The organism is Micromonospora sp. NPDC002717 (genome assembly GCF_040295705.1).
Classification (GTDB): Bacteria; Actinomycetota; Actinomycetes; order Mycobacteriales; family Micromonosporaceae; genus Micromonospora.
Genome location: NZ_JBEOVW010000012.1, coordinates 1 through 57,671, shown reverse-complemented (window position 1 = coordinate 57,671; position 57,671 = coordinate 1). Strand labels below are relative to the sequence as shown.

The following is a 57,671-nucleotide window of genomic DNA, read 5'->3' as shown; positions in this document are numbered from 1 at the left end:
AGCACCGCCTGCCGGAGGTGCTCAGCGGCCTGCCGCGCGACGACGCGCACCCGCACCCCGGCGTCTACCCGAACTCGTGCTCCCCGCAGGCGTGGTCCGCCAGCGCGGTCGTCGCGCTCATCCAGGCGCTGCTGGCGCTGCGCCCGGCCGCGCCGCTGCGGACGATCTTCGTCGACCCGCACCTGCCCGAGTGGCTGCCGGACCTCGTCCTCGAGGGCGTGCAGGTCGGCGGGCGCACCGTCGACCTGACCGTCCGGCGTGGACGCGGCGGTCGTACGTCGCTACGCGCCCGCGGCGACCGGATCGCGGTGGTACGTCGGCCCACGCTCCAGGCCATGTCCGCCCGCCGGCACCGCCTCTGACCGGCCGCGGATCGGGACCGCCGGCTCGAAACGCCCGGACGGGCCGGTTCGGGACGACCCTCGCGGTCGTCACCGTCCGACCGGCGTCCCGCACCGTACGCGCTGCTGTCGGTGCAGGTCTGATAGCGGCGGAACCAGCCAGCGGGACTAGGATCCTGTCGTGGCCGACGCGGGGCTCATCCAGGACGACGAGCGGTTACGCCGTCTCGAGGCGGTGACCGATGCTGCCCTGTCCCGGCTCGACGCGGCCGACCTCTTCGACGAGCTGCTCGATCGCGTCCGGGATCTGCTCGGCGTCGACACCGCGGCCATCCTGCTGCTGGACGCGCACGCCCAGCAGCTCGTGGCCACCGCCGCCAAGGGTCTCGAGGAGGAGGTCCGGCGAGGTTTCCGCGTCTCGGTCGGCCGGGGTTTCGCCGGCCGGATCGCGCTGACCCGACAGCCGGTGGTCATCGAGGAGGTCACCCCCGACGCGGTGGTCAACCCCATCCTGCTGGCGATGGGCCTGACGTCGCTGCTGGGCGTGCCGATATTCGCCCGTGGTGAGCTCATCGGCGTGCTGCACGTCGGCACGCTGCGTCGCCGCCAGTTCACCGCCGACGACGTCCGCCTGCTGGAGCTGGTCGCCGACCGGGCCAGCCTGGCCCATTTCGCCCGGGCGAACAACCTGGCGCAGAGCGCCGCCCTCGCCCTGCAGCGCAGCCTGCTGCCCAACCAGCTGCCCGAGGTGCCCGGTCTGGCCATGGCCGCCCGGTACGTGCCCGGTCACGTCGCCGGTGTCGGCGGGGACTGGTACGACGTGTTCAGCCTGCCGTCGGGCTGGCTGGGGCTGGTGATCGGCGACGTGTCGGGGCACGGCCTGCAGTCGGCCGTGGTGATGGGACGCGTCCGCAGCGCGCTGCGCGCGTACGCGCTGGTCTGCGACGATCCGGCGGAGGCGTTGACGCTGCTGGACCGGAAGGTCTCCCACTTCGAGGCCGGCAGCCTGACCACGGCCCTCTATGTCATGGTCTCCCCCGACCGGGGCAGGATCCGGATCTCCACCGCCGGGCACCTGCAACCCGTCCTCGCCGTGCCGGGCCGGCCGGGCGCCCCGGTCCCGGTCCACGTCGACCCTCCGCTCGGCACGGGTCGCCGCCCGCCCGCCCGCCGGCAGACCGAGGTGGACCTTCCGCCGGGGGCCGTGCTGGCCTGCTTCACCGACGGGCTCGTCGAACGCCGCGACGAGGTCATCGATGTCGGTGTCCAGCAGCTCGTCGACGCGGTCCGGCCGGACCCTCCCGAGGAGGTCTGCCGCACCGTCATGGCGACCCTCGGCGTCGAGCAACCGACCGACGACATCGCCCTGCTGGTCGTTCGTCGGCAGCCGACGCACGGCTGATCCGGCCGGGTCCGCCCCGCCGGCCCGTTTGGCGGAGGGCGATCGCGGAAAGAGTGGCGGGCATGAAGTGGGCAAGTCGAGCCGTACCCGCCGCCGTCGCCGCCGTCGCCGCCCTCGCCGCGCGCGACCTGATCCAGCGCGACCACGCGTTGCTGCGCAACTTCCCGGTCCTCGGCCGGGCCCGCTACCTGCTGGAGTCGATCGGCCCGGAGCTGCGCCAGTACATCGTCGCGGGCAACAACGAGGAACGCCCGTTCACCCGCGACCAGCGCCGCTGGGTGTACGCGTCGGCGAAGCAGCAGAACAACTACTTCGGCTTCGGTACCGACAACGACATCGAGTTCACCCCCGGCTATCCGATCATCAAGCACCGCACCTTCGGCCGCGCCGTACCACCGTCCACTCCGGGTGCCGGGCACGACGTGCGGCTGCCGTGCGCGAAGGTGCTCGGCGCCGCCCGGGGCCGGGCCCACGCCTTCCGGCCCGGGTCGGTGGTGAACATCTCCGGGATGAGCTTCGGCTCGCTCTCCGGCAACGCCGTGGAGGCCCTCAACCGGGGCGCGGCGCTGGCGGGCTGCCTGCAGAACACCGGCGAGGGTGGGCTGTCCCCGTACCACCGCAAGGGCGGTGACCTGGTCTTCCAGATCGGCACGGCGTACTTCGGCTGCCGGGACGAGCAGGGCCGGTTCAGCCTCGACCGGCTCCGGGACCTCGTCGCCGGGGCGCCCGTGCGGGCGCTGGAGGTCAAGCTCAGCCAGGGTGCCAAGCCCAGCCTCGGTGGCCTGCTGCCGGCCGCCAAGGTCTCCGCGGAGATCGCCGCGACCCGGGGCGTCGCGCCCGGGCGGGACTGCGTGAGCCCGTCCCGGCACGCCGAGTTCTCCGACTGCGACAGCCTGCTCGACTGGGTGGAGCTGCTCGCCGCCGAGACCGGCCTGCCGGTGGGCATCAAGTCCGCGGTGGGCGACCTCGACTTCTGGGAGGAGCTGGCCACCCTGATGCGCGACACCGGGCGCGGGGTCGACTTCGTCACCGTCGACGGCGGCGAGGGCGGTACCGGCGCCGCGCCGTTGATCTTCACCGACTCGGTGTCGCTGCCGTTCCAGCAGGGCTTCACCCGGGTCTACCGGGTCTTCGCCGAACGCGACCTGCACGAGCAGGTGGTCTTCGTCGGCGCCGGCAAGCTCGGCCTGCCCGACAACGCCGTGGTGGCGTTCGCGCTGGGCTGCGACATGGTCAACGTCGGCCGGGAGGCGATGCTGGCGATCGGCTGCATCCAGGCCCAGAAGTGCCACACCGACACGTGCCCCACCGGCGTCGCCACGCAGAACCCGTGGCTCGCCCGGGGCCTCGACCCGACCCGGAAGTCGGTCCGCGCGGCCAACTACGTCAGGACACTGCGGCGGGACCTGGTCAAGGTCGCCGAGGCGTGCGGCGTCGAGCACCCGGGCCTGATCGACACCGACGCCATCGAGGTCCTCGACGGCCGCACCGCCTCCCACCCGCTGCACGAGGTGTACGGGTACCGTCCCGGCTGGGGTCTGCCGTCCGCCGTCGACCAGGCGGAGATCGTACGTCTGATGACGGCCGAGGCGCCGCGGGGCGGCAGCGCCCCGCCCTCGCCGACCGCGATGCCGTGATCGCCTGTCAGCTGCGCGTCATGGGCTTCCACGTCAGCCGTGGAGCGCCGCCGATCGCGACCGCCACTCCCGGGCCAGCATCGCGAACACGAGCCGGTCGGCCCACTGGCCGCGGAACAGGTAGCTCTCGACATGCACTGCCGCGACTGCTCGCGGCTGCGCGGCTCGTTGTCGAGCATCCAGCGGCACACGTCGGGCCGGCGCTGGTACGCGTACACGTCGTCAAGGTCGTCCATCGTGACCGGCCGGAGGGTGAGCCGGCGCGCGCGAATCGGGGTGAACACGGCCGGAGCGTACGGGATCCGGCCGGTTCGGTCCGGACCGTTTCGGCAGAGCCAGGGGCAGGCGGCCTGGCCGACCTGGCGCATACCGCACTGCTGCAGTCGCGGAACGCGAGGAGTTCGTCCAGATCATCGGCGATCTTGGGACGGCCCGGCCGATTTTGCGCCGTAGGCGAGTTCGAACGCGGCCACGACGCGGCGGACGTGGTCACGGTCCTCGGCGTTCCAGATGTCGGCCAGGGTTTCTTACCGCTGTTTGCAGTCGCGGAGCAGGTCGGCCCACGACCCGGCCGACTCGCGGTAGCCCTCGGCGAGGGTCGTGCGGATCAGTGGGCGCCGCTTTCGATGGGCAGTACATCGGTGACGATGAGCCGATGCCAGGGGCACTGAGCGGCTCAGTCGTGGAGAGTGACGTTGGGCAGTGGGCGGCCAGTGGCGTCGAACAACGCGGCTCCGCAATCGCATCGCTCGTCGGCCAGGGTCTGGGTCGCCGACAGTTGCCAGACCAGCATCTCCGAGCAGTTCGGGCAGTCCAGGCTGACCAGGGTCTCTTCGGGTTCCGAGTCCCAGGCCCGCACCGGGAGGCCCTCGTGCATCAACCCGGTCAGCTCACGCTCACCGGTCAGCGCGACCAGTACCTCGTAGGTGTCGGTGCCGCTGTCCCGCACCGCAAGCGTGCAGCCGAGATCTGCCAGCACACCGGACAGATGATCGAGCTGGCGGACCGGGAAGTCACCGCGGCGCAGAGTCGGGTCGGCCTCGGCCGCGTGGTAGAGGGCGTTGGTGTCGACGTCTGTCGGCTCCGCCCCGAAGGCGCGTACCCGACCAGCCACGAACGCCGCCAGCTGGCCTGGGTGATCCTCACCAGTCCAGTCCATCCTGAACATCACACTGTCGACTCGGACCCCCCGAACCCGCTCGCCGGGGGTCAGGACCAGCTCTTCCAGCTCTGCCACGACGATCACGTTATCAACTGCCGGGCGGCGGACCCGTACCGTTGTTGTGCCGTTGTCGCGCATGACCAACACCAGCCCCCGCGCCCATCTGCGCCGACCTCTCAGGCACTCAGATGATCACCGATGGGCTGCGAGCCCGTCACGCTCGGGTGGCCCGCGACGACGAAGCCCTACCGACCGGCTCGCTCCGTCAACGGGCGTGGCGTTGAAGCCGATGGTCGTCGGCGGTGGTGAGCCAAGAGCCGTCGCCGAGCGGTTCGAAGTCGTACTGTTCAGCAGAGAGTGGGGCCAGCTGCCCTCGGACCTCGCCGGTTCGCGGGTCGACGATGTGCCGCTCGCACCACTCCTCCTCATCGTCGGCCTCGCCGATGACGGTCACGACGGCGGTGTCGTCGTCGAGGTAGCCGCCAACCCACTCGACGCACACGCCGTCGGGGTCATGGCCGAGCGACTCCGCCGTTACTCGCGCGACGACTGCGCCGTCGGGATACGCATGGAAAGCGGCGTCCTGCTGATCGTGGTCCACGGTCATGAAATGGCGGCCGTCCGGCGCTACGGCGACAAGGACCCGATCCGGCCACGGATACTCGGTCAGCTCGATCCGACCGTTCTCGAGGCGACCCCGGTAGATCAGCGAGCCATCCTGCCCTTCCCCCACATTCAGCAGCATGTGCCTGCCGTCTGGATGGGCGAAATGTTTGCCCCCGTGACCGGCCGAACACAAGTCCACCTGCGCCATCACCCGGCCGGTACCCGCGTCGACGGCCAACCACTGATCGGCGCCGGTACCGCGCGCCATCGCGTCAGGTCGGAACACCCACACGATCATTCCGTCCAACGAGTAGGCGCAGCAGCTGTGGGCGATGGGCCACGGTGCCGCAGCGGGGATGAAGTCAAGCTGCCACAGCCTCCGTCCGGTACGGTCGATACACGTCACGTGGTCGGGCATCGCGTACACAGCGCGGCTCAGGTCGGGTGCCACGGCATGGTCGTCCAACTTCGTGTCCGCCCCGACGGGAAAGGTCGCTGCGGGCACCACGTCCGACACCGGCGCTGAGCCGACAGGAATCTCGTAGACCAGCACAAGCCCATCCCGGTACCGGGATCGCACATGAAATCGCGTCATGGCGCGGGACGGTAGCCGACCCGAAGGCGGGCCTCGCGACCGGCGTGCCAGCCCAACCTCGCTGGAATTCGATCGCCGAGGCGGGGCCCTCTCAGCGGCACGACCACCGGGCGCCCGGATGCGCACCGGCGCAGGATCGAGCAATTGGGTCGGGTGGCCCCGGGGAGTCTCACCCCGGGGCTCCCACAGAACGGAGCGTGACAGTCTCCCGTCACTCCGCTCTTCTCATCGAGTCCATACGAACTCGCGCGCCCAAGCCCAGTGCATGAACAAGCCGGATTCTCGTTCGAGGATCCCGGACCACCACGCCTTGAACCGTTTGAAGGAGCGCAGCCTTCGGTACTTCTTGCGCGCCCATCGCATCAGGTAGGTGTTGATGCGTTGCAGGAGTCGATTCAGTGCCGACCGGTAGAACCGGCCGTAGTACGTCATCCAGCCCGCCACGATCGGGTTGATCGCTTCGGCGAGCGCGTCCAGGTCGAGTCCGGTGCGGTGGTGTAACCGCCAGGATCGGATCTGCTGCCCCATCGACTTGAGGGCCTCCGGGCTGACCGCGGGGAGGAAGCCCGTGTAGAACTTCCCTTCCTTGGCGCGTGCCGCCCGGGGGCGGAACGTGTACCCGAGGAACCGAAACGCGACCTGCTCGAACGAGCCTCGCCGTTTACTGTCCTTGCAGTACACGATCCTGGTCTTGTCGGGGTGCAGCCGCAACCCGACCGATTCCATCCTCTCGGCGAGGGCGGCCCACACGGTCCGAGCCTGCCGCTCGGTCACGCAGTGCACCACCGCGTCATCCGCATAGCGCTCGAACTCCACGGTCGGGAACTCCCGAGCCAGGAACATGTCGAACGCGTAGTGCATGAACAGGTTGGCGAGCACGGGCGAGACCGCCGACCCCTGTGGAGTCCCCCGGTCCCGCTCACGCAGGGTCCCATCGGGTAGTGCCAGCGGCGCGACCAGCCACCGCTTGACATACAGCACCACCCACCGCTGGTCGGTGTTCGCCTCCACGGCCTTGACCATGAGGCTGTGATCCACGGAATCGAAGAACTTCTGGACATCAAGATCTAAAACCCAGTCCTTCTTCCAACACCGCGCCCGGCACCGCTCGATCGCCTGCAACGCCGACCGGCCCGGCCGATACCCGTACGAGTCCTCGTGAAAGATGGACTCCGTGCGGGCCTCCAGCGCGAGCGCGACCACCGTCTGGGCGATTCGATCAGCCACGGTTGGCACCCCGAGAAGCCGGGTGCCTCCCCCGGACTTCGGAATCTCCACCGCCTTGACCGGAGGCGGAAAGTACGTGCCCGACGACATCCGGTTCCAGATCTTGTAGAGGTTGTTCCTCAGATCGGCCTCGAAGTCTTCGACAGACACCCCGTCCACCCCGGCGGCACCCTTGTTCGCCTTGACTCGCTGATACGCCTCCCACACCAGTCGCTTCGGAATATCGAAAGGCTTGTCCTGTGGACCTGACATGTCCCGCCCGTTTCCTCCCGGCGCACGGCCGGTTGTTCGCGCGAACAGATCATCGAAAAGCCGGCCCCTTCGCTCCACACCCATTACAGACACTTCACCGCTACTACGAGCCGGTCCGCCAGCGAACAGCGCGACGGTACTCAACGCCTCGCAGTTTCTGCTGCCGGGCGCGCTCCCTCTCGCCACCCCCACCGGCTGACCGGTGCGGGCTGGCCGTGTCGCTGCTCGCCTTCCCACGTTCCGTGCAGGAGCCGCAGACCGGGCTCACGCCGCCTCCATGCCGGACACCACCCGGCCAGTAGACGGGCACCCGCCAGGCTCATCCCGGGACTACTTGAAGGCCCCGGTTTCGATGTCAGCTGCACATTTCGACACGTCGTCAGCGGTTCGCTCACGCTCGTCTTCCCGATCCCCACCTAACGCATGACCTGCGCCTTTTCCTCAACGCTCACCACGACGGTCTTCAACCAACGCAGCTTGAGATGGTTTGACGCCTCCCCCCGCAGGGCGACGCCGAAGGGCCAGACCTTCATCTCCTACACAGCACCGCATCCAGTGGGCCTACCTACATCGACCTCACCTTCCTCGTGCCGCATCAGGCAACGTTTGCCCCGTGACGACGCGCCGCGCGGGGTGCTGGTCCGGGCGGCGTGGTGTCGTCAGGCTGTCCGGGTGGTGGAGCGCGTACGGGTCCGTGAAATCGATGACGACGAAGGTCGACGTCTGTTGCGGATCATCCGTCGGGGTACCGGATCGGTGGTGACCTGGCGGCGGGCGCAGATGGTGCTGCTGTCCGCGCAGGGTATGCCCGTGGCGAAGGTCGCGGAGGTGACGTTCACCAGCGCGGACCGGGTTCGGGACGTGATCCACAACTTCAACGCCGACGGCTTCGACTCGCTCTACCCGAAGTACAAAGGCGGCCGGCCGAGGACGTTCACCCTCCCAGAACGGCGTGAGATCAAGAAGATCGGCAAGTCCAAGCCCGCCGAACACGGCTTGCCGTTCTCGACCTGGAGTCTTGCCAAGCTGGCCGACTTCCTGGTCGCCGAGGGGGTGGTCGACGACATCAGCCACGAGGGCCTACGGGTCCTGCTCCGCGAGGAGGGCGTGTCCTTTCAACGGGTGAAGACCTGGAAGACCTCCCGCGACCCGGACTACGCCGCGAAGAAGGCCCGCGTCGAGCACCTCTACGCGATCGCCGACGGCGAGGTCAGACCCGAGGCCGGCGAGCCCGAGGTCGTGTTCTGCCTGGACGAGTTCGGCCCCTTGAACCTCCAACCCCACCCCGGACGGCAGTGGGCCGAACGCGGCGGACGGCACAAGGACCCCGCCCGGCAGCCGCGGGCACGCCGACGGGCGACCTACACCCGCCCGCACGGTGTCCGGCACCTGTTCGCCGCCTACGACCTGGGCACCGACCGGCTCTACGGCCACATCAAGCCGAGGAAACACCGCACACGGTTCCTGGAGTTCTGCCGCTACCTACGCAGCCTGCACCCACCGCAGACCCGCATCGCGATCGTGCTCGACAACTACTCCCCGCACCTGAGCACGAAGCAGGACGCCCGCGTCGGCGACTGGGCCACGGCCAACAACGTCGAACTCGCCTACACCCCGACCAACAGTTCCTGGCTCAACCGGATCGAGGCCCAGTTCACCGCCCTGCGCTACTTCGCCCTCGACGGCACCGACCACACCAGCCACAAAGAGCAGGGCAGCATGATCCGCCGCTACATCATCTGGCGGAACAAGCACGCCGCCGACGAACGCCTACGTCAGGTAGTCACCAGGGCGAACGTTGCCTGATGCGGCACTCGTTCGTGGCGCACTCAAGAGTTGTGGATGCAGTGGTCCTGTCAGGCGCTCCGGCCTGGCACCTCGGCGTTGTAGGTCTCGGCCAGGGCGTTCTTCGCGCCGGGGTGGGCGGACTTCAGTGGTGCGGCGAGGACGTTGGCGATCTTGTGCACCCGGTCCCTGCGTCGGCCCGACATGTCCTGACCACAGCGACGACGGCGGAGTGCTCCCCGCGAGAGGAGGCACCCCGCCGTGGTGTGAGGTACGCAGCTGATGCTCGGCTGGTACTCCAGCTTCGCGTTCTGCGATCATTCGTCAGGTCAGCACCGCCGGCGCTGGGGCAGGTTGGGTGCCCGGGGAGGCCGACTGGCTGGTCCCCGGGCACCCCGAGCAGGCTGAGGGTTACCGGCAGGCCGGGTACGGGTTCAGCCTGAAGGACGCGGTGGCGCCCTTGCCCTTCTTGATCTTGACGTCGACGGCGTCCGCGCGCCAGCCGTCGCTGCTGGCGATTACGGTGACCGGGCTCTGGTGCTTGTCCAGCCAGAGCGCGTAGCCGCCGTCGGGGCCTGTCTTCAGCACCTCCGTGACGTCGCCTGAGGTGACCACCACCGTGGCACCCTCCAGAGGCGTGCCACCCGCACAGGAGGCCCTGGTCACCACGCCGCTGAGCTTGCCGAAGCGGGCGGGCGCCTCGACGATCATCGTCACCTTCACCGGGTCGACCAGGTCGCCGGCGTCGGTGCCGATCCTGAACGCCGCGGTGAAAGTGCCGGGCTGGGCCACTCCCGCGCTGTCCATGGTGACGGTCACCGTCCGGGTCTGCCCGGGCGGCAGGTCGAACTGGGCGGGGTCGGCCGACAGCCAGGGCACGTCGTCGCCGCACGCGTCGTAGCCAGGAAGCACCTCGGCCGCCGTTACGCCGGTGAAGTCGCCGGTCGAACCGCCGACCCGGTAGAAGCCGCACGCGCTGCCGCCCCGCCGCAGAAGCTGGCTGGAGTTGGGCAGCGGCGTCCAGCTGGAGGTCTGCGGGTCGAACCGGAAACCCACGTTGGTCAGGCCCTCGGCGGTGGAACCGCCGGAGACGAGCAGCTGGCCGCCCGCAGCGGCGTAGCCCGAGCCCCACAGTGCGGTGGGCATGGGCGCCAGGGCGCTCCAGCTGTCGGTGGCCGGGTTGTACACATGCAGGTTTGCGGTAACTCCCGCGCCGTCGCTGAGCCCACCCGCGCAGTAGATCTTCCCGGCGATCGCGCCGCACGACAGCCAGGAGATCTCCTGCGGGTAGGCCGCCTTGGCCGTCCACGCGTCGGTCTTCGGGTCGTAGGACTGGACGGTGGTCCTGCCGCAGTAGCGGTCGTCGCAGCCGCCGACGACGTACAGCTTGTCGTCTACGACCGCCGCGGCCGAGGCAGCCAGCGGCTCGGGATTCGGCGCTGCCTTACTCCATGCGCCCGTCGCCGGGTCGAACACCTCGACGTCCATGGCCGTGCCGCCGGTGTCTGCCCAGCCACCGACGACGTACAGCTTGCCGCCGACGAAGGCGCCCGTGGGCTTTTCCCTCGGCCTGGAGAGCGGCGCGATCGCGGTCCAGGCCTGGGTAGCCGGGTCGTAGGCGTAGCCCGCGGCGGTCATGGCGCTCCTGGTGACACCGGCGACGGAGTACACCTTGCCCTCGTGGACGGCCATCAGGTTGTCCATGATCGGGATGGGGTAGGCCGCCACGTCCACCCACGGCGCGGCCGCGGCCTCCACCACCGCCCCTGCCTGGGCCGTTGCCTTGGTGTCCGCGAGCCGGTGCCAGCCGCCCTCCTTCGGGACGACCTTCGCCGGTACGGCGGCAGCGCCCTGAACCTCGGCGGCTCCCTGGATCGTGAAGGTGCCGTTCGCTTCGGACACGGTGACGCGCCTGGCCGTGGCCGAGGAGTTGGTGACGGTGAAGGTGGCCTGGCTGGCCTCGCCCATCGGATGAGTCACGGTCAGTTCGCCGGGAGAGACCACGATGTCCGGCGACGCGGCGTACGCGCTCGACGCCGTGGACAGTAGCGCGACCAGGGCGAGGGCGGTCCCCGCCCGCATGAGGGGTTTCATGACAGTTCCGATCTGTGCGGTCTTCATCGGGCCGAACACCCGCCCGCCGGCTTCAGCGTCAGCTCCGCCCTGGCCGCGCCCTGCGTGACGTGGACGGTGATGACGGCCGAGGTGAGGCCGTCCTTGCTGGCGATGATGCGGACGTCGGGCTTGCCGGCGACCGGCAGCCAGACGACGGCCTTGCCGTCGGCGCCGCTCTTGCGGGCGGCCGAGCCGATCTCCAGGTACGCCGACGGCAGCGCCGTCTTCGTCCCGTCACAGGCCTGCGCGAGGACGCTGACCTCGACCTTGGCCCAGCCTGGTGGGGGCGTCACGTCGAGCGCGACGTCCACGCCGGCGGGTGCGTACGGCGAGTCGCCCATGACCACGACCTGGCCCTGGTGCCTGCCCGGCTGCTCGAGCTTGGTCGTGTCGAAGGTCATGCTGATGGTGGTCTTCTCACCTGGGGCCAGAGGGCCTGAGGGCACCTTGGCCGACAGCCAGGAGCCCTCGCCGGTGCCGCAGCCCTCGTAGCCGGGCAGCACCTGCGACCTGGCCATGCCGGGCCAGCCGCCGGCGGCGCCGCCGATGATGGTCAGACCGCACGTGGCGCCCGCGCGGTACAGCGGGTACTTGGTGTTGGGCAGCGACGTCCAGGCGTTGGTGGCCGGGTCGTAGGCGTAGCCCTGGTTGGTGACGAGGCCGTCGGTGATACCGCCGCGGATCCCGCCGGAGACCAGCAGCTTGCCCGCGCCCGCGCTGTAGGCCGAGGCCCACGCGCCGACGGGCAGGTCGGCGATGGGCGCCCAGTGGTCGTAGACCGGGTCGTAGGAGTAGGCGGAGGCGACGGGGCCCGAGGCGGTGGAGTTCATGCCGCCCGCGCAGTAGATCTTCCCGTTGATCGCGCCGCAGGAGGCCCAGCCGACGTTGGCCGGATACGGCGCCGCCGTACGCCAGGTGTCGGTGGCCGGGTCGTAGACCTGGACGTCGGTCCTGCCGCAGTCGCCCGCGAGCGTGCCGTTGCCCGAGCCGCAGCCACCGATCAGGTAGAGCTTGCCGTCCAGGACGACGGTGCCCGCGGCGGCCAGCGGTTTGGCGGGGCTGGCAGCCACGCTCCACTGACGCTTGGCCGGGTCGTACACCTCAGTGACGCCGACGACCTTGACGGAGGCGTCCCAGCCCCCCGCGACGTAGAACTTGCCGTCGATGAACGCGCCCGAGGCCCGCTGCCTGGCCACCTGCATCTGCGGGATGCTGTCCCAGCGCTCGTTGGTCGGGTCGTAGCTGTAGCCGGTGGCGACGGTCTTCGCGCCGTCGAAACCGCCGACGGAGTAGATCTTGCCGTCGTGTGCGCCGACGGTCGGGTCCATGATGCCCACGGGGTAGGGGGCCAGGACCGACCAGTCGCCCTCCTGCCCGGTCGCGGTGACGTCCGCGTCGGTGCGTGGCGGCTGCTCGGTGCTCGGGGTCAGCGCACTCGGCGTCACGTCCGCCCGCACCTCGACCGACGGCTGCCCGGTCGCGGCGAGGGCCCGCGCACCGCCGGAGACCGCACCGGTGCGCGGGCGCAACGGAGCGGTGCCCTTGTTGGTGACGGTGACCGTGGCGGTGCCGGTGGTGCCCAACTCCTGGCCGGCCGTCAGCTTCGCGGTGGACAGCTCGGCCAGACCGGCGGCCAGCGAGAAGTCGGCCTTGGTGATCGCACCGGGGGTGATCTGCACCGTCTTGCTCTGGGCGGTGAACTTCTGGTGCGTGGCGGCGAGCTCCGCGGTACGGGGCAGGAATGCCCAGTAGAACCCGTCACCGGTGGCGGCGTCCTCCGGCGTGGCCCGGGAGCGACCGGCCTGCGAGCCGGTTTCGGTGGAGGCCACCTCGGTTGCGCCGAGCCAGGCGCCGGTGTTGAGGTCGGTCACCTGGCCGACCACCAGGCCGCCGGTGACCGGGGCGCAGGAGGGCTCGCCGACGAGGACGTCGTCGATCTCCCACCACATGTCGAACGAGCCGGTGTAGTGGAAGCGGACGCGCACGTCGCTCTTGCCCGCGGCCTGCGGGATCGGGACCGTGAGGGTGTTCTTGACGGTGCCCTTGGCGCGGGTCCACACCGCGGCCCAGTTCTGACCGCCGTCGGTGGACAGCTCGATCGTCGCGGTGGAGCGCACCCAGGAGGGGGCGAAGTACTCGGTCGCCAGCCGGATCACGGGTTCGCTGGCGGCGGAAAGGTCGATCGCCGGGGTGACCAGGTAGGTGTCCTGCGTCTGCTGGTAGCCGTGCATCTCACTGTTCACCGAGGCGAAGTTGCCCTCGCCGCCCGGCGTGCGGTTGCCGAGGGGATCGGGGTCGTCGAAGACCCACATGCCGCCGTCCGTCTTGGACTCCACCGACCAGCCGGCGGGCGTCTCGGTTCCGTCGACGGTCTCGTAGAGGCCGTTCACCTGGTAGCCGGGCGCCTTGCAGCGGTTGGCGTCGATCTGGAGGGTGAAGTCCCTGGCGAGGTCACCCGCGAACGCCACGGCCACGCTCAACTTCTGGTAGCCGGGGTAGACCGCCTGTACGTCCAGCGTGTAGGCGGTGCCCTCGGGCAGCACGATCTCGTACGCGCCGGTCTGCGGGTCGGTGAACCACGGCCCGGCGGCGAGCCCTGCCACGCTGACCTTCGCGTACAGTGGCCAGCCCTGGCCGGACCCGTCGCGGACCACGCCGTGGAGCTTGCCCTGGGGCGCGGTCTCCAGCACGAAGTCGGCCGAGACGGTCGCGTCCGCCCTGACGGTCACGTCCCGGTTGACGTCGACATAGCCGAACATCGACGCGGTGATGGTGTAGTCACCTGCCAGCAGGCGGACGCTGTAGCCGCCGTCGATCCCGGTGACCAGGTCACGCTCGAGTGGGCCGTCGACGTGCACCTTGACGCCGGCCAGCGGCTTGCCGGTCTTGGCGTCGGTCGCCTTGCCGTTCAGCGTGCCGATGTGCTGCAGCGGCGCGGCGGTGACGGCGGCGAGCACGTCGAGCTTGCCCTCGCCCCAGACGTTGTTGTCCTGCGCGGTGCCGCCGCAGGTCGTGTCCGCGACATGGTATCGATCCGGCATCCATCGACCGGGATCCGGTAGCCCAGCTCGACGGGCTGTTCGAGATCGCCGAGCGCCGCGGCGTCGGGATCGACATCCACCTGCACGACGGCGGCGAGCTGGGCGCCTTCCAGTACGAGCTGATCATCGATCGCACGCTCCGCGCGGGCCTGCAGGGAAAGGTCACGATCTCGCACGGATTCGCCCTCGGTGAACTCCCGCCGCAGCGTCAGGCCGAGCTGCTGGCTCAGTTCGCCGAGGCAGGCATCTCCTGGGCCACGGTTGCGCCGGTACGCTCGGCGCCGTTGCCATGGCGAGCCATGCGGGACGGCGGCATCCCGATCGGGCTGGGCACCGACGGCATCCGCGACCTGTGGTCACCGTACGGCGACGGCGACATGCTCCGCATCGCCCTGGGCTTCGCCCGGCTGCACGGCCTTCGCACCGATGATGACCTCGCCGACGCGGTCAAGCTCGCCACGACCGACGGCGCCCGGTTCGTGCACCGCACCGGGCACGATCTGGTCCCCGGCGCGCGTGCGGACATCGTCCTGCTCGACGCGGAGAACGTGCCGGACGCTCTGATGAGGGCTCCCCGCCGCCAGGCCGTGATCGCCGGCGGGCGGCTGGTGGTCCGGGACGGCGAGCTGCTGGTCTGACGACCTCGCGCACGATTGGCTGGCGGCGGCTGGTCGTCCACGAGCTGGCACCGGAGCGCCAAGCCTCGGCCAGGGGCACGACGTGGTCGGCGGCGACGTCGGATGCGGCGTACCAGGTCGCGCCGCCGTGAGGGCTGTCCCACCGCCCCGAGATCGCCGCACAGGGGCTGTCCACGGCGGAGCGGCCACCCGTCGCGACAGGGCTACCGTAAGCATGTCGGTTCACGCCGCTTGATCGACACGAACCGATGCCTCATCGCAGGCTGTGCGTTCCGATGTGTCCATTCCGGAGGATCGGGGCGACGGTGCCTGGCCCGGGCCCTGTACCGTGTGACGCACTCTGGCGGAATCGCCCGGCGCCCTCGGCCCGGGCACATGACAGCTGACGTGAGGGCGCGCATGACGGCCGCCGACTTCGGCGTCGACCCGACCACCGCAACCAGTCCGGAGCAGTACGTCAGGCTGCTGCGTCGTGTCCGCGACCAGTCCGGTCTCGCCTATCGCGAGATCGCCCGCCGCGCGCAGCGCAACGGGGCCGTGCTGCCGGCAAGCACCCTGGCGACGTTGCTGGGCCGGTCGACGCTGCCCCGCCGTGATCTGGTGTCGGCGCTGCTGCGGGCCTGCGACGTGCCGGACGACCGCGCGACAGCGTGGCTGGCCGTCTGGGGCCGGCTGGCCGCCGCCCGTACGGCGGCGACGCCCCCGGCGGCCACGCGGGCGCGCTCCTCGGGCCGGCCCGGTCACTCCCCGATCGGTCCGGCCGCGCGCGTCGCCGGTCCGAGCGGCCCGGTCGGCGGGCCGGACACCGCGGGCGTCGGGCCGACCTCCCACACGCAGCGCTCCGCCGCCCTACGCCTGATCCCCGCAGGTGGCGAGACCGGGTCGGCCGGCCCGGAACGGGGGCGGGTCGCCGCGTCCGGCGGCGGTCGGGACCGGGCCGTGTTACGGGGGCTGTCGTGGCCGGCGGCAAGCGAGCCGCCGCCGGTGGAGAGCGGGTCGGGGACACCGGTCCCCTATCAACTGCCACCTGCGCCCCCGTTGATGACGGGCCGCTCGGCGGAGGTCGGCCAACTGCTCACGGCCACGGAGACCGACGCCGCGGTGTGCCTCGTCGAAGGTGCCGGCGGGGTCGGCAAGTCCGCGCTCGCCCTGCACGTCGCGCACCGGATCGTGGGGCGTTACGACGGCGGTTGCCTCTACGCGGACCTGCGCGGGGCCACCGACGGCGTCGCGGCGGCCGAGCCCGCGGACGTGTTGGGCCGGTTCCTGCGGGCGCTGGGCCTGCCCACCGTCCCCGCCTCGCTCGACGAGTCCTCGGCGTTGCTGCGCACGTGGACCGCCGGACGGGGCGTGCTCGTGGTGCTGGACAACGCCGCATCGGCGGCGCAGGTCCGACCGCTCCTGGCCAGCGGGCCCGGATGCACCACGATCGTCACGAGCCGGTGGATGCTCCCCGATCTCGACACGACGGCACGGATCCGCCTCGGCCCGTTACCCGACGACGCGGCGCTCGCCCTGCTCACCGGGCTCACCGGCGCCCACCGCGTGCAGGCGGAGCCCGCCGCGGCCGCGACGGTGGTCCGCCGGTGCGGCGGGTTGCCGCTGGCGTTGCGAATCGTCGGCGCCCGCGCCGCGGCCCGGCCGGACGCCTCGCTGACCAGCCTCGCCGAGCGGTTGGACGACGAGGGCATGCGGTTGGACGTCCTGGAGGTCGGTGACCTGTCCGTACGGGCCAGCCTGCACCTGGGCTACCAGGTGTTCGGGGACGCGCGGCAGGGCGGACGTCGGCAGGCGGCCCGGCTCTTCCGGCTCGCCGCGTTGCCGGACTGGACGCACCTCACGCCGTACGGCTGCGCGGCACTGGCCGACCTGCCGGTGACCGTCGCCGAGCAGGCCCTGGACGCGTTGGCCGACGCGCACCTGATCGAGTCGGCCGGTGCCGGCGGATACCGGTTCCACGACATCGTCCGGCTCTACGCCCGGGAGCGGGCGCAGGCGGTGGACGACCCACACCACCGGGAGGCGGCCCTCGGCAACCTCACCGCGTGGCTGCTCGCGGCCACCACCCGCGCGGCGCGGCTGCTCTACCCCGACGACCGGTTCGGCATCGACGAGGCGACCGGCCCGACTCGACCCGGCCCGCCCCTCGCCGACGCGGCCGACGCGTGGACCTGGTTCGAGCGGGAGCACACCAACCTGTTGCTGGTGGCCGGCCAGCAGGCGACGGCGGGACGGGCCCTCACCGAGGTCCGCGACCTGGCCCTCGTGGCGGCCAAGTTCCTCGACTACGCCGGGCACATCGCCGAGCAGCAACAGTTCGGCCACCTCGCCGCCTCGGCGGCGAGCCGGTGTGGCGACCGCTCGGGCGAGGCCGCCGGGCTCAACATCGTCGCCGTCGCGCTGCTGCGCCAGGGCCGGCGCGACGAGGCGATCCCCATCCTTGAGCGGTGCCTGGCCGTCCAGCGCGAACTCGGCGACCGGAGCCGGGAGGCCGCCATCCTGAACAACCTCGGCAACGCCCTGCGCGACGGCGGCGACCTGACCGGCGCCCTGAACCACCTGCGGGCCGCCCTGGTCATCCGGCGGCAACTCGGCCACCGGCACAAGGAGGGGTTGGTGCTCGACAACCTGGCCTTGGTATACCAGCGCCTCGGCGACCACGCCCGGGCCGTCGCCTGCCACGAGGCGGGACGCGCCGTCGCCGACGGCGGCACCGATCCGTTGCGCGAGGCCCAGGCGCTGGTCAACTTCGCCGAGACGCTGCACGCCGGCGGTGACCACCGGGAGGCGATCGCTCGCGCGACCGAGTCGCTGGAGATCTGCCGACGCTACGAGCACCGGCGGGGCATCGGCTTGGCGCTACAGGTGCTCGGCAACGCCCACGCGGGCCTCGGACACCGCGCCGTGGCGCGCCGGCACTGGCGGGAGGCCTTGGGCCGGCTCGACGGGCTGGACCCGCAGGCGTGCACCCTCCTCCGCGCCGCCCTGGCGGCGGACACGACTGCCTGACCGCCGCTGGCGGGCAGCGCAGTTCCGGGTGTCGACGCCACCCCGGGGCGCTCCCGCCCACGGCGTCACGACGCGCGTCTGGCGGCTGCCGGGCGGGCGCTCGCCGTGCTCAGCAGCGTATCCGTGGTGCCAGCCGGACGTCGGCGGGGCCGGCGCGGTCCAGGTAGGTCGACTCGGCGAAGGCCAGGAAGCGCTCCGCGTCGGCCGCGGTCGAGGCCAGACCGAAGGAGACGCGTACCGCTCCGCCGGTCGGCAGCCGCAGCGCGGCGAGATGCTGGTCGATCGTCCCGGCGTGGGCGAGGTTCGTACGGCGCAGCGAGCGGCGGCTGATCCCGAAGGCGGCCTCGGCCGCGCCCGGGTTGCAGAAGCAGCCCGTACGCAGGGCGAAGCCGGCCGCCGACGATTCGAGCGCGACGAGCCGCTCGTCGACCAGCGAGCCGTCCGGGTAGCGGAAGTTGAACGCCACGGTGCCACCCCGGGCGTCGCCCGTCGACGGCCCGTAGACGTGGACGAGCGGCTGGCCGTTGCGGTGTCGCAACGCGGTCAGCCGCTCCAGCAGCCATCCGGTGAGCAGGCCGACCCGGGTGTGGACGAGGTCGACGCCGATCGAGTCGAGCCAGCGCAGCCCGAACTCCACGTCGGGGAGGCTGAGGAAGTTCGGTGTGCCGTCCTCGAACCCCGACTCGTCCCCCATCGGCTGGTGCCAGTCGCCCTGGACGCTGACCGCCCGGATGGTGCCACCGGCGAACCAGGGTCGGCGCAGCCGGGCCAGCGCCTCGCGCCGGGCCAGCAGCGCCCCCACCCCGGTGGGGTAGCCGAAGAGCTTGTACCAGCTCAGGCAGACGAAGTCCGGCTGCACGACGCTCAGGTCCAGCCGGTTCGTCGGGGCGAAGGCGGCGGCGTCGAGCAGCACGTCGTACCCGCGCTGCCGGGCCAGTTCCACCCACCGGAGCGGATGCTGCACGCCGCTGAAGTTGCTCTGTGCCGGGTAGGCGAAGAGCCCGGTGGGGCCGGACCTGCGCCGCCGGCTACGGCCGGCGGCCAGCGCGGCGATCACGTCGGACTCGGCCACCCGCAGGTCGGGCCCGGCCAGCGGCACGTAGCGGACCGGTGCGTGGGCCGCGCGGGCGTACTCCCGGATGCCGTTGACGGAGTTGTGGTTGTCCCAGGTAAGCACGAGCGGGCGGCCGCGGCCGAAGACGTACGCCTCGCCCACCAGGCGGCAGGCGCCACTGGCGTTCGGGGTGAAGACGACGACGTACTCGCGGGGGTCGGCGCGGAAGAAGTCGAGCACCGCGCGTCGGGCCGAGGCGAGCAGTGCGCCGGTCGCCCCGGAGGTGGGGTTCTCCGAGTGCGGATTGCCGTACGGGCCGGCGAGCAACCGGTCGTGGTGGGCGGCGACCTGTGCCCGCGCGGCCACCCCGGCGCCCGTGTAGTCGAGGTAGACGCGTCCGTCGCGGTCGAGGTGCCGATACTCGGTGGCGCGTAGGTCGTCGATCCGGGCGGTGCTCGCGTACGCGGCGGTCGCGGCGATGCCCACGCCGGCCGGTGCCGGGGACGCGTGTCCCTCAGCCATGAGGTGGAGTGTGGTCGGACCGGCCCAGAGCGCGCCTGTCGAGTTTGCCGTTGGGCAGGGTGGGCAGCCGTTCCCGCCGCTCAAAGACGGTGGGTACAGCCACGGCGGGCAGCCGGTCGAGCAGGTGCGCGCGCAGGGTCCGCTGAGGCACCGGTTCGGCGCAGACCACGTACGCGACGCCCTGGTAGGGGACGGCGACGCCGGCGAGGAGCACCGCCGGGTGGGACATCAGGGCGTGCTCGATCTCGGCCGGTTCGATGCGCATGCCGCCGACCTTGAGCTGCTCGTCGACGCGTCCGTGGTAGCGGAGCAGGCCGTCGGCGCCCAGGCTGACCCGGTCGCCGGTGCGGTAGACCGGTCCCCCGGACACCACCCCGGGCGAGGAGATGCACAGCTCGCCGTCGTCGATGGAGATCGTGGTGCCGGGGATCGGCCGCCCGATGGGGACGGGGTCCTCGCCCGGCGCGCACCTGTGCACGGTGCTCCAGACGGTGCACTCGGTGGGACCGTACTCGTTGTAGAGCGTCGCGTGGGGCATCCGTTCGTGATGCAGGTCGACCAGGCCGGGCGGGCAGCTCTCCCCCGCCACGATCACGGTGGTCAGGCTGGGCACCGGCGAGCGCAGCACCAGCCGGTACAGGGACGGCACCATCAGGGTGTGGGTGGGCCGGTGCGCGGTGCCGGCCCGGACCAGCGCCCGCACGTCGAACGGCCGGTCGCTCGGGATGACCAGTGTGCCCCCGGTGCACAGCGTCCAGTAGATGCCCGCCACGGAGCTGTCGAACGAGATGGACGAGCACAGCAGGAACCGCTGCGGCGCACGACCGTAGTACTCCAGCCGGGCGCCGGTCGAGTAGCTCAGCGCCGCCCGCGACACCGTGACCGCCTTCGGCACGCCGGTCGAGCCACTGGTGAACAGCGTGTACGCGTCGGGCCCGTCCCGCCAGCCGGAGCGGGCCGGGCGCAGCGACGCCAGCAGGCTCTCGGTGAGTGTCACCCGGGCACCGCTGCCCGCGGCCATCAGCTCGCGGCGCGCCGCCGGGAAGGCCGCGTCGACGGGGACGTAACGTGCTCCCGCCCGCAGTACGCCGAGCATGGCCACGACGGCCCAGCACGACAGCCGGGTGTGCACGATCACCGGCTCCCCGACGGCCACGCCCCGCTGCTGGAGATGGAGGGCGACCGCGCCGGACAAGCCGTCCAGGTCCGCGTACGTCAGGGCCTGTTCGGGATCCGTCACGGCCGGCGTCTCCCGGCGGGAGCGCAGCTGAGCGGCCAGCGCCTCGGTGATCATCGTCGCCCGGCCACGACCGGCATCCGCTTGATCCCGCCCAGCCAGGTCGACCGTACGCGCTCGACCTCGCCGGCCGGCTCGAAGGACGCGAAGGTGGCAAAGAGTTCCTCGAAGAAGACGCGCAACGTCAGTCTGGCGACGGCCGCTCCCAGGCAGTAGTGCCGCCCGTCCCCGAAGGCCAGATGCCGGTTCGGGTGGCGGTCCAGGTCCAGCGTGTCGGGGTCGGGGAAGACGGTCTCGTCGCGGTTCGCCGACCCGAGCCACACCACGACGGCGTCGCCCGCCGCGACGCGTACGCCGCCGACGGTGGTGTCCCGTGTCGCCAACCGCATGAAGTGCCCGGCGGGGGACGTGAACCGCAGCGCCTCCTCCACCGCGCGGCCGACCCGCTCGGGTCGCCGGGCCCACTGCTCGTAGCGGTCGGTGCGGATCAGCTCGGCCAGGGCCGCGCGGGGCACGTGCGGGATGGCGGCGCTGCCGCCGAGGAGCAGGCTGTAGCAGTTGGCGACGATCGCTCCGGGGCGCAGCGGCATGGCCCCCAGCAGGTCCACCAGGTCTCCGCGTGGGCGCCGACGGTGTTCGAGCACCAGGTGGAGCAGGTAGGCGAAGAGTTCCCGGTGCCCGCGGTCGAGGGTCGCCGACGGGCCGTCGGGCAGCGCGACATCCGGGTCGTGCTCGGCCACCGACATGGACACCCACCGGGCCAGGGCGGGCCAGTCCGCGGCGGGGATGCCCATCAGCGGCCCCAGGAAGGCCAGCGGCAGGGCGGAGGTGAGCTCGGCGAAGTCCAGGGTCCCGGCGGCGGGGCGGAGCATCTGCCGGACGAAGGAACGGATGGCCGGCGCGTGCCGTGCCACCGCACGCGCGGTCATCTGCCGTTGCAGCGGCCCCCGGATGAGGCCGTGCCGCGGCGGGTCGGTCGCCGCGAACTGCTGGTTCTGCGCCGGCTCCGCCCGGCCGAGCATGGTGAGCATCACCCCACCGGTGGAGGTGAACCTGGCGTGGTCGGCCAGGACGGTCCTGGCGTCGGCGTAGCGGGTGACCGCCCAGAAGCCCGACCTGCCCTCGACCGGCTGCCAGCCGACGGGATCCCACCGGCGCAGCGTCCGCCAGGCGGCGTGCGGGTCGCCGGAGCCGTGCAGGGCGGGGTCGGCGAGGTCGATCCGGCCCGGTGGCCGGGTCTGGAGGCAGGGCGGGGTCCTCATGCGGCCAGCACCTCGTCGACCAGTTCGGCGATGGTCGGCTTGAGGAACAGCACCGCGGCGTCGACCTCGACGCCGAGCTGCTCGTAGAGGTCCATCAGCAGGTCGGCGGCGAGCAGCGAGTCGCCGCCGAGGGCGAAGAAGTCGTCCTCGACACCCACCGGCGTGACGTTCAGCTTCTCGCTCCAGAGCCGGGTCAGCATCGACTCAAGCTCGCTCCGCGTCGGCACGGACATCCTCCCAACTGTCGATGAATCGCCGGGTCAGGGCCTGCATCTCGGCCTCCCGGTAGGAGCGGCGGTACCGCAGGCAGGCGGTGTAGCCGCCGCCCGCACCCGGCTCGAGCCAGAACGCCAGCCCGTTGACGGGCAGCACCGGCCCGCCCAGCCCGAGCCCGGCCGGGATCGTCAGCGGCTCGATCCCGGCGCCGTCGGGCACCTGGATGACCTCGAACTGGGCCAGCGCCGGTCCGCCTCCGGCGAACAGCGCGTCGGCCTGCGGCACCGCGTCCAGCAGTACCGGAAACGGAATCTCGTGGGCGTACGCCTCGGCGAACGCGCGGTGCACCGCGCCCACCGTCGGTGTGCCGAGCCGCACCGGCAGCACGTTCATGTACAGCCCCACGGTGTCCCAGTCGGACCGCTGCCGGCCGTGGGTCAGCACCGGGACGACCGCCTCGCCCGGGCACAGCGGGCCGAGGGCCCGCGCGAACGCGGTGAGCAGGACGACGAACGGCGTGCTGCGCACGGTCCGGGCGACCGCTTCCGCCTGCTGCTGGGTGATGCCGCTCGGCGTCCTGATCTCGGCCGTGCCGGTGTCGCCGCTGGGGCCCTGGGCCAGGGTCGGCACGTCGGCCAGCATCCGGCGCCAGAACGGCAGGGACCGGTTCACCCGCCTGGGCGCGGGGGTGGACGCGCTGGCGTGGTAGGTGGGGGCCGGGCCGGTCCCTGGTTTCATCACCTCGCGGAGCAGCAGCCGCATGGACCACGGGTCGGACACGGTGTGGTGCGCCACGAGAAGCAACTCGCGGCCGGCCAGGTACGCCCAGAGCAGGCACCGCGCGTCGGGCGGGTACCGGCCGGCGGCGGCCGCCGCCCACACGTCGTCGACGGTTCGCAGCGGCACCGGCCCCTCACCGAGTACGGGATGCCGGGCCAGGAGCGCGTCCAGGGCTCGGCGCAGGGCTGCCGGGTCGGGCTCGGCGGGCAGCCGTGCCCCGCCCAGCGCGACGAACCGGTCGGTGTCCGCCGGCCCGCCCGCCCAGGACAGAATGTGCTGCGCGTATGGCTGGTCATCCACCTCGTACACCTCCCATGGCCTTTCCGGCCGGGTCGACCGGCGACCGCCCGTGCGGCGCCGGGAGTCTCGGCGGCGGCTGCCCGCCGTCCGACGTGCCGGCCTCGTCCGGCAGGTCGCGCCACCGCCGCAGCGGCGAGAGGTAGAGCAACAGACCGGACGCCCACACTCCGGCGGCGGCGATCCACAGCGTCGGGCGCACCCCCAGCCAACTGCCCAGCAGTCCGCCCGTCAGGGCGCCGACCGGCATCACCCCGAAGATCACCCACCGGACCGACGCGGTCATCCTGCCCAGCAGGTCCGGCGGGCAGACCCGCTGCCGGTAGCTGATCGCCGCCGCGTTGTAGATGGCGAACACCGCGCCCAGCCCCGCCATGCCGGCCGTGTAGGCGATCGCACCCCAACCGGGCTGGGCGACCGGTACGAGCAGCACCGTCCAGCCGAGCCCCAACGGGGCGATCCAGATGATCCGGGCCGTGCCCACCAGGCGCGCCAGCCGCGCGGAGACCAGGCCGCCGCCGATCCCGCCCAGCGTGGTGAGCGCCAACACCACACCGACCATGTGCTCGCTCAGGTGGAGGTCACGCACGAGGTACAGGACCGCCAACGCGAAGATCATCTGGCTGAAGAGGTTGAGCGACGCCGAGGCCGCCACCAGTCTGGGCATGATCGGGTGGCGGAACACGAAGGAGAGCCCGGCGCCCAGCTCCCGGCGGAAGTCCCGACGCCGCGCCACGGCCGGCGGTTGCTCCGGACGGCGGAGCAGCATGAGGGACACGGCGTTGACCACGTAGGCGAGCGCGTCGATGCCCACGGTACGCGCCACGCCCAGCGCCGACACGAGTGCGCTGCCCACGCCGTATCCGGCGATCCGCGAGACCGAGTACGTGGTCGTCAGCTTGCCGTTGGCGTCGAGTAGCTGGTTGCCGGCGACGACCGACGGCAGGAAGCTCTGGTGCGCGGTCTCGTACAGCACGGTGCAGACGCTGGACAGCAGCGCCACGATCCACAGTTGCGCCATCGTGACCCAGCCGGCCCACGCGCCGATGGCGACGGTGGCCACCAGCCCGGCCCGCACGAGGTGACAGACCACCATGACCCGGCGTTTGCGCATCCGGTCCACCCACACCCCGGCGGGCAGCGAGAGGAACAGGTAGGCGATCATCCGGGTGGCGCCGAGGACGCCGACCTCGACGGCGGAGGCGTCCAGCACGGTGACGGCCAGCAGCGGAATGGCCAGCATCGAGACGGCGTCGCCCACCTCGCTGAGGGTCCGGCCCGACCACAACACCATGAAGTCACGGTGTCGCCACAGACTCTCGCTCATGCCGGGTCCTCGACCGCGCGCAGCAGGAGGTCGGTCATGGTGGTCAGGAAGCGTTCCACCTCGGCGCGCCCGTACCCGCTGCGCATCACCCGCATGGTGAGCTGCACGCAGGGGTGCACCCAGGCGATCAGGTAGAAGCTGGCCCCGCTGTAGGCGCGGGGCGGGAGGAACTCGACACGCCGGGGCGTCACCCCGGACGGCGCGGGGTCGGCGTCGGCGGGGGCCGGGATGAAGGTGAAGAAGCTGCCGTGGTCGAAGTCCATGGGCGCGACGGCGAACGGGTCGTAGACGCCGTGCTGCATGGCGCGCACCGCCGCGACGTTGACCTCGCGGGCCATCGGGCGCAGCGGCCCGTCGGGGTCGCAGGCGGCGAGCATGGGCACCCACTGGGTCATCGACGACACCAGGTGCCGCACCCTGGGATCCATCCGGTTCGCGGCCAACTGCCACAGCAGTTGGTCCGTCCGGCCCGTGGTCGCGGCCAGCGCCTGCGCGTAGACGGTGAGCAGCAGGGTGGGCACGGTGACCTGCAGGCGCCGCGCCGCGTGGCGAACCGCGCCGTACGGGATGCCGGTGTGCGCGCGAGCCCGCACCAGGGCACCCCGGGACACCGGGACCCGCGGTGCGGCGGCGACGATCCGCTGGCGGTACTCGCCGGCCGCGGTCAGCCTGGCCCGGAAGTCGTCGGCGCGCTGGAGTTCGGCCACCACGCGGGGCGCGGGGGCGTCGGCAAGGCGGTCACCGCGCAGCAGGGCGTGCAGGTCGGACTCCAGGATCCGCACGGCGGCGCCGTCGGCCGCGAGGTGGTGGATCACCAGATGGACCCGCGGCGGTCCACCGTCGTCGGAATCACGTACCGAGGCCCGCCACGCCGGCTGGGCGGCCAGGTCGAACGGCTCCCGTACGGACGCCTCGGCGAAGCGCACGAACGGGTCGCGCAGGACCACCTGCCGCACGGCGTCGGGCTCGTCCGCCGGCCGGTAGACGGTGCGCAGCGACTCGTGCCGCACCGCCAGCGCGGTGAGCGCCTGGCGTACCTGCTCCTCGGTGGTTCCGGCCGGAACCGGCCAGAGCACGTCCTGGTTGGACTCCCAGAGTTGCTCCGGAGGGCGCACCGAGAGGGCTCGCCACATGGAGAGCTGACCCATGGTGAGCAGGTGGCCACCCTGACCGCGCATGACTCCTCCAGCGTCTAGGGGGTGGGTGGTCACCCGCGGTGACCACCCACCGTGGTTCACGGATCTCAGCCAGTGCAGTCGTCCTTCCGCATCGCCCGCACCTCCTCTCGTGAGAGCGGTCGGCTTCCTCCGGCGGTGAGGTCGGAGCCGGAGGCGCGTCGCCGACGTGATGGAACGTCAGGGTCAGGTCCAGCTGACGCCACGCTTGTGGACGCTGCGCATGCGCTTCTCCTTTCCCTTCGTGGCGGCCCCGTGCCCGCCCGTGATCTCAGCGTCGGCCGCCGCCCGCCTCGGCGGTAGGGCTGGCGGCGGTCGAGGTCGTTCGGCCTTGTTCGATCGGGACCTCGAACGTGGTCGGCGTGCAGGCAGACCGCCGCGGCCACAGCGGCACGAGGGCGAGGACCGCCGCCGCGCCCGACAGTCCGCTGAACCCGATCACCGCGGTCGCCGGCCACCGCTCCGCGGCCAGACCCGCCATGACCATCGCCGCCCCCTGGAGCCCGCTCAGACCGGTGATGGCCACCCCGAACGCGCGTCCCCGGTACTGCGTCGGCACGGCCCGGCCGAACAACGCGTTCAGCGGGATGGCGAAGGCGCTCGCGGCGCCGGCCAGCACCAACAGCAGGAGTACGACCCACAGTGGAGGGACGAGCCAGGTCGCCGCCAGCACCCCGGCGGAGAGCGCGGCCAGAGGCAGGATCAGTCGTGGCCGGGCCGCCGGAGGACAGAGCCGGGTGAGAGCGACCCCGCCGAGGGCCATCCCCGTCGGCGCCGCCGCCAACAACAGCCCGACGGTGCCGGCGCCGCCTCCGTACTGTCGGGCCAGCGGCGCCATCAGTCCTTCGGCGGCGTAGGTGAAGGCGCTGGCCGCCCACAGGACGAGGACGTAGGCGCGCAGCCGGGGATCGGTGAAGATCACCCGCAGGCCGGCCGCCCGGTCGCCGCGGGCCGGACGGCCGGGCGCCCGGGGCGCGGGGCGGGAACGAACGCCGATCATGATCAGAAGGGCGGAGACGAGGAACGTGCCGGCGTCCACCAGCAGCGCTCCGCGCAGCGACAGCAGCGCCACCAGGCTCCCCCCGGCGGCGAAGCCGAGCACCTGCACGACCTGGGCGCAGACGTTGTCCACGCCGTTCGCCACCGCGTAACGGTCACCGTCGAGCACTTCGGGCATCAGCGCCGCCCTCGCGGCCACGAACGGCGGCCGCATCAGGTTGACCGCGAACAGCAGCGCCACCAGGGCGGGCGCGGGGAGGTCCGGCAGCGCCGCCGCCGGGACGAGCGCCGCCCGGGCAAGGTCGCACACGACCAGGACCCGCCGCCGGGGGAACCGGTCGGCGAGGCCGGACAGCAGCGGCCCGCCCGCGAGCCAGGCGAGGTAGGAACTGGCGTAGGCGGCCGCCGCGAGCGCGGCCGAGCCGGTGCCGGTGTAGACGAGGTACGCCACGGTCACGGCCGTGAGCTGGTCACCCGCCAGGGACAGCAGGTACGCCACGAACAGGTAGCGGTACTCGCGCACAGCGAACACCTCGGCGTACGTCGCGGCGCGCTCGGTCACTCCGCCCCCGTCCTGTCCCACCACCGGCTGCCCTGCGGGCACTGGGTCCAGAACGTATCCACGCCTGCGCCGTTCGGGCCGGGACCAGGCGTTCGGGGATGTTCGGATCCGTACGGGTGGGCTCGGGCGGCCGGTGGGCTCCGCCGAGGCAAGCCGCGTGTGGTCGCGAGCCCGGAAAGATCCTGACCGTCAGTTGCATGGAGCCACTGCCCCTGGGCGCGGTCTGCGCCATGGCCGTGCGTTCAGCGCCGCGACGTGCCGAGCACATGATCGGATCGGACCTCTACGGTCGGGCACGGCCGGCGTATTTCGTCCAGGCTTGACGTCGAGAGGAGGCCCTGTGATCGCGGCACTCAACCGCCTTGTCGACCTGGTCGAGAAGCACCTCACCGAGGAGTTCGACGTCAACGGACTGGCCAGGACGGTCGGCACGACCGAATACCACCTGCGCCGGATGTTCTCGTCGTTGGCCGGCATGCCGCTGTCGGAGTACGTGCGCCGGCGCCGCATGACCGTCGCCGCTGCCGACGTCGTTCGGGGCGAGGACGATCTGCTGAGCATCGCCGTCCGGCACGGATACGGCTCAACCGAGGCGTTCGGACGTGCGTTCCGGGCGGTCCACGGCGCCAACCCCGGTGACGTTCGCCGCGACGGAGGTCCCCTTCGCACACAACCGCAGCTCAAATTCCGCCTGACCGTCGAAGGGAGCATCCCCATGGACACCCGCATCGTGGACCGCCCCGCGTTCCGGCTCGCCGGAACGCGGCCCGGGTTCCGCTCATCCACCAGGGCATCAACCCGCACATCCAGCAGCACATCACCGCGCTCCCACCGCAGGAGCATCTCCGGCTGAAGGCCCTCAGCGACACCGACCCGGGAGGGCTGCTACCGGTCTGCGACGACCTCGACCCCGACGGCACCGAGGGCAGCGAACTGATCTACCTGCACGCGGTCGCTGTCTCCCGGGACACGCCGGTCCCCGACGACCTCGACGCCATCGAGGTACCGGCCGGCAGGTGGGCGATCTTCCGGACCGCCGGACCCCATCCGCAGGCCCTGCAGGACACCTGGGCCGCGACCGCGACCGAGTGGTTCCCCTCCAACCCGTGGCGTCTGCGGCCGGGTCCCTCGATGGTTGCGATCCTCGAGCGCGCGGACGACTTCAGCACCGCGACCTGCGAGCTGTGGCTACCCGTCGAACCGACGTGACGGACCTGCGGGAATCCAGACAGCAAGGATCCGGCCCGGCCTTCCCGTTACCCATATGGGAGCCGGGCGGGTGCCGGCGGCAGTCTCAAGAATTGTCCCGGCGGCGGTCCGACGAGGGGTTCGCCACTGTCCGGCAGGCTACGGCTGCGTGGACGAAGGTCGCTTCCCCAGCGTGCGCACCGCGGTCGAAGACACCGCGGCCAGTTCGGGCTGCGCAGGCAGAAACACCGTGGGGACACCCAGCGACTGGTTCATCGCGGCGAGCTGGTACTCGGTCCAAAGGTCGGTGGTGTTACGCACGCCGCGAACGATCACTCCTACTTCATGGCGACGGCAGTAGGTGGAGGTCAACCCGCTCCAGGCCGCAACGGTGACGGAGGTCCATTCGACCGGCAGAATGGCCCGAACAGCGGCCGCTCGTTCTTCTTCGTCGGTGCCCGGACGCTTGCTGCTGTTGACCGCGACGAGCACGACCACTTCGTCGAAGAGGTCGCGTGCCCGTTTCACCACATTCAGATGCCCGGGAGTGAAGGGATCAAAGCTGCCGGGGTAGACGGCTCGCACGCGTACGCGACCGGGGGTGCGTGCTGTCGAACGTGACCCTGCCGACGGTTCGGGTGTCACGGCCGCAAGACCCCCTGCACGTCGCGGATGACCTGCTCAGAGGCCAGCGGGAGGCTCGCGGCTCGCACTTCACTGCTGCAGCCAGGCACGGCGAGTCGTTCGCCGACTCGACCCAGGTGGGCGTACAGGTTGCCCCCGGGATGCGCGATCTGCTCAGCTCCATGCCGGCGGAGCCAGACCCGCACGCCTTTGTCGGTGCTCATGGCCCGACTGTAGGTATCGGCTGTCGGATTCGCCTGCCCCTGGGTGTGGGCGATGTGTCACAGCGCCGTGGATACGTCTGGCACTCGCCTGGCTGAGGGTCGGCAAACGCTCGGCCGGGGTGCAGCGGCGGTACACGGGCACCGCGGGTCGTGGCGAAAACAGCCAGGTCGGGGCGTTCCTGGCCTACGCATCACCCGCAGGCCGGGCGCTGATCGACCGCAGGCTCCACCTACCCGAGACGACCTGGTGCGACCGCCCCGATCGCCGCGCCGCCGCCGGAGTCCCCGACCAGGTCGCCTTCGCCTTCTCGATGTCCGAGAGTGAGTCGACACGCAGAGGCTTCAGGGGAGGTCGACCGGCCCGTACCGGGTCCGGGTGGCCCCGGTGCTCAGCGCCCAGTAGCGGTCGCCGAACGACCAGTGCCACCATTCGGTCGGGTAGTTGACCATGCCGGCGGACGAGAGCGTCCGGGCGAGGATGTCGCGGTTGGTGCGGGCCTGCGGGGAGATGTGGGGTGATCCGGTGAAGCAGGCGTTGGCGCTGTCCACCGGGCTGGCGTTGACGTTCGTGCCCAGGTCCAGTTCGAGGCCGTCGGCCGTGCAGAGGGTGAGGTCGACCGTCCCGCCGGTGCTGTGCGGAGCCACCTCGGGCGGCGAGATGTACTTGCTGGCCTCGACGTGCCGGCGCGCCGAGTCCCACTCCGGGTACCTGCGGCGCAGTTCGTCCTTGTAGCTCTCGAAGTAGGTCGTCTGCAGGCTGAGCGGCCGGTACCCCTCGATGATCAGCAGCCGCAGTCCTCGGGGCAGGGTCCGCTGGGCGGCGAGCAGGCGCTGGACCGTTGCCTCACGAAGGTGCGCGTAGGCCCCGGCCTCGTCGGCCAGGCGATCGTCGACCCGAAGGTCCGCAACCTGGCGCACGTCGACCAGGGCTTCCCCGTTGTCGCCCAGCGGGATGGCCGAGATTCGCCGATCAGACAGCAGGATCATGACCGGCACCGGCCGGCGGCGTCGATGATTGCGCTGGCCACGGCTGCGGCCGCGTGGGGGCGGCCGTGTCGACGGGCGGCGTTGGCCAGTTCCTGGCGTCGTTCCGGGTGGTCGAGCAGCACCATGATCTCCTCGTAGAGGCGGTTGGCGGAGGCGTCGGGGCCGGCGAGCATGCGGGAGGCACCGGCGTCGGCGAGGTGTCGTGCGGTCCGCCGTTGTTCGTCGCCGCTGGTGGGGATGAGCGGGATGAGGACGCATGCCTTGCCCAGGGCGGTGAGTTCGGCGACGGTGCCGGCGCCGCTGCGCGCGACGACGATGTCCGCGGCGCTCAGGACGTCCGGCAGCTCGCCGTGGACGTAGTCGACGACCCGGTACCTGCTGCGCAGGTGTTCCGGGAGGGCGGCCGCGACCTGCCGCATCCGGTCGAGGGAGTAGTCGCCGCACTGGTGCAGCACCTGACACTTCGGCAGGAGTCCGGGGAGGATGTCGGCGATCAGGTTGTTGACCTGGACGGCGCCCTGGGCGCCGCCGGTGACGTACACCAGCGGCAGGCGGGGGTCCAGGTGGTATGCGGCGAGCGCCCGGTTGCGGTTACCCGTGAGGATCTCGGGTCGGACCGGGTTGCCGGTGATCACCGCGCGGGTCCGCGCTCCGGCGGGCAGGTGGTCGATGGAGGATTCGTGGCTCAGCAGGACTCGATCAGCGAGGCGGGCGAGGATCCGGTTCGCCAGCCCGAGCGTGAGGACCTGCTCGTGCATGACCAGCGGGCGGCGGGTCATCCAGGCGGCGATCCCGATCGGGACGGAGACGTATCCGCCGGTGGAGAAGACCACCTCGGGCCGGGTGCGTACCACGATCATGATGGCCTGGACGATGCCGAGCGGCACGCGCAAGGCGTCGGCGACGTTGCGGCCCCACTCGTGCAGGTTCGGCGAGCGGCGCAGTTTGCCGGTGGTGATCGCCGTGAAGGGAATGCCCTCCTGCCGGGCGATTCTGGCCTCCAGTCCGTGGGCGACGCCCACCCAGCGGACGTCGGGTTCGGTGCCGGCTGCCGCTAGCCGGTCGCGGAGCGTACGGATCGTGGTCAGCGCCGGGTAGGTGTGCCCGCCCGTTCCGCCGCCCGTGACGATCATGCGGAGACCACGGAGATGTTCCGCGGTGTAGACGGCCATCAGCAGGGACTCTTGCATGGGGAGGCGGTGTCGCGTCGGTGCAGTGCGCCCTGGACGAGGATGTCGAGCAGTGCCGGGTAGCCGACGCCGGCCCGCTGCCAGATCTGCGGGTACTGGGAGGCGGCGGTGAATCCGGGGAAGGTGTTGACCTCGTTGATCACCGGCTCCCGGTGGTCTCCGGTCCACCCTGTGCCGTGGTCGGCGTCCGGATCCGGGAGGAAGAAGTCGACGCGGAGCAGCCCACGGCATCCGAGCGCGTGGAACGCCTGCACGGCCCGGTCCTGCAGTAGTCGGGTGGCGCCGGGGTCGAGCTGGGCCGGAATGTGGAAGACAGCACCGCCGTCGTACTTGGCGTCGTAGTCGAAGAAGGAGGCGTTCGCCACCCGTATCTCCAGCGGCGGCCCGGCCTCGACGCGACCGTCGGGGTGCTGAAGGACGCCGACGTCGATCTCGCGCCCACGCACGGCGCGTTCGACGAGAACCTTCGCGTCGCTCTCGCGCGCGAGCCGCAGGGCGGCGGGCAGTTGCGCCCATTGTTCGACCTTGGAGACGCCCAGGCTGGAGCCGGCCCGGGCCGGTTTGACGAAGACAGGCAGTCCCAGCCGGTCCTGATCCCGCGACGACAGCTCCTCGTCGGGGCGCAGCGTCACCCCGGCGGCCACGCGCAGGCCGTCGGCGGCGAGGAGTTTCTTCGTGACCGACTTGTCCATCCCCGCGGCGCTGGCGAAAACACCGTTTCCGACAAACGCGACGCCGAGCCACTCCAGCATCGACTGGACGGTGCCGTCCTCACCGTACGGGCCGTGCAGCGCCGGGAACACCACGTCCTGGTCGCCGAGGGTCCGCAGCGCCTGCGCGAACGTGGCCCGGTCGCCGTTCACCCGCCACTGGCCGTCCCGCTCGATCAGCACCTCCGTCACGTCGTACGTGTCGCGGTCGAGATGGGCCAGGATGCTGTCCGCCGAGCGTCGGGAGACGTCGTGCTCCCCGCTGCGCCCACCGAACAGCACCGCCAAACGAACAGTCACGATGTTGCCGCTTCCCCGTGTAGGTGTGCGCGCGCCACCCGCGCGCCGATTCCGGTCAAGACCTCGTGCGGGATGGTGCCGGCCCACTGCGCCCACTCGGCGGCCGTCGGCTCGGCCGGTTCGGGCGAGCCGGGCTCGGCGCCGGGGCCGAAGACGACCACGGGATCGCCGAGCGCCACCGGTAGATCGCCGGCATCGACGACGCACTGATCCATGGCGATGCGGCCGACGATCGGGCATCGTCGACCGGCGAGCCAGACCCACGCGCGGCCCTCGGCGGTGCGCGAGAGACCATCGGCGTACCCGAGCGGCAGCAGAGCGAGCGTGGTCGGCCGATCGGTCACGTGGTCGGGCCCGTACGAGACGCCGGTCCCGGCGGGCACGCGTTTCAGGTTGATCACCTTTGACCGTAGGGTCATGGCGGGTCGCAGGCCGAAACGGCGGGGACCGGCCGCGCCAAAGGGGTCGATGCCATACATGGCCAGGCCGATCCGACAGAGATCGAACCGGGTCTCCGGGGCGGCCAGTGCCGCCGCCGAATTCGCCAGATGCACCACTTCCGGATCAAGCCCGGCATCTCGGACGATCCGCAGTGCCTCCCGGAACGTCGACAGCTGCCGCGCGATGCTCGGGCAGCCCGGCACGTCGGAGTTGGTCAAGTGGGACCACACCCCGTGCACCCGGACGCTGCCCTCCGCCTCGTGCTTGCGGGCCCAGGCGACCAGCTCGGGCCATTCGTCGCCGGGGGCACCGTTGCGGGACAGACCCACGTCCGCCTTGAGCTGGACCATGGCGGGCACACCGAGACCCGTGGCCGCGTCGGCGATCGCGCGCAGATGGGTCAGGGTCGACACCGCGATGTCGACGTCCGCGGCGATCAGACGGGTGAAGTCCTCGTCCGGCCGGTGCAGCCAGCTCAGGACGGGCGCGCCGATGCCCGCCGATCGAAGTGCCAGCGCCTCCGTCGCCGAGGTCACGCCCAGCCAGTCGGCGCCGGCCCCCAACGCAGCCCGCGCCACCGGCACCGCGCCGTGCCCGAACGCGTCGGCCTTCACCACGGCCATCAACCCGGTACGTGCGATCGCTGCGATCGTCCGAACATTCTGCGCGATCGCCGCGAGATCTATCACGGCCTCGGCCAGCTCGGCACTCTCACTGATCACACCGGTCCCCGCGCGCCGACCGCGCGTACCCGGCGTCACCCGGCAGCCCTGGGTTCGACGGGCGGTTCGTCCGGCGGTTCGGCGGCCCCGTGCCCGCCGACAGCGGCGGCCCGGCGCACCGCAAGCGTCTCCCGGATCCGCCGCCGGACCGCCCGCCGCTGTCGCTCCCCGCGGCGGCCTGCGTGTGCTGGTTCCAGGATCATGTCCGGCTCCTGACTGACATGACCGGCACGGTAGGCAGCCCGTGGTGAAGAACCCTTGAAGACGCTGTGGGCCAGCTGTGCGGACATCCCGCTCGCCGCTCTCCGGAGCCGTCCGCATCAGTTCTTCACAGGTTTCGGTTTTACTTGACCCCGCCACCACTAGCCGGAACGGGGAAACATGAGCGCGCGGATCCTGGTCGCCGAGGACGACCCCAAGCAGGCCAACCTGGTACGGGTCTATCTCGAACGCGAGGGGCACAGCGTGCTGCTGGTCGGCGACGGGCGGGCCGCGCTGGACCAGTGCCGGTCCCGCCGGCCGGACCTGGTGGTCCTCGACGTGATGATGCCGGTCGTCGACGGCCTCGACGTGTGCCGGGTCCTACGCGCCGAATCGGAGATTCCGATCCTGCTGCTGACCGCCCGCACCACCGAGGACGACGTCCTGCTGGGCCTCGATCTCGGTGCCGACGACTACCTCACCAAGCCGTACAGCCCGCGGGAGCTGGCCGCCCGGGTACGGGCGCTGCTGCGCCGGGCCCGGGTGGTGAGCGCCGACAACCGGGCGGTGCTGCGCGTCGGCGAGATCGAGGTGGACGCCGGCCGGTTCGAGGTACGCGTCGGCGGCCGGCCGGTCGCCCTGACGGCCAAGGAGTTCGGCATCCTCGAGGTGCTCGCCGGCGAGCCCGGGCGGGTGTTCACCCGGGCGCAGATCATCGACCGTGCCTTCGGGTTCGATCATTTCGTGCTCGAACGCACCGTCGACGCGCACGTGATGAACCTCCGCCGCAAGATCGAGGCCGACGTTGCCGAACCGCGGTACGTGCAGACCGTCTACGGCCGCGGCTACCGGCTCGCCGAACCGGCGCCGGAACCGGCGGCGACGCCGACGCCCGAGGGGACGCCCGGAGCCAGCCGGTGAGTTTTCGGCTACGGGTGCTCTGGCTGGTCATCCTCGTCGCGGTGAGCGCGACCGTGGCGACCGCGTGGCTGACCCTGCGGCAGGCCTCGCAACAGATCAACGAGTCGGCCACCGTCGACCGGGCGCAGCTCGACCAGGTCGTCGCCCGACTCAAGGCGTACGGCAGCCGGCACGGCACCTGGGAGGGCGTGCCCGGCCTGGTGCAGGACCTGCGCGCTGAGACCGGTCAGCGGATCCACCTGGTCGCCGATACGGGCCAGGTGATCGTGGACACGGACACCCAGGAGGATCGCACCGCCCGGCCGCTCGGCACGATGGTCGGGTTCGTCGACCCGCGGCCGGTGCTGAATCTGGCCGCGTTGCCGACGGAGCCGGCGGGCCGGGAGAAAGGCGTGGTCGGGGCGATCGCCTCCTACCGCACGGGCGTGCTGTTCGCGGCCTGCCTGACCCGGGAATCCGTTCCTGTCGTCGCCTCACCTACCAGCACGGGAGTTCCGCAGTTCGACGCGGAACCGAGCACGACCGACGTGCGCGGTCGCCAGGGCGTCGACGAGATCGTCCGCAGCTGTCGCGACATCGCGGCCCGGCCGAACCTGGACCGGGCGGCCGGCGCCGACCGGGTGCAGGGCTGTGGCGCCCTGACGGCGGTGGAGCCACTGGATTCCTGCCTGGCCCAGGTCTTCACCAACCAGATCAGTGACGTCGCGCCGGTACCCGCCCGGGTCTACCTCGGCGCTCGTGGCGATCCGGCGTCCGCGCTGGCGGCCGGTCCGCTGCTCGCCGCGGCCGTGGGCGTGGCGGCGGTCGCGATCATCGGCACCGTACTGCTGAGCCGGCGGGTGCTGCGCCCCATCGACACGCTCACCGCGGCCGCTCAGCGGCTCGGCCGGGGCGACCTCACCGGACGGGTTCCGGTGCGGGGCAACGACGAGCTGGCGGAGTTGGCCCGGTCGTTCAACCGGATGGCCGACTCCCTGCAGCGCGGGGAGGAGCGGCAACGCCGACTGGTCGCCGACGTCGCACATGAACTGCGCACCCCGCTGGCCAACCTGCGCGGCTATCTCGAGGCGCTCTCCGACGGCGTGGTCACGCCGGACCAGGAGCTCTACGCCTCGCTGCTCGAAGAGGCGGTGCTGCAACAGCGCATCGTCGACGACCTGCAGGACCTGGCCCTGGCTGAGGCCGGCAACCTGGCGTACCACCGGGTCACGGTGGATCTGGCCGAACTCCTGGAGACCTGCGGCACCGCCCACCACGCCCGGGCGGAGTCAGCCGGGGTGTCGTTGCGCGTGGCGGCCGAGCCGGTTGCGGTACACGCCGATCCCGACCGGCTCCGCCAGGTGGTGGGCAATCTCGTCACCAACGCACTACGGGCGACCGCTGCGGGCGGCAACGTCCGGCTGGTCGCGAGCCGCACCGAAACGCAGGCGATCGTCCAGGTCGTCGACACCGGCTCGGGAATCGCAGCGGACGCGCTGCCGCATGTGTTCGACCGGTTCTGGCGGGCCGACGCCGCACGGGGCCGCCGTACGGGAGGCAGTGGCCTCGGCCTCGCCATCGCCCGGCAGATCGTCACCGATCACCAGGGCACCATCACGGTCGCGAGTGAGGTCGGCGTCGGGACGACATTCACCATCACGCTCCCCCGCGTTCACTAGTGCTGTGACCGGGGTGGTTCACCGTGATCGGAAGGCGGCTCGCGGGACGAGCGCACGCGAACCGGCTGGTATTACTGGGGCATGCAGGAAGAGATTGCACGCTCCGCGATCGACACGTTCATCTCCGCGTTCAACACCTCGGACGACAGCTATGTGACTGCCCTGCTCTCCCAGGCTCTGACCTCAGACGTGGTCTTCTGGGGGCCGTTGGGTCGCAGCGAAGGAATCGCGGCGGTCGAGCGGTTCGTGCTGGACATCCGGCGCCACCCGGCGGGGACCGGCACGATGGTGCGCTGCTCGGCGGTGGACATGCCTGACGAGTGGGCCCGGTACCAGTGGGTCTTCACCACGCCGGATGGAGGTCCCCGCCTGGCGGGAACGGACGTCGTCCATCTGCGGCGGAGCCTCATCGACCAGTTCATCGTCTTTGCGGGGGAGATCGAACCGTCCGCCTCCTGAGTCATCCTTCTGTCGCTGTCCTTCTCCTGAACTTGCCCCCTTCGGCGTTCGGGGGCTGCGGTTCGCGGTTGGTCAGGCTGCGGTGTTGAGGGGGCGTCCGCCCCAGCGGATGCCCTTCTCGCTGCGGACGCGGGCGCGTTCCTTGCGTTGGGCGGTGAGTACGTCGGGGTGGCGGGCGTTGGTATTGCGCCAGCGCAGGTAGCGGTGCAGTGCCGGGGTTTGCGCGGGGCGGCTGCGGTGGTGGGAGTTGGCCAGGGTGAACTGCCGCAGCGGGCCGAAGTGGACCAGCGGGTGAAGGGTTGGCCGAGCCTGGTGGGGCGGGTGGTGGCCGTCCGGATGACGAAGTCCTCGTCCTCACGACTGAGTAGGCGGGGACGGCCTCCCGCCCACTGAGGGTCCAGGCAGGCCAGGCCGATCTCGTTGAAGCGGTGGATCACATCGCGCACGGTGTCCTCGTCGGCCTGGACCAGCTGGGCGATCACCGGCACCCGGTTTCCGCCCGCCGAGGCGAGCAGCATCATCGCGCGCCGGTAGCGCACCGAACTCGTGCTGCCCTGCGCATGATCTGCTGCAGCTTCTGCCCCTCCTGGTCGGTCAGTCTGCGTACACGGACAGGCTCGGCCACCGGGCCTCCAGCGATCGGATCGGACGTCGCCGCACATCCAACCGCCACGACCGCCAACCCGGTGAACCTGTGCGGTCACAGCACTAGCGAACGGCTCAGGCGGGGTGAAGTCCAGCTCGGTCGGCGCTATCCCGCCCGGTAGCGCCATCGGCCCCACAGGTTTGGCCGTCGGCGATCGGACGCGGTAACGGCTGCTTCCGCACCCACGCCTCCGCCTGCTCCCGCACGGGGTCGCGTTCGCCGCAGTAAGCATCGAACGGCCCGACGAACCGCGGCTCCGTTCTTGGCCAGGTGGGCCCGCTCGACCGGTACCGATCCTTTGGTCACCACAGGGCGTTCCGCCCGCAGGGGCACCTCCTACTGCGACTCGGCGATGTCAGCGGACCTGCCCGGCGCTGTCGGCGGCGATCGGCTCGCGATCGACAACACCTCGTCGTGCTCGAACGGCAGTAAGGTTCGCGCATGCCAAAAGCGCCAACAGGTTCGCAATGGACGATCAGCTTCGCCGACCAGACCGCCGTCATCGTGGAGGTCGGCGGGGGCCTGCGGACCTACCGGGCCGGAGACCGCGAGGTCGTCGACGGGTACGCCGAGGACGTGATCTGCCCGGCCGGCGCCGGTCAAGTCCTCGCGCCCTGGCCCAATCGGCTGCGCGACGGGCAGTACGCCTTCGGCGGCCACACCTACCAGCTGCCGCTGTCCGAACCGGCGAACCGCAGCGCCGTCCACGGCCTGGTCCGCTGGGTCCCCTGGCGGCTGCTGGAGCAGACCCCGTCCGCCGTCACGCTCGGCTTCGACCTTCCGGCGCAACCTGGGTATCCGTGGAGCCTGAGCCTGACCACCCGGTGGGAACTGGCGGGCGGCGGCCTGACGGTGACCCACACCGCGACCAACGCCGCCGCGGAGCCGGCGCCGTTCGGCTTGGGCGCCCATCCCTACCTGCTGCCGCCGGTCTCGGTCGAGGAGACCTGGCTACGCATTCCGGCCCGGTCACGGCTGCTCGTCGACGCGCGCCATTTGCCGATCGGGGAGGCGAAGGTCGCCGGCTCGGAGTTCGACTACACCGTCCCGAAGCAGATCGGGACCGGCCGCCTGGGCACCGCCTTCGGCGACGTCATCCTTACCAGCCAAGATCGGCATACCGTCACGCTCGGCACTCCGGACGCGCCGGTGACCAGTGTGTGGGCCGACCCTGCGTTCGCCTGGTGGCAGGTGTACACGGCCGACAGCGTGCCGTCACCCCGCCACCGGCGGTCGATCGCGGTGGAGCCGATGACCTGCCCGCCGGATGCCCTGCGGTCAGGTCGCGACCTGATCGTGCTCAAGCCGGGCGAGCTGTGGAGCGCTTCCTGGGGCATCACCCCCCACTGACGCCCACGCCTGTACCGTGCCTGGCCCGGCAGCGTCGACCGCGGTTGGCAGAGTTGGTTCAGCGACGGTTACGAGATCGGCGGACCGCCCATACCCCGCCAACGATCGCCGCAGCAGTCGGCAAGAGACAGCAGAGCGTCAGGACGAACACGTGCCACGGCTTGAGGGCTCCCATGGCCGAGAGGATAGGGACCACTTCCCAACACCGCTGTCCCTGAGCGGGGCCTGATGGCCCGGATGGGGCCCGACTGGCTGCAGGCCGCGCTGATCTACCAGCACGCTGCGGCCGAAGCTGACCGGGCCATCGTCCAGGCGCTGCACGAGGCAGTGCGGGCTGACCGAGAGAAGGCCAAAAGCCGGGAAAGGGCAAGAAGCTGACGGACCAGCCGGCGAAGACGAAAGACAAGGCCAACCGCGAGAAGCGGCAGAAGGCCGATGGCGACGGACTGGGAGGATCCGCTTTATGACACCCCTGCCCCAACCCGACGACCTGGCGTCGCTGGTCCTGCGTGTCGACTTCACTGAAGACGCGGCGTGGGACGCGCTCAAGGCTGCCATCATCGCTGGCGACCCTTACCCCAACGCCACTTTCGTCAACGACCCACGGTACGACGGGGTGAGCATCCAGGATCTGGTCCAAGCGGATGCCGACGCAGCCGACGACGACAAACTGACCTACCTGTTCCTCGCCGATGCCACCACCATGGCTGACGACGAAAATCCGCTGCTCGCTGTCGATCTGTACGACGAGCCGGGCCGCACCTTCCGGATACCGCCCCGCTGGTACGCCGAGGTCTCGGCCAACCTCTCCATCGCGAACATGGACTTCGCCGACTTCGCAGACTCCGTCGACGCTTCCGGCGTGTTCCGGGGCTTCGAGCGGGCCTGAACGCCTGACGCGGCGTGGGCAAATGGCACACCGCATGATCGTTGACCTTGGAACATCGAAGGCCCTGACCGGATTGATGTCCTGGCCAGGGCCTTTCGCGTAGAGCGGGGTGACGGGAACCGTGATAACTGAGGGTGACTGTTGCGCCCGAGCCGCCGTGCATCGCGGCATACATCTCGTGTCTCGGGATCGCTGCCGGATCCGGCTGGCTCGACGAGGTGAAGGCCGACGCGCGCTGCATCCGGGTCGGCCAGCCGTGCTGGTGCTGTGGATCGAACGGGAGCTGCGGAGGCCCGCTACGAGAACGGACGGTCGGTGGCACTCATCGCCCTGGACACCTCATCCAGGGTCGGCAGCGCGCCTTGTGCGCCCCGGCCGCGTGTCGACAGCGCCGCCGCGACGGCCGCCCAGCGGGCGGCTTCCGCCACGGCGCGGCCGGGCCGCGTCACCAGGGCGGTCGCGAGGGCTCCGCAGAAGCAGTCGCCCGCGCCAGTCGTGTCCACGGCCTCGGTACGGAGCGCCGGAACGTGGTCAACGCGGCCGTCCGGCTCTATCACGGCCGCGCCCTGCGACCCGAGCGTCACCACGACGGTCGCCGCGAGCCCAAGCTTGCCGACGGCGCTCGCCACGTCGTCCAGGCTCTCTGGCAGGGACGTGCCGGCCAGGACCGCCAACTCGGCCCGGTTGGGCACCAGCACATCCACCCGGCGTACGAGGGCGTCGGGAAGCGGAGTTGCGGGCGCGGGATTCAGCACCAGGAGGCCCCCGGCCAGCGCTGCGGCCCGCTCCAGCGCGGGCGTCGCGACCTCGCACTGCATCAGGGTGAGCGCTGCCGTCGCGATCATGTCCCGGTGCCGGTCGACGCGGGCCGCGTCCAGTGCGCCGTTCGCCCCGGGGTGTACCACGATCACGTTCTCGCCGGCGCCGTCCACCGTGATCAGCGCGGTCCCTGTGGGGAGGTCATGGACGACCGCGAGCCCCGACACGTCCACGCCCCGGCCGGCGAGCCGCTGCCGCACCTGCTCACCAGCGGCGTCGGCGCCGACGCATCCGACGAAGCCGACGGGCGTACCGAGGGTGGCGATGGTCATCGCCTGGTTCGCGCCCTTGCCGCCGATACCCTCCCGGTATTCCCGGGCGGCCAGTGTCTCCCCGGGCTCGGGGAGCCGGTCGGTCACCACCATGCGGTCAAGGTTGGCGCTGCCCACCACCGCGATCTTCGGGCTGTTCAACGCACCGTCGCCTCTCTGTCCGTCGCCCATGCCAGGACGATCTCGCGCCACGCCGTGTCGTCGAGGCGGCTCACCACCGTCACGGCCACGTTCCCCTCGGGGGTCATGTCCGAGCGGCCGTCCGCGTCGACGGCCACCGTGGCGGGCGTCTCGACCGCCACCACCTCCGGTCGCGCCACGACGGCTGCGGCCACCAGGTCGTGGCAGTGTCGGCTGGCTGTGCCGGACCAGTAGTGCGCCAGCAGTTGCGCGCGCATCCCGGGCCAGCCGTTGCCGCCGTCGAGCACCCGCCGGACGGCCTCCGGCGGGCAGCTCGCCCGGGTGGTCGCGTCCGTCGGCACGACCCGTACGCCCTGGCCGGGCGGCTCGGCGAACAGTTGCCGGGCAGCCCGGGGGTCGCGGGCGAAGTTCGGCTCGGCGCCCTGCACCACGCCGGGCAGGGAGAATGCCCCACCCATCACGGTCAACCGGACGTGCGCCGGCCAGTGGCTCACCTGCCCGGCGAGGCGCCCGGCGGTGGTCAATGGGCCGAGTACCAGGTAGTCGGTGTGCGCCGGCAGTGACGGGTCGACGCGTATGTCGCCGTCGAACTCGGCGCCGTGCGTGGGGATGAGCGGCCCGAGACCGTACTCGCCGTGCAGCCGCGCGCCCGACGGGACCGCGGCCCGCGCGGCGGGGTCGATCTCGGCGCCTCGCAGCAGCAACGGCCGCCGGGCCGGAGCGAGCGCGCGAAGCGCATGGTTGACCGCCGCCCCGACGACATCGGCGGGCCGTGCCCCGCCGGTGGCGATGATCGCCGGTATCTCCACATCCGGCAGGCGCAGCAACCAGGCGAGTGCCACCAGGTCGTCCACGCCTCCGTCGGTGTCGACCACGATGCGCCGGGGTGTCCCGGTCATCGTCCCGGCCTCCGCCGACGACAGCGGCTCCGCGACGGCTCAGCCATCGGTCACGCCGAAGCGGGTGCGGAGCCAGCCGGCGACGGCGCCGATACCGGACCAGGAGACCAGCCCGAGCATGCTCAGCAGCAGCAGCCCGACCATTGCCTGCGGGATGTTGTCGGTCTCCTGGCTCTGTGCGACCAGGTATCCGAGCCCACCCTGGGCGCCGATCAACTCGCCGATCACTGCGGCGGTGACTCCGGCCAGGGCACCGAGGCGGAGCCCGACCACGATGTGCGGCAGGGTCATCGGCAGTTCGAGCTGGAAGAACCGCCGCGGGCCGGAGAGTGCGAGCACCTGACACAGGTGGCGGTAGTTCGTGCCGATGCCGCGCAGCCCGGCCAGCGTGTTGATCAGTACCGGGAAGAACGTGACCAGCGCGACGAGGGTGATCTTGCTGGTCACGCCGAGCCCGAGCCACAGCACCAGGAGTGGGGCGATCGCGATCTTCGGGGTGATCTGGATGAACACCAGCAGCGGCATGGCCGCTCGTTCCAGCCAGTGCCATCGGGCCATCGCCACCCCGGTGAGCACGCCGACCGTCAAGCCGATCGCCACTCCCTGTAGGAGTTCGGCACCGGTCACCCGGAGGTGGACCAGCAGTTGCTCGCCGGTGAGCATCCGCCAGGTGTACGTCACGATCTCGATCGGGCCGGGGAGGGTGTACGTGGGCACGTGCGCGAGGTGGACGTAGCCCTGCCAGGCCAGTAGGAAGGCCGCTACCGACGCCGTGCCGAGCACGGCGCGCGGTAGCTTGCCGAGTCGCTGCTCGGTCACGAGGTGGCCTTCACGAAGTCGGACGCCCGCACGTCGCCCTGGATCAGGCCGTACTTCTTCTGCGCGTCCACGGCGTTCTGCCAGGCCGTCGGGTCACCGTAGCCGAGCCCGTGCGCCTTGGTGGCGTCGCTCTGCCACAGGTCCTTGACGAAGACCTCCTGCATCACCTGGGTGACCGACTTTTCCTGGCCGGCGAAGCTGGTGGCGTACTTCTGGATGGACATCTCGACGGCCTGCGGCAGCTTGCCGTCGATGAGGTCCTGCAGCGCGGCGTTGAGCGCGGTGGTGAATCCGGTGACGGCCTTGGGGTTCTCCTTGGCGAACTGCTGGCCGGTGATCACGACGTTGCCGAACGACGGGAGGTACTGGTTGGACAGGATCTGGGTGACCTGCACTCCGGCGGCCTGCAGGGTGTAGTAGCGCAGCCGCGAGAAGACGATCGCGTCGACCTGCTTGTTCTGCAGTGCCGAGACGATGGCGCCGGTACCGACGACCTTGACCGTCAGGTCCTTCTTCACGTCCAGGCCCGCCGAGGCGGCAATCGCCGTCAGCTGGACGTAGTTCGGGGAGCCGAGGCTCGTCACCGCGACCGTCTTGCCCTTCAGGTCGGCCGGGTTGGTGATGCCGGAGTCGGCGAGGGTGAGCAGTGCGCCGATGCCCTGCTGGTACGTGGTGTGCACGACGAGGTCCGGCACGCCGTTGGCCACCGCCTGGATCACGCTGTCGGCGTTCGGGAAGCCGAACTGGACGTTGTTGGCGGCCACGTTCTTGGTGATGGTGGCGGCGTCGGCGTACAGGAATTCGACGTCGAGGTTCTGCTTGGTGAAGTAGCCCTGTTCCTTGGCCCAGTACAGCGGCGCGTAGTAGGGGGCGGCGGCGCCGTCGATCTGGATGCTGACCTTGGTCGTGCCACCGTCGGTGCCGCCGCCGGGGGCCTCGACGCCGCCGCAGCCGGCGGTGAGGGCGATGACGGTGCTGGCGGCGATACCGGCAAGGAGGGATCTACGGTTCATGGAGCGCATGGGTGTACCTCGTATTCCAGTTCGATGGGGGTTCGGCCTACGACGGACGGGTCGTGTGATCAGGCCGTGACGGGATCGCGCCACCGCAGGGCGCGGGCCTCCACGTAGGAGACCAGCTGGTAGAGGGCGAGTCCGACAGCCACGATCACCACGATCGAGGCCATCAGCATGGGGACCTGGTAGGAGGAGTTGGCCTCGACCAGGAGGTAGCCGAGTCCCTGGCTTGAGGAGATCCACTCGGCGAGGACCGCTCCGGTCATGGCGTCGACGGCGGCCACCCGGGCGGCGGCGAAGATCGACGGCGACGCTGCGCGGATGTCGATGCGGAACAGTCGGGCTACCGGGTTCATCCCGACGATCGTGGCGAGGTCCCGGTAGCCCGGGTTCACCTGCCGCAGCCCGGTGGCGGTGCCGACCAGGATCGGGAAGAAGGACAGGCTCACGATGAGCACGAACTGGCTGGTCAGGCCGAGGCCGAACCAGAGCACCAGCATGGGCGCGAGCGCGATCTTCGGCATCGCCTGGAACACGACCAGGAACGGGGAGAGCATCGCGTCGACGACCTGCGACCGGGAGACCGCCACTCCCAGCGCCGCGCCGATCACCGCCCCGATCGTGAAGCCGACACCGATGTTGCGGACCGTGTATCCCAGGTGGGTCCACAGCGTTCCGGTCCGTACCAGGTCCAGCAGTTGCGATCCGACCTCGGCCGGGCTGGCGAGCAGATATCGCGGGACGTCCGCCACCGCCTGGTACGCGCCCCAGGCGCCGACGATCACGAGGACGTACAGCAGCGCGACGAAGGGCTTGGCCACGAGTCGCAGGCGGCCGCGTCGCGACCAACCAACCGGTGCCGGCGCGACGGCCGGTGCCGTCGGCTCGGGTGTCGAGGTCTGAACCGTCACAGTTCCCCCCGCAGCATGGCCTGGAACTCCGCGAACCGCGGATCGAGCTTCGTACGCGCGTCCCGGGGCCGGGGCAGGGGGACGTCGTGGACCGCGCGTACCCGGCCGGGGCGGGGTGAGAGCACGACCACCCGGTCTGCGAGGTAGGTGGCCTCGTCGACGCTGTGCGTCACGAACACGATGGTCTTGCCGGTCGCGGTCCAGATGTTGAGCAGGTCGTCGTGCAGCTTCTCCCGGGTGATCTGGTCGAGTGCGCCGAAGGGCTCGTCCATCAGCAACAGCATCGGATCGTGGGCGAGCGCCCGCACGATCGAGGTCCGCTGCCGCATCCCGCCGGAGAGTTCGCGCGGCAGCGCGTCGGCGAAGTCGGTCAGTCCGACCAGGCTCAGCAGTTCGCGTACCCGAGGCTCGTACTGCTGCCGCGGCTCCTTCAACGTCTCCGGGGCGATGCAGGCGTTACGTAGGACGCTGCGCCAGGGCAGCAGGACCGGCTCCTGGAAGACGTAACCGATGTCCCGGCCGGGTGTCGGCTGGCGTGACCACTCCGCCTGCCCGGAGGTGATGGTGTCGAGGCCCGCCATGATCCGCAGCAGGGTGGACTTGCCGCAGCCGGACGCGCCGATGATGGCGAGGATCTCGCCCTGCCGCACGTCGAGCGACACCTCGTGGAGCGCGCGCACCACCTTGCCCCGGTCGGACCGGTACTCCTTGGTGATCTGCGACAGCCGCAGCAGAGTCTCCTGCCCGGCCTGTGGGGAACGGCGTTCGGTGATGGGGTTTCCGGTTGGCACACTCATGGCTGTCCACATCCACAACTTGTTCGGAACACGGGCTCGGCGGGCAGGGCGATGTGCCGCGCCGGTCGGTACGGGTCGCGTATTCGCTCCTCGAGAAGCGTCAGGGCGCCGGCCGCGAGCGCCGGCAGGGGCTGCCGCATGGTGGACAGCGGTGGCGTGGTGTAGGCGCTGACGTCCGTGCCGTCGAAGGACACGATGGCGACGTCTCGCGGTACGTCGAGTCCCCGTTCGCGCACGGCGCGCAGCAGGCCGAGTGCCTGCCGGTCCGAGGCGACGAAGACGGCGGCCGGGAAGGTCAACCGGTCGAGCAGTTCGTTCCCGGCCGCCCGGCCGCCCTCCGGCGTGAAGTCCGCCGGTACCTCCCACACGCCTTCGGTGACGCCGTGGTCGGCCAGCGCCTGCCGCCAACCGGCGGCCCGGTCGCGCCCGACGATGGTCTCGCTCGGGCCGGACAGGCACGAGACCTGCCGGAAGCCGTGCTCGACCAGGTGGCTGGTGGCCAGCCGGGCGCCCTGGTGGTGGTCCACCGCGACCGAGTCGTACCGGGCCGTCGCGTCCGCCGGCACCCGGTCGAGTACCACCACCGGGCAGGGTGCGTTGGCCAGGGCGGATGCGGTGGACGGGCTCTCGTGGTGCGGCACCCACAGCACCCCCTCGGCCCGGACATCCCCCATGGCGGCGAGTCGCTCGCCCTCCTCGCCGCCGTCGGAGTGCAGCAGGAACAGCAACTTTCCGCGGCGTGCCGCCTCGGTCTCGATGGCGTTGGCCAGTTCGGCGAAGAAGGGGTTGCCCCCGTCGGGCATCAACAGGCCGAGGAAGCCGCTGCGGGTACGGCGGAGCGCCTGGGCCACGCGGTTCGGGCGGTAGCCGAGGTCCCGGATGGCTGCCTCGACCCGGGCCCGGGTGGCCGGTGCGACCGGGCGTGGACCGCCGTTGAGCACGTAGCTGACCACCGACGGCGAGGTCTGCGCCCGCCTGGCCACATCGGCTCGAGTCACCTTCATGAACACCTCCGGGGGAAGGAGAGCCGAAGATACGTCCATCACACCGGGTAGTCAATACGTGTTGATAACCTCGGCCCCGGCCGACGCTCGTCGGCGTCACCGGCACGCGTGACCGTCGCCCCGGCGAGACAGAAACGTTACTTCGGCCAGTCGGAAGTCATCCCGGCCGCCAGGCGCTCTCGGCACTCTGTAGCGCGCCCTCCAGACCGGATCAGCGGTCCCGGAAACAGCGCTGGGTAGCCGGAGAGCAGAAGCCGTCCGGCGGGAGGCCCGCGCCACGGCTAGCAAGCAACGCTTGACCACACCGCTTTCCACATGCTGAAACGCGCCGACTCTCCGAGCGGTGCGAAAGCTCTTACGCTGCCCGGGACAGAGGGTTCCACCCCTTGACGAAGCACGGCCGGTGACGCATAGTCGACTCTTCCCAGACGGAAGAGGTACATCCGCGTCGTGGAAACGAGACTGCACGCCTCGACCGACAACTCGGGTATTTCAGTCGCCATCCCGGGCGGCGAGACCGACTCGAGAGCTCGGTTCTGGACCCAGGAACAACGAACCAGCATCGATTTATCTGTCACTCTCGGTGATATCCGGCTGAGTAACCCGGTCATGCCCGCGTCCGGCTGTTTCGGCCCGGAGCTCGGCACGCTGGTGCCGCTGGACGAGCTGGGCGCGCTGGTCACGAAGACCGTCTTCGCCGCGGTGCGCTCCGGCAATCCCGCACACCGCATCACCGAGACTCCCGACGGAATGCTCAACAGCGTCGGCATCCCCAGTCCCGGTATCGACGAGTTCCGCTCCCGCGTACTCCCCCGTTACCTCGCCACCAACGTGCCCACCATCATCAGCGTCGGCGGGCTGACCGTGGCGGAGTACTGGACGGCGACGGAGCAGCTGGCCGGCCACGGTGCCGCGGCGCTCGAGGTGAACGTCTCCTGCCCCAACCTCGAACACGGCGGCCTGGCCATCGGCACCGACGCGGCCACGGTCGAACGGGTCGTGTCCGGTGTGGTGGCCCGCTCGCACGTACCGGTGTTCGTCAAACTCACCCCGAACGTGACGTCGATCGTGGACATCGCCCGCGCCGCGGAGCGCGCCGGCGCCACGGCCATCACGGTGGCCAACACCTTCCCGGCAATGAGCGTGGACGCCACCCGCCGTACGGCCGTGCTCGGCAACGGCGTCGGCGGACTGTCCGGTCCCGCGGTGAAACCGATCGCGCTGCGCCTGGTCTGGCAGGCCGCCCGCGCGGTCGACATCCCGGTCATCGGCTGCGGCGGCATCAGCTCGGCGCGGGACGTCCTGGAATTCCTCCTCGCCGGGGCGAGCGCGGTCCAGGTCGGGACGGCCAACTTCGCCCGCCCGTACGCCATGGCGGAGATCGTGCGGGAGCTCGGGCCGCTGCTGGCCGCATCGGGCACCATGTCCGTCTCGGAAGTCGTCGGCTCGCTACGGGTCTGAGCCCGCCGAGCCCATTCGAAGGAGACAGCGTGCAACCGGTCGTCAGAGCGCTGGAAATGCTGCGGACCCTCGCCCGTCACGGCGACGGGATGAGCATGAAGGACCTACACGAGACGCTCGACATCCCGCTCGGCAGCGCGCACCGGCTACTGGCGGTCCTGGCCGAACAGGAGTTCGTCACCCGATCCCCGGTCAACCGCCGCTACTTCCTCGGCCCCGCCGCCCGTCAACTGGCGGAGCAGAACAGCCGCCGTACCTCCACACTGGTCGCCCCGCACCCTGCGGTGCTCGCCGCGGCCGCCGAGTCCGGGGAGACGGTGTTCCTCGCCGAACTGGTCGGCAACCGGGTGGTCTGCATCGCTCTCATCGAAAGCGTGCACCCGCTGCGACTGTTCGTCCGGATCGGCCAGGAAATGCCGCTGCACGCGGCGGCGTCCGCCCGCGCTCTCCTCGCCGACATGGACACCGACATCGTCCGCGCGCTGCTCGCGGAACGGCCGCTCACCGCGTTCACCCCGGACACCCCGGCCACCCCGGACGCCGTGATCGAACACCTCGCGGTCGTCCGGGCCCGAGGCTACGACGTCTGCGACGACGAACTGGACCGAGGCGTGTGGGCGGTGGCCGCGCCTGTTCGCTCGTCCACCGGCACGACCTGCGCGAGCATCACGCTCGCTGCGGCCGCCGACCGGATGCGTGATCCCGTCGCCCGGGCCCGGGCGACTCATCTGGTGCTCGCCACGGCGGCCCGGCTCAGCGCCGAACTCGGTTACAGCAGCGAGTTCACCCCGTCACCGCTGATCGTCGATGCCGACCAGACCGACAGCACCGCGACCTACCGAGGGACCCCATGACCAGAGCCGCACCCAGCACCATCGGCACCGGCGACACGACCGCCTTCCAGAACCGCCACCAACGTTGGCTGGAACTCGCCCGTGATCTGCGCGCCGCGGCGTGCCTGCCCGGCGAGTTCACCCTCGCACCGGCCGGCCCGATCGACGTGTACATAGATGTCTTCCTGTTCGAAACCCGCCCGACGATCCTGCGGCGGATGGCCGCCCTGATGGCCGACCTGTTGGACGCCACGACGGACCGGCTGGCCGGCCGGGCAGAGGTGGCACCGCTCGTCACCGCCCTGTCCCTGGAGACCGGTCTGCCCTTCGCGGTGGTCCCCACCGCTGCTGCCGGCGACCACCCGACGCAGATCGAGGGAGAACTGCACGCGGGCGAACGCGTCGTCCTCGTCGAGGACGTGATCATGTCCGGCTCACGCGCCACCAGCGCCGTCCACGCGCTTCGGGACCGCGGCGCGGTGGTGCCCGCCGTACTGGCGGCCGTCGACCGCAGCGGCGGCCAGGGCGAGGCTGCGGCCCGCTGCCCCGTCCGGGCCCTGTTCACCCCAGCGGACCTGCACATCCCCGATCAGCCACGAGTCCGGGACCGCCAGGGCACAGTCGACGTACCAACAGCGTGACCCGTTTTCCACCGCTTCACCCGAACTCCGACCGCTGTCAGTCCACTGGATCCTGAAAGGGGGACGGCGCTTCCTCCCCATGGCCAACGCCGAGGGTCACCGCGCCACGAACGCCATGAACACTCACCCAACACCGGCGAGCCAGCTCGCCGCAGCTGTCGACGAACTCCACCGGGCGGTCGCGGCCGACCGTGCCGGTGCCGCGGCGGCCGTCGAACTCGTCGGCGCGGCGATCGCCGACGACCTGCGGCCGTACACCCCGACGGTGGTGGTCGTGCGGGACACCCTCGACGACGGCGTGCTGGCCCACGTCGTGTCCCGGGAGCTGGACCTCCCCACCGTACGCATCTACGAAGACTCCGGGCTGCTCTCGCTGAGCCCGCCCCCGGACCCCGGAGCACGCGTCGCACTTCTCGGCGCCTCCTGGCACGACGTGGCGGCGCTGCCGGCGCTGCGGCTCCTGCTCGCCCACGCCCACGCCGAGGTGGTGGCGGTCGCGGCGGCGCTACCCGTCACCGACGCGGTCCTGGCAGCCGTCGACGGCACCCCGGTCGTCACCGCCGCAGCCTCCTCGCGGACACAGCGATGAGCCTGGACACCGTCGCCGTCGCCCTGCCCCGGGCCGACGCCACCCGGTTGGCCGACCTGCTGACGCAGTTCGCCGAGATCAGCGAGAGCACCGACGGCGTGACGCGGCTCGCGTACACCCCGCTGGAACGCGCGGCGCACCGGATGTTCACCGACCAGCTCTCCGCGCTGGGCCTGCGAACCTGGACCGACGCGGCGGGCAACAGCTACGCCGAACGGCCCGGCGATGCCGGGCCCGCCCCTGCCGTCGGCACCGGCTCCCACCTGGACAGCGTGCCCCGGGCCGGACGGTTCGACGGCATTGCCGGGGTGGTGGCCGCCATGGAGGTCGCGCGGCTTCTCGTCGAGGCGGACGTACGGCACACCCACCCGATCAGGTTCGTGGCGTTCGCCGGTGAGGAGGGCGCGCGGTTCGGCCAGGCGTGCACCGGCAGCCGGATCGCGGCGGGCCTGCTGAGCTCGTCCGATCTGGCCGACCGGCGGGACGTCCACGGAGTGAGTCTCGCCGAGGCCATGCGGGCTGTCGGTCTCGATCCGAGCCGCGTCGAGGAAGCGCGCTGGCGCGCGGACGACTGGGCAGCGTTCGTGGAGCTGCACATCGAGCAGGGTGGCGTGCTCGAAGCCCAGGGCGTGCCGATCGGCATCGTCGACCTCATCTCCGGCAGCACCCGGTTCCGCCTCGACCTGCACGGCCGCGCCTCGCACACCGGCGGGACGCCGATGCACCAGCGGGCCGACGCCATGACGGCCGCGGCGGAGATCACGCTCCTCGCCGAGAGCATCGCGACCGACCCCCGGCACCACGGCACTCGGGCCACGGTCGGCCGGCTGGAACTCGAACCGGGCTCGATCACCACGATCCCCGGCGAGGCTCGGCTCTACGTGGACATCCGCGACGTGGACAGCGACCGGCAGCGGTCGACAGCGACCGAGCTGATCCACGGCGCCCGCGCCATCTGCGACCGCCGCGGAGTCGGCCTGGACATCGAGTTGCTCGGCGACGCCTCCCCGGTGGTGCTGCCGATCTGGCTGCGCCGCCGGATCGCCGAGACCTGCACCGCCACGGGGACGGCGTACCGGGTCCTGCCCAGCGGCGCCAGCCACGACAGCCAGATGATCAACAAGGTGGTGCCCGCGGGGATGATCTTCGTGCCGAGCCGGGCCGGGCTGAGTCACGTCCCCGAGGAGTGGACGAGCAGCGCGGATCTCGCCGCCGGAACCGACCTGCTCGCCCGCAGCCTGCTCGCCCTCGATCACGAACTGACCACGACGTCCCCGGCGGAGGGGCCATGCTGAACACCACCAGCGGACGACTCGTCCCGCTCGACCTGCCGCCGGCGCACCGGCCCCCACCCACCTGGCACCACGCGCCGGTCCTGCGCCACGAACCGGTCGGCGACCGGTACCGGTTCCTCCGCCTGCACGCCCCGACCATCGCCACCCGGGCCCAACCCGGCCAGTTCGTGATGCTCACGGCGGCCCGCGCCGACGAGACCGCCCCCGTCCTGCCGCGGCCGATGGCGATCTACGACACCGCACCCGAACACGGCACGTTCGACGTGATCTACGGCGTCGTCGGCGGCGGTACGCGCCGGCTCGCCACCTTCGCCGTCGGCGAGACCATGCTCGCGACCGGTCCGCTCGGGCAGGGGTTCCACCTCTCCCCCGCGACCAGCCGGGTGCTGCTGCTGGGCCGGGGCATCGGCACCTGTTCGCTGACCATGGTCGCCGCGGTCAACGCCCGCCGTGGCGGTACGACCGTCGCCGTCATCAGCGCCCGCCATCCCGGTGCGCTGATCGGCGCCGACACCCTGCGCCGGGACGGCGTCGAGCACCTGCACCAGGTCACCGACGCGGACGGGACCAGTGAGCCGGACTTCCTGTCCACCCTGCTCACCTCGACGCTGGACGCCGACCCTCCGCAGCTCATCCTCACCTGCGGCTCGCAACGGCTGACCGACCTCGCCGCCGACCTCGGGAACCGGTGGAAGGCGGAGGTGCAGGTATCCGTCGAGGCGCACATGGCGTGCGGCCTCGGATACTGCCACGGCTGCTCCTCAGGACAGCGGAGCGTGGGGGCTGAGGCGCCCCTGGTGTGCCTCGACGGGCCGGTGTTCAGGTGGGGATCCGCGGATGACTGAGCCTGGCGGGAACCTGCGGCCGCTGTCCCGGCAACCGCTGCTGCCACCCACCGTGCTGCGGGGCGTACGACCCTACGGCGAGGAACCGGTGGACCTGCTGATCGACAACGGCCGGATCGCCGCGCTCGATCCCGCCGGGCAGGGACCCGCCGTCCACAGCATCGACTGCCACGGCCTGATCGCGCTGCCAGCGCTCACCGACCTGCACACCCACCTGCGCCAACCCGGCGCGGAGGACGCGGAGACCATCGCCACCGGCACGCTCGCGGCGGCCAAGGGCGGCTACGCGACGGTGTTCGCGATGGCGAACACCCAGCCGGTGGCGGATGATCCGCGACGCGTGGAGTACGTCGCCGAGGTCGCCGAACGCACCGCACACTGCCAGGTACGGCCCGTGGGCGCGGTCACCGTCGGCCTCGGCGGCACCACGCTGGCACCGATCGAGGCGATGGCCGCCTCGGCCGCCCGCACCCGGATGTTCTCCGACGACGGCCGGTGTGTGGAGGACCCCGCGTTGATGCGACAGGCGCTGCGCCGGGCGGCCGACGTCGGCGGGTTCATCGCCCAGCACGCCCAGTCCTCGCCGCTGAGCCCGAACGCCCAGGCCAACGACGGCGCGGTCGCCCGCGAGTTGGGCCTGCCCGGATGGCCCGCCGTCGCCGAAGAGGCGATCATCGCCCGGGACTGCGTGCTGGCGGGCGCGGACGACACCCCGCTGCACATCTGCCATGTCTCGACGCGAGGCAGCGTGGAAGTAATCCGCTGGGCCAAATCGCGGGGCTGGCCGGTCACCGCGGAGGTCACCCCGCACCATCTCCTGCTCACCGACGAACTGGTACGCACCGGTGACACCCGCTACAAGGTCAACCCGCCGCTGCGCAGCGCCCAGGACGTGACGGCCCTGCGGGAAGCGCTCGCCGAGGGGATCATCGACGTGGTCGCCACCGATCACGCGCCGCACCCCGCCGCCACCAAGAACCGTCCCTGGTGCGAGGCGCCCCCCGGCATGCTCGGACTGGAGACCGCGCTGCCGGTCGTCGCGGAGACCATGGTGCGCACGGGCCTCATGTCATGGCGCCGCCTCGCCGAGGCGATGGCCATCCGGCCGGCGGCGATCGGCGGAACAGCTGTCGGCGGCGGGGATCCGCTCCAGGTGGGCATGCCCGCCACGCTGTGCCTGGTCTCCACCGACGCCGACTGGACGGTCGACGCGGCCCGACTGGCCAGCCTGGCCAGGAACACACCGTTCTCCGGTCATCGGTTCTCGACTCGGGTTGCCGCCACGATCATCGGCGGCAGGCTCGCCTGGTCAGCCGACCCGGTCCGGACGACTCAACCCACGCCTGACCCATGAAGTCGAGTCTTCGCTGATTCAGGCCAATGGCGTGTACCACTGGGCGCCGGTCACCCGTATCCGCCTGGATTGCTTGCGGTTCCACTCCACCCGCATGCCGTGCTTGCGAAGCACCGGAAAGGCGATCTCGTCCAGTAGCCGTTCCAGGTCGGCCTGGTAGCGGGCCTGCTGTTCGGCCTCCGGCAGGGCGGCATAGGCGACCTCGTCGAAGTCCGCTGGCGGATAGGCGCCGTAGCCCAGGTAGACCTCGCCGTCCTCGCTCGCGAGCAGCGACTCCGTGTCCTGCTGGTGGTACCAGAGGTACCCGTGCCAGTGCCGGGAATCGTCCCGCTCGTCGTGGATCTCAGCGGCCGCGCAGGTGCCACAGCAGCTGAAGTTCTCCCTGGCCAACACGCCGAGCTCGTTGAGATCGACGAACGCGCGGGTGAGGTTGCTCCGCACCTCGCCCCACTCACGCTGCTGCTCCCGCCGAGCAACCAAAGCCTTTTCGTACGCCGCCCTGAGCTCCTCGTCGGTGGCGCCGTGGCGCTGCTCGTCCTCATCGAAGAAATCCACGAACTCGTCGGCGTCATCCTGGCCACGCACGACCCAGTCCCAGATTTCGGCCTCGATCTCCCCACGGCCCGGCTCCGCAATCCGCTCGGCCAGGAACCTGACACCCTCAGGGCGATCGTTGTAGATCCATTCAGTCACGGCGACGATCTTTGCACGGGCCTGTGACAGGTCTGAGCCAAACGGAAACCGGCACGCGGCAAGCGTCCATCGTGCTCATGGATGCGCATGTGGGGCCCAGGTACTGACCCCGGCTCCAGAGAAGGGCCGGGGCCTGACTCGGGCCCCACATGGTCGGGATCTGCGAAGGCAGGCCCGCGTGGACCCACGCCTCGACCGCCCGGCTTCGCGGTCACCGCCCGCCGGGCCGGCCGCCGCCGCGCCCGCCTGCCGGCCCGGCGCCTCGGCGTTGATGAAGACGCCCGCGACCACTGCAGCCAGCAGCATGATGCCCGCCGAGGTCCAGGTGGCCGCGGAGGCGCCCGTCCGGATCTTGTGACTCGGTCTGACTGCTCGCTTACAAGCTCTGTGCGGATCGTCCGGCGTCGTCTGTGCGCGTTCGCTACCTCGGGCAACTGTCCGTGCCCGGCGGCCGCCGGGCGTTCTCGTCCCAGCGTGTTGCTGTCACTGTTGCTGTCGACAGTCGCCTACGCCGCCGCGACGACGATGAACAGGGTGACGGATGCGAAGAAAGGACGAGTAGCGAGGTGGTCGAGCCATTGGTCGGCTGCCTTTGCGCCTAGGTAGCCCGCACTTACTGCGCGCTCAGTTACTCGCCGAAAACCCAAGACCTTATCCGCCGCCTCGGCGTCTTGGAAGGTGGCCGTGATCGGGATGACCTTGGTAATGGCAAAGCCGGCACTTGCAGCGAGTCGAGGAAGCTGTCGACCAATGCACCCGTTGCGCACCACTTGCTCGGTCACGAAACGCGTGTAGGCCCGCGCAAGAGCTAGGTCGGAATAATCGACGATGAGCGTGTCCCAGTCGGGCTCGGCGAACACGGCGCACCCGCCGGCACGCAGGACTCGCCGTGCCTCGGCAATAACCGTCGCCGGATCTACGACATGTTGCAGCACCCGATCTGTGTGTGCCCGGTCAACGCTACCGCTCGACATGTCGAGGGCGTGGATGTCGCACTCACGGACCTGAACTTGTGGCAGCTCCGCCGCGCGAGCGGCGGCTTGCTCGACGTGCACGGGATCGTGGTCGAGGCCGATGACTCCACCGTCAGGTCCAACCGCTTCCGCGAACGCAGGGAGATCAGCGCCCGGACCGCATCCGAGGTCCAGCACTACATCATTACGGCGGATTGCGAGCTCGGAGGTCGCCAGGCTCTTGTATGACCGCCCGAGATCCGAGGCGGCAAGGCGTACTAGGTAGTCGTCTGGGCACGTCTGTTCGAATAGCGACTCGGGCATTTGGCCACGCTAGTCTCTGCCTCGCCTTCACCGCTGCCCTGCACTGGAACTACGGCGCCCACCAGTCCACCAACTACAGGTAACGGGGTCCCGGCCGGCCTGGTCATCGCGCCGGCCACGCCTAGTCACCTGGGCAGACGTCGTCACCAGTGGTCGTCGTTGGTCGCTCCCGATCGACCTCCGACGGCCTGGTGACGGCCTGGACCTGGTCTTCGTCGACCCCTTGACCCCCAGGCAACCAACACGGGACGTTGACCTGCGGCTACGAATCCGCTGAGCTGCCAGGACGATCCCCCAGTGTCCGTGGCAGTCCGCCGGCGTCCGTCCCGATCGTCACCCAAATAGTCACCCAACCGTGCTGGGAAGACTACGAGCGGACCGGAGGGGATTTGAACCCCCGGTGGGGCATGGCACGCCAGCGGCCCCACGCGCCTTCGAGCCGCCGCGCGTGCACGGCATCCGGCATCTCAGCGCTGCAATAACCTGCCTCTGCCACCGGTCCACCGACAGTCTGCCCTGGCACTGTCAGCTTGGGAATCGGGTTGATCTACACTCTCGGTGACTATCTGGCCCGACCAGTGGCTACGTACCGTCGATTGAAGACCTCGTGGCATGTTGGGTCGTGCCCCTGTTGACCCCTACAACGGGCACGGGTCGGGCACGACCTTGCCGCAAGCGTATGGTCAAGCCGTGGACTACGGGGACTTCGGGTTCTTTGGTGCCGTTGCTCTACTACTCTGCGGTGGTCTTGGATGCGTAGTCCTCGTGGGACTCGCGGGAATGCTAGCGGTGTGGTGGCGAGAGAAGTGATGGCGCCAGCCTTCGCCATCGGAGGGGAAGCTGACGCTTCGGTGTGAAGGAACCACTAGCCGTCCATGAGCTGCGTCAGCAGCGGCGCTGAGCTGTCCGAACGGTCCACCGGAGTCCACGAACGTCCACCGCCGAACGTGGCCGTAGTCGCTCAGTTAGTCACCCGGGCGCTGTCGTATCGGAAGCTACTCCGACTGCACCGGCAGGACTGATGCGAACGGGTTGTACTTTGCGCGCCGCGCCTCTTCGATCTCTAGGGCTCGGCTGAGGATGGCAATCGCGCACCTCCGGGAGCAGGTCACGGCTGCCATGTTTGTCTGGACGGCTCGGCCCCCGTTGTGATCAACCGATCGCAAGGTCGTCTCTGCGACCTGGACCCAGCTTCCTGCCAACTGTGAGTTCCAGCTCTCGTTAGAGCAATCCGGATTGGCGCAGGTAGCCATGTGGTTCCTCCCCCTGATCGGCAGAGGAGAGCCTACGCCCGCTTGTCGCCGCCACGCCCGATAGCCACGCCGTCTGCCGTCGACCCGCCCTCCTGGGGATCGGGCCGTCGCCCGGTCTGCCACGTCAAGCGGACCTTGACGCACGAACGGACGCTGCCGGAACAGCCTGAGTCGGTGTCGGCTCTCGTGTCACGGACCGCGCCCCCGGCGGACACCGCCACAGTGGCGCAGTTGACCCAACCTCGCCCGGCACGGACCCGGCTCCCGGGGTCGAAGCTGGCCACCGGCGGCCACCCCTCCCCTCCCCGGCGAGGGGTTGATCTGACCCGGAGCGGCTGCGGAGCCGGCTCCTGGACGACCGGCATGCCTTCGTGCGGCCACCGCCCCCATGCTTGGGGCTTGCCGCGCGGACCCGGCAGGCCCTTCCCTGCGCCGCGCTGTTCAGGCGCGGCGCAGGCCGGCTGCCGGCGACGAACCTACACCACTGTCCCCGCTATCCCGTCTGCGGCGGCCCCGGGTTCCCCGCTCTCCGCGCCAGCCGCCGGGCGTGTTGCGTGGCCGGCGTGGAGCGACAGCGGAGCGTCGGACGCGCGCCCAGGCGGCGGCGCGTGCGGCCCGTCAAGGGCCGCCTTGAAGACGTACAGAAAGTTTGAACCACTTCGCCGGCAGCCGGCTGTCCTGCGCGGGAGTGTCAAGTTAACGGCTGATCTTGGTTGTTGAGGTGGTCAGTGGTTGGCCGGGGTGAGCCGGCCCTCGAAGGCGATCTGGAAGGCGTTCAGGGGCGCTTTCCAGCGCATGGTCCAGCGCCGGCGGCCGGTGCCGGTCGGGTCGAGACTCATCAAGGCCATGTAGACGCACTTGAGCGCGGCCTGCTCGTTCGGGAAGTGGCCGCGGGCGCGGACGGCCTTGCGGATGCGGGCGTTGACGCTCTCGATCGCGTTCGTGGAGCAGATGACCTTGCGGATCTCCACGTCGAAGGCCAGGAACGGCACGAACTCGGA

The 57,671-nt window shown here is 71.0% G+C and carries 48 protein-coding genes, 1 tRNA gene and 4 pseudogenes (1 of these 53 running past the window's edge); 20 read left to right on the top strand and 33 right to left on the bottom strand.

The window, feature by feature from the left end; genetic code table 11:
• The 3 genes from ABT006_RS19325 to ABT006_RS19315 form a co-directional block, all read left to right on the top strand.
• Positions 1-362 carry the 3' portion of an amylo-alpha-1,6-glucosidase gene (locus ABT006_RS19325; RefSeq protein ID WP_350708132.1) on the top strand. It extends 1,789 nt beyond the left edge of the window, so the window shows 362 of its 2,151 coding nt (coding positions 1,790-2,151); the start codon falls outside the window, past its left edge; the stop codon is at positions 360-362.
• Positions 363-522: 160 nt separating this feature from the next.
• Positions 523-1,743, top strand: coding sequence for a PP2C family protein-serine/threonine phosphatase (locus ABT006_RS19320; protein WP_350708130.1), 1,221 nt, complete (start codon positions 523-525; stop codon positions 1,741-1,743).
• Between the two features lie 62 nt (positions 1,744-1,805).
• Complete coding sequence (locus tag ABT006_RS19315; RefSeq protein WP_350708128.1) at positions 1,806-3,380, top strand: FMN-binding glutamate synthase family protein; 1,575 nt, start codon at positions 1,806-1,808, stop codon at positions 3,378-3,380.
• Between the two features lie 676 nt (positions 3,381-4,056).
• On the opposite strand, the gene ABT006_RS19310 is transcribed toward ABT006_RS19315, so the two are convergent.
• The 3 genes from ABT006_RS19310 to ltrA all read right to left on the bottom strand — a co-directional run bounded on the left by ABT006_RS19310 (position 4,057) and on the right by ltrA (position 7,306).
• Positions 4,057-4,680 (bottom strand): hypothetical protein, encoded by a 624-nt coding sequence (locus tag ABT006_RS19310; RefSeq protein WP_350708126.1) that lies wholly within the window; start codon positions 4,678-4,680, stop codon positions 4,057-4,059.
• 127 nt (positions 4,681-4,807) lie between these two features.
• Positions 4,808-5,701, bottom strand: coding sequence for a hypothetical protein (locus ABT006_RS19305; RefSeq protein ID WP_350708124.1), 894 nt, complete (start codon positions 5,699-5,701; stop codon positions 4,808-4,810).
• A gap of 267 nt (positions 5,702-5,968) precedes the next feature.
• Positions 5,969-7,306 carry a group II intron reverse transcriptase/maturase gene (gene ltrA, locus ABT006_RS19300; protein ID WP_350708122.1) on the bottom strand — a complete coding sequence of 446 codons (1,338 nt, stop codon included), beginning with the start codon at positions 7,304-7,306 and terminating at the stop codon, positions 5,969-5,971.
• 642 nt (positions 7,307-7,948) lie between these two features.
• Between ltrA and ABT006_RS19295 the strand changes: the two genes are divergently transcribed.
• Positions 7,949-9,028, top strand: a complete 1,080-nt coding sequence (locus tag ABT006_RS19295; protein WP_350708120.1) for an IS630 family transposase — start codon at positions 7,949-7,951, stop codon at positions 9,026-9,028.
• Positions 9,029-9,078: 50 nt separating this feature from the next.
• Here ABT006_RS19295 and ABT006_RS19290 read toward each other — a convergent pair whose 3' ends face one another.
• The 3 genes from ABT006_RS19290 to ABT006_RS19280 form a co-directional block, all read right to left on the bottom strand.
• Positions 9,079-9,213, bottom strand: a complete 135-nt coding sequence (locus ABT006_RS19290) for a hypothetical protein (protein ID WP_350708374.1) — start codon at positions 9,211-9,213, stop codon at positions 9,079-9,081.
• Between the two features lie 205 nt (positions 9,214-9,418).
• Complete coding sequence (locus ABT006_RS19285; protein ID WP_350708118.1) at positions 9,419-11,101, bottom strand: Kelch repeat-containing protein; 1,683 nt, start codon at positions 11,099-11,101, stop codon at positions 9,419-9,421.
• A gap of 23 nt (positions 11,102-11,124) precedes the next feature.
• A complete protein-coding gene (locus ABT006_RS19280) occupies positions 11,125-14,163 on the bottom strand; it encodes a carboxypeptidase-like regulatory domain-containing protein (protein ID WP_350708116.1) in 3,039 nt (1,012 codons plus the stop codon).
• On the opposite strand from ABT006_RS19280, the gene ABT006_RS19275 reads away from it, so the two are divergent.
• Positions 14,151-14,801 (top strand): amidohydrolase family protein, encoded by a 651-nt coding sequence (locus ABT006_RS19275; protein ID WP_350708357.1) that lies wholly within the window; start codon positions 14,151-14,153, stop codon positions 14,799-14,801. The genes ABT006_RS19280 and ABT006_RS19275 overlap by 13 nt on opposite strands.
• A 387-nt stretch (positions 14,802-15,188) precedes the next feature.
• The gene (locus tag ABT006_RS19270) at positions 15,189-17,810 is read left to right on the top strand and encodes a tetratricopeptide repeat protein (protein ID WP_350708114.1); all 2,622 of its coding nucleotides are present in this window, start codon (positions 15,189-15,191) and stop codon (positions 17,808-17,810) included.
• A gap of 109 nt (positions 17,811-17,919) precedes the next feature.
• On the opposite strand, the gene ABT006_RS19265 is transcribed toward ABT006_RS19270, so the two are convergent.
• The 8 genes from ABT006_RS19265 to ABT006_RS19230 all read right to left on the bottom strand — a co-directional run bounded on the left by ABT006_RS19265 (position 17,920) and on the right by ABT006_RS19230 (position 27,241).
• On the bottom strand, positions 17,920-19,386 hold the full coding sequence (locus ABT006_RS19265) for an aminotransferase class V-fold PLP-dependent enzyme (RefSeq protein WP_350708113.1): 1,467 nt from the start codon (positions 19,384-19,386) through the stop codon (positions 17,920-17,922).
• Positions 19,379-20,680 (bottom strand): amino acid adenylation domain-containing protein, encoded by a 1,302-nt coding sequence (locus tag ABT006_RS19260; protein WP_350708111.1) that lies wholly within the window; start codon positions 20,678-20,680, stop codon positions 19,379-19,381. The genes ABT006_RS19265 and ABT006_RS19260 overlap by 8 nt, the downstream gene beginning before the upstream one ends.
• Positions 20,677-21,885, bottom strand: a complete 1,209-nt coding sequence (locus ABT006_RS19255) for a cytochrome P450 (protein ID WP_350708109.1) — start codon at positions 21,883-21,885, stop codon at positions 20,677-20,679. The genes ABT006_RS19260 and ABT006_RS19255 overlap by 4 nt, the downstream gene beginning before the upstream one ends.
• Entirely contained in the window at positions 21,882-22,118 is a 237-nt protein-coding gene (locus ABT006_RS19250) for a phosphopantetheine-binding protein (protein WP_350708107.1), read from the bottom strand. Before ABT006_RS19250 ends, ABT006_RS19255 begins: the two co-directional genes overlap by 4 nt.
• A complete protein-coding gene (locus ABT006_RS19245) occupies positions 22,090-23,181 on the bottom strand; it encodes a condensation domain-containing protein (RefSeq protein WP_350708105.1) in 1,092 nt (363 codons plus the stop codon). Before ABT006_RS19245 ends, ABT006_RS19250 begins: the two co-directional genes overlap by 29 nt.
• On the bottom strand, positions 23,174-24,505 hold the full coding sequence (locus ABT006_RS19240; RefSeq protein ID WP_350708104.1) for an MFS transporter: 1,332 nt from the start codon (positions 24,503-24,505) through the stop codon (positions 23,174-23,176). Before ABT006_RS19240 ends, ABT006_RS19245 begins: the two co-directional genes overlap by 8 nt.
• Entirely contained in the window at positions 24,502-25,683 is a 1,182-nt protein-coding gene (locus ABT006_RS19235) for a condensation domain-containing protein (protein ID WP_350708102.1), read from the bottom strand. Before ABT006_RS19235 ends, ABT006_RS19240 begins: the two co-directional genes overlap by 4 nt.
• 268 nt (positions 25,684-25,951) lie before the next feature.
• Positions 25,952-27,241: an MFS transporter gene (locus tag ABT006_RS19230; RefSeq protein WP_350708100.1), complete on the bottom strand. Its 1,290-nt coding sequence runs from the start codon at positions 27,239-27,241 to the stop codon at positions 25,952-25,954.
• Positions 27,242-27,581: 340 nt separating this feature from the next.
• Between ABT006_RS19230 and ABT006_RS19225 the strand changes: the two are divergent.
• Positions 27,582-28,450 (top strand): annotated as a pseudogene (locus ABT006_RS19225) (AraC family transcriptional regulator).
• 138 nt (positions 28,451-28,588) lie between these two features.
• Here ABT006_RS19225 and coaD read toward each other — a convergent pair.
• Complete coding sequence (gene coaD, locus ABT006_RS19220) at positions 28,589-29,014, bottom strand: pantetheine-phosphate adenylyltransferase (RefSeq protein WP_350708098.1); 426 nt, start codon at positions 29,012-29,014, stop codon at positions 28,589-28,591.
• 56 nt (positions 29,015-29,070) lie between these two features.
• Positions 29,071-29,277 carry a DUF6817 domain-containing protein gene (locus tag ABT006_RS19215; protein ID WP_350708096.1) on the bottom strand — a complete coding sequence of 69 codons (207 nt, stop codon included), beginning with the start codon at positions 29,275-29,277 and terminating at the stop codon, positions 29,071-29,073.
• Between the two features lie 89 nt (positions 29,278-29,366).
• Here ABT006_RS19215 and ABT006_RS19210 point away from each other — a divergent pair.
• A pseudogene (locus ABT006_RS19210) lies at positions 29,367-29,582 on the top strand (transposase); the annotation flags it as partial.
• Positions 29,583-29,619: 37 nt separating this feature from the next.
• Here the strand turns inward: ABT006_RS19210 and ABT006_RS19205 are convergent.
• Genes ABT006_RS19205 through alr form a run of 4 tightly spaced genes read right to left on the bottom strand, consistent with a single transcriptional unit; the run spans position 29,620 to position 33,627 of the window.
• Entirely contained in the window at positions 29,620-30,264 is a 645-nt protein-coding gene (locus tag ABT006_RS19205) for a M15 family metallopeptidase (protein ID WP_350708094.1), read from the bottom strand.
• The gene (locus tag ABT006_RS19200; RefSeq protein ID WP_350708355.1) at positions 30,261-31,436 is read right to left on the bottom strand and encodes a UDP-N-acetylglucosamine--N-acetylmuramyl-(pentapeptide) pyrophosphoryl-undecaprenol N-acetylglucosamine transferase; all 1,176 of its coding nucleotides are present in this window, start codon (positions 31,434-31,436) and stop codon (positions 30,261-30,263) included. The genes ABT006_RS19205 and ABT006_RS19200 overlap by 4 nt, the downstream gene beginning before the upstream one ends.
• Positions 31,436-32,464, bottom strand: coding sequence for a D-alanine--D-alanine ligase family protein (locus ABT006_RS19195; RefSeq protein ID WP_350708093.1), 1,029 nt, complete (start codon positions 32,462-32,464; stop codon positions 31,436-31,438). Before ABT006_RS19195 ends, ABT006_RS19200 begins: the two co-directional genes overlap by 1 nt.
• A complete protein-coding gene (gene alr, locus ABT006_RS19190; protein WP_502891004.1) occupies positions 32,461-33,627 on the bottom strand; it encodes an alanine racemase in 1,167 nt (388 codons plus the stop codon). Before alr ends, ABT006_RS19195 begins: the two co-directional genes overlap by 4 nt.
• A 381-nt stretch (positions 33,628-34,008) precedes the next feature.
• On the opposite strand from alr, the gene ABT006_RS19185 reads away from it, so the two are divergent.
• From ABT006_RS19185 to ABT006_RS19175, 3 genes are all read left to right on the top strand, one after another.
• Positions 34,009-34,749: a response regulator transcription factor gene (locus tag ABT006_RS19185; protein WP_350708091.1), complete on the top strand. Its 741-nt coding sequence runs from the start codon at positions 34,009-34,011 to the stop codon at positions 34,747-34,749.
• Positions 34,746-36,407: a sensor histidine kinase gene (locus ABT006_RS19180; RefSeq protein WP_350708090.1), complete on the top strand. Its 1,662-nt coding sequence runs from the start codon at positions 34,746-34,748 to the stop codon at positions 36,405-36,407. Before ABT006_RS19185 ends, ABT006_RS19180 begins: the two co-directional genes overlap by 4 nt.
• Positions 36,408-36,488: 81 nt before the next feature.
• The gene (locus tag ABT006_RS19175) at positions 36,489-36,866 is read left to right on the top strand and encodes a nuclear transport factor 2 family protein (RefSeq protein ID WP_350708088.1); all 378 of its coding nucleotides are present in this window, start codon (positions 36,489-36,491) and stop codon (positions 36,864-36,866) included.
• 72 nt (positions 36,867-36,938) lie between these two features.
• Here the strand turns inward: ABT006_RS19175 and ABT006_RS35135 are convergent.
• A pseudogene (locus ABT006_RS35135) lies at positions 36,939-37,145 on the bottom strand (IS630 family transposase); the annotation flags it as partial.
• A gap of 2 nt (positions 37,146-37,147) precedes the next feature.
• Positions 37,148-37,491 (bottom strand): annotated as a pseudogene (locus ABT006_RS35130) (helix-turn-helix domain-containing protein); the annotation flags it as partial.
• Between the two features lie 462 nt (positions 37,492-37,953).
• Between ABT006_RS35130 and ABT006_RS19165 the strand changes: the two are divergent.
• A complete protein-coding gene (locus tag ABT006_RS19165; RefSeq protein ID WP_350708086.1) occupies positions 37,954-38,862 on the top strand; it encodes an aldose 1-epimerase family protein in 909 nt (302 codons plus the stop codon).
• Between the two features lie 463 nt (positions 38,863-39,325).
• Positions 39,326-39,751 carry a DUF6924 domain-containing protein gene (locus ABT006_RS19160; protein WP_350708084.1) on the top strand — a complete coding sequence of 142 codons (426 nt, stop codon included), beginning with the start codon at positions 39,326-39,328 and terminating at the stop codon, positions 39,749-39,751.
• Between the two features lie 296 nt (positions 39,752-40,047).
• Here ABT006_RS19160 and ABT006_RS19155 read toward each other — a convergent pair whose 3' ends face one another.
• The 7 genes from ABT006_RS19155 to ABT006_RS19125 all read right to left on the bottom strand — a co-directional run bounded on the left by ABT006_RS19155 (position 40,048) and on the right by ABT006_RS19125 (position 46,429).
• Complete coding sequence (locus ABT006_RS19155; protein ID WP_350708082.1) at positions 40,048-41,013, bottom strand: ribokinase; 966 nt, start codon at positions 41,011-41,013, stop codon at positions 40,048-40,050.
• Positions 40,980-41,882, bottom strand: a complete 903-nt coding sequence (locus tag ABT006_RS19150) for a nucleoside hydrolase (protein ID WP_350708080.1) — start codon at positions 41,880-41,882, stop codon at positions 40,980-40,982. The genes ABT006_RS19155 and ABT006_RS19150 overlap by 34 nt, the downstream gene beginning before the upstream one ends.
• 39 nt (positions 41,883-41,921) lie before the next feature.
• Positions 41,922-42,701 (bottom strand): ABC transporter permease, encoded by a 780-nt coding sequence (locus ABT006_RS19145; protein ID WP_350708078.1) that lies wholly within the window; start codon positions 42,699-42,701, stop codon positions 41,922-41,924.
• On the bottom strand, positions 42,698-43,714 hold the full coding sequence (locus ABT006_RS19140) for an ABC transporter substrate-binding protein (RefSeq protein ID WP_350708077.1): 1,017 nt from the start codon (positions 43,712-43,714) through the stop codon (positions 42,698-42,700). The genes ABT006_RS19145 and ABT006_RS19140 overlap by 4 nt, the downstream gene beginning before the upstream one ends.
• Before the next feature lie 68 nt (positions 43,715-43,782).
• Positions 43,783-44,538, bottom strand: coding sequence for an ABC transporter permease (locus ABT006_RS19135; RefSeq protein ID WP_350708075.1), 756 nt, complete (start codon positions 44,536-44,538; stop codon positions 43,783-43,785).
• 86 nt (positions 44,539-44,624) lie between these two features.
• Positions 44,625-45,425 (bottom strand): ABC transporter ATP-binding protein, encoded by an 801-nt coding sequence (locus ABT006_RS19130; protein WP_350708073.1) that lies wholly within the window; start codon positions 45,423-45,425, stop codon positions 44,625-44,627.
• Positions 45,422-46,429: a LacI family DNA-binding transcriptional regulator gene (locus ABT006_RS19125; RefSeq protein WP_350708072.1), complete on the bottom strand. Its 1,008-nt coding sequence runs from the start codon at positions 46,427-46,429 to the stop codon at positions 45,422-45,424. Before ABT006_RS19125 ends, ABT006_RS19130 begins: the two co-directional genes overlap by 4 nt.
• A 450-nt stretch (positions 46,430-46,879) precedes the next feature.
• On the opposite strand from ABT006_RS19125, the gene ABT006_RS19120 reads away from it, so the two are divergent.
• From ABT006_RS19120 to ABT006_RS19090, 7 genes are all read left to right on the top strand, one after another.
• Entirely contained in the window at positions 46,880-47,890 is a 1,011-nt protein-coding gene (locus ABT006_RS19120; protein WP_350708070.1) for a dihydroorotate dehydrogenase, read from the top strand.
• 29 nt (positions 47,891-47,919) lie between these two features.
• Positions 47,920-48,744: an IclR family transcriptional regulator gene (locus ABT006_RS19115; protein WP_350708068.1), complete on the top strand. Its 825-nt coding sequence runs from the start codon at positions 47,920-47,922 to the stop codon at positions 48,742-48,744.
• Positions 48,741-49,364, top strand: a complete 624-nt coding sequence (locus tag ABT006_RS19110; protein ID WP_350708066.1) for an orotate phosphoribosyltransferase — start codon at positions 48,741-48,743, stop codon at positions 49,362-49,364. Before ABT006_RS19115 ends, ABT006_RS19110 begins: the two co-directional genes overlap by 4 nt.
• Before the next feature lie 115 nt (positions 49,365-49,479).
• On the top strand, positions 49,480-49,953 hold the full coding sequence (locus tag ABT006_RS19105; RefSeq protein WP_350708064.1) for a hypothetical protein: 474 nt from the start codon (positions 49,480-49,482) through the stop codon (positions 49,951-49,953).
• Positions 49,950-51,248: a Zn-dependent hydrolase gene (locus ABT006_RS19100; RefSeq protein ID WP_350708062.1), complete on the top strand. Its 1,299-nt coding sequence runs from the start codon at positions 49,950-49,952 to the stop codon at positions 51,246-51,248. Before ABT006_RS19105 ends, ABT006_RS19100 begins: the two co-directional genes overlap by 4 nt.
• Entirely contained in the window at positions 51,242-52,093 is an 852-nt protein-coding gene (locus ABT006_RS19095) for an iron-sulfur cluster-binding protein (protein ID WP_350708060.1), read from the top strand. Before ABT006_RS19100 ends, ABT006_RS19095 begins: the two co-directional genes overlap by 7 nt.
• 40 nt (positions 52,094-52,133) lie before the next feature.
• Positions 52,134-53,447, top strand: a complete 1,314-nt coding sequence (locus tag ABT006_RS19090) for a dihydroorotase (RefSeq protein WP_502891006.1) — start codon at positions 52,134-52,136, stop codon at positions 53,445-53,447.
• 18 nt (positions 53,448-53,465) lie between these two features.
• Here the strand turns inward: ABT006_RS19090 and ABT006_RS19085 are convergent, their stop codons facing one another.
• From ABT006_RS19085 to ABT006_RS19070, 4 genes are all read right to left on the bottom strand, one after another.
• Positions 53,466-54,140 carry a DUF6891 domain-containing protein gene (locus ABT006_RS19085; RefSeq protein ID WP_350708055.1) on the bottom strand — a complete coding sequence of 225 codons (675 nt, stop codon included), beginning with the start codon at positions 54,138-54,140 and terminating at the stop codon, positions 53,466-53,468.
• Positions 54,141-54,646: 506 nt separating this feature from the next.
• A complete protein-coding gene (locus tag ABT006_RS19080) occupies positions 54,647-55,417 on the bottom strand; it encodes a methyltransferase domain-containing protein (RefSeq protein ID WP_350708053.1) in 771 nt (256 codons plus the stop codon).
• 374 nt (positions 55,418-55,791) lie between these two features.
• Positions 55,792-55,919 (bottom strand) — tRNA-OTHER (locus ABT006_RS19075).
• A 1,476-nt stretch (positions 55,920-57,395) separates the two neighbouring features.
• On the bottom strand, positions 57,396-57,671 hold a 276-nt coding region (locus ABT006_RS19070), incomplete at its 5' end, for a transposase (RefSeq protein WP_350708051.1).

Excerpts from the sequence above, each read along its gene's own strand:
- ABT006_RS19080 (WP_350708053.1), bottom strand. The coding sequence starts at position 55,417 with ATGCCCGAGTCGCTATTCGAACAGACGTGCCCAGACGACTACCTAGTA.
- ABT006_RS19100 (WP_350708062.1), top strand. The coding sequence starts at position 49,950 with ATGAGCCTGGACACCGTCGCCGTCGCCCTGCCCCGGGCCGACGCCACC.
- ABT006_RS19125 (WP_350708072.1), bottom strand. The coding sequence starts at position 46,429 with ATGAAGGTGACTCGAGCCGATGTGGCCAGGCGGGCGCAGACCTCGCCG.
- ABT006_RS19095 (WP_350708060.1), top strand. The coding sequence starts at position 51,242 with ATGCTGAACACCACCAGCGGACGACTCGTCCCGCTCGACCTGCCGCCG.
- ABT006_RS19155 (WP_350708082.1), bottom strand. The coding sequence starts at position 41,013 with ATGGGCGACGGACAGAGAGGCGACGGTGCGTTGAACAGCCCGAAGATC.
- ABT006_RS19240 (WP_350708104.1), bottom strand. The coding sequence starts at position 24,505 with ATGAGCGAGAGTCTGTGGCGACACCGTGACTTCATGGTGTTGTGGTCG.
- ABT006_RS19105 (WP_350708064.1), top strand. The coding sequence starts at position 49,480 with ATGAACACTCACCCAACACCGGCGAGCCAGCTCGCCGCAGCTGTCGAC.
- ABT006_RS19235 (WP_350708102.1), bottom strand. The coding sequence starts at position 25,683 with ATGCGCGGTCAGGGTGGCCACCTGCTCACCATGGGTCAGCTCTCCATG.
- ltrA (WP_350708122.1), bottom strand. The coding sequence starts at position 7,306 with ATGGGTGTGGAGCGAAGGGGCCGGCTTTTCGATGATCTGTTCGCGCGA.
- ABT006_RS19200 (WP_350708355.1), bottom strand. The coding sequence starts at position 31,436 with ATGGCCGTCTACACCGCGGAACATCTCCGTGGTCTCCGCATGATCGTC.
- ABT006_RS19310 (WP_350708126.1), bottom strand. The coding sequence starts at position 4,680 with ATGCGCGACAACGGCACAACAACGGTACGGGTCCGCCGCCCGGCAGTT.
- ABT006_RS19205 (WP_350708094.1), bottom strand. The coding sequence starts at position 30,264 with ATGATCCTGCTGTCTGATCGGCGAATCTCGGCCATCCCGCTGGGCGAC.
- ABT006_RS19260 (WP_350708111.1), bottom strand. The coding sequence starts at position 20,680 with ATGATCACCGAGGCGCTGGCCGCTCAGCTGCGCTCCCGCCGGGAGACG.
- ABT006_RS19215 (WP_350708096.1), bottom strand. The coding sequence starts at position 29,277 with ATGAGCACCGACAAAGGCGTGCGGGTCTGGCTCCGCCGGCATGGAGCT.
- ABT006_RS19160 (WP_350708084.1), top strand. The coding sequence starts at position 39,326 with ATGACACCCCTGCCCCAACCCGACGACCTGGCGTCGCTGGTCCTGCGT.
- ABT006_RS19185 (WP_350708091.1), top strand. The coding sequence starts at position 34,009 with ATGAGCGCGCGGATCCTGGTCGCCGAGGACGACCCCAAGCAGGCCAAC.
- ABT006_RS19315 (WP_350708128.1), top strand. The coding sequence starts at position 1,806 with ATGAAGTGGGCAAGTCGAGCCGTACCCGCCGCCGTCGCCGCCGTCGCC.
- ABT006_RS19175 (WP_350708088.1), top strand. The coding sequence starts at position 36,489 with ATGCAGGAAGAGATTGCACGCTCCGCGATCGACACGTTCATCTCCGCG.
- ABT006_RS19255 (WP_350708109.1), bottom strand. The coding sequence starts at position 21,885 with ATGAGGACCCCGCCCTGCCTCCAGACCCGGCCACCGGGCCGGATCGAC.
- ABT006_RS19265 (WP_350708113.1), bottom strand. The coding sequence starts at position 19,386 with ATGGCTGAGGGACACGCGTCCCCGGCACCGGCCGGCGTGGGCATCGCC.
- ABT006_RS19280 (WP_350708116.1), bottom strand. The coding sequence starts at position 14,163 with ATGCCGGATCGATACCATGTCGCGGACACGACCTGCGGCGGCACCGCG.
- ABT006_RS19140 (WP_350708077.1), bottom strand. The coding sequence starts at position 43,714 with ATGAACCGTAGATCCCTCCTTGCCGGTATCGCCGCCAGCACCGTCATC.
- ABT006_RS19285 (WP_350708118.1), bottom strand. The coding sequence starts at position 11,101 with ATGAAACCCCTCATGCGGGCGGGGACCGCCCTCGCCCTGGTCGCGCTA.
- ABT006_RS19150 (WP_350708080.1), bottom strand. The coding sequence starts at position 41,882 with ATGACCGGGACACCCCGGCGCATCGTGGTCGACACCGACGGAGGCGTG.
- ABT006_RS19165 (WP_350708086.1), top strand. The coding sequence starts at position 37,954 with ATGCCAAAAGCGCCAACAGGTTCGCAATGGACGATCAGCTTCGCCGAC.
- ABT006_RS19130 (WP_350708073.1), bottom strand. The coding sequence starts at position 45,425 with ATGAGTGTGCCAACCGGAAACCCCATCACCGAACGCCGTTCCCCACAG.
- ABT006_RS19250 (WP_350708107.1), bottom strand. The coding sequence starts at position 22,118 with ATGTCCGTGCCGACGCGGAGCGAGCTTGAGTCGATGCTGACCCGGCTC.
- ABT006_RS19110 (WP_350708066.1), top strand. The coding sequence starts at position 48,741 with ATGACCAGAGCCGCACCCAGCACCATCGGCACCGGCGACACGACCGCC.
- ABT006_RS19290 (WP_350708374.1), bottom strand. The coding sequence starts at position 9,213 with ATGTCGGGCCGACGCAGGGACCGGGTGCACAAGATCGCCAACGTCCTC.